Source organism: Streptomyces sp. NPDC026515 (assembly GCF_055567595.1).
The window spans coordinates 1-57,166 of sequence record NZ_JBVHQD010000022.1; the positions used below are offsets into that span (position 1 = coordinate 1).

Genomic DNA, 57,166 nt, shown 5'->3' on the forward strand with positions numbered 1-57,166 from the left:
GCCTCTCGGGCCCGGTGGCACCACCCCCCAGGTCATCTGTTCGACAGGGGGGAACAGCCATGCCGGGCCCGGAGGCCAGCGGCCCTCTTGCAGGACCGCGGAAAACATAACGGGGGAGCCTCAGCGCTCCTTGCGGGCCCGCCACTCCCGCAGCCGCTCCCACGCCGCCAGGCCGTCCGGAACCCACTCCCACGCGCCGAGGCGGGCCGTCAGGTCCTCCTCCGCCAGGAAGTCGTGCCAGGCCACCTCCTCCACCTGCGGCCGTACCGGCAGCTCGCAGCGGACCTCGTACACCGCAGACCACCAGCTGTGGCCGCCGTCGTCGTCGTACCGGAACTTGAAGAGGTACGTGGGACGGGGCAGCCCGGACACGCCCAGTTCCTCCTCGGCCTCGCGCAGCGCGGCGTCGTCGTAGGACTCGCCCGCGCCGACCACGCCCCCGACGAACATGTCGTACAGGGAGGGGAAGACCAGCTTGGTCGCGGTGCGGCGGTGGACGAAGACACGGCCGGCGGCGTCGCGCGCCAGGATGAAGGCGCAGCGGTGCCGCAGGCCCCGGGCGTACGCCTCACCGCGGGGGGCCTGTCCGATCACCTGGTCGTGCTCGTCGACGATGTCGAGGATTTCGTCAGCAGGCTTCATGGCGCCATCCAAGCAGGCCGGCGGGGCGTGGTCTCAGCGCGGCTGGAGGTCCAGCGAGGGTTCCTTCGGTGCCGGACCGCGAGGCATCGCGGGATGCAGTCCGAGCAGCACGATGCCCGCCACGATCGCCGCGAGCCCCGCCGCCTCCCAGGCCAGCGCCCCGGTGTCGGTGCGCAGGCGGTCCCCGAGGAAGCCGACGCCGCACAGGATCCCGGCGAGCGGCTGGGCGGCGGTGAGCGCGGGCAGCGAGTTGCGCAGCTCCGCCGTCTCGAACGCGCTCTGCACGAGGACCAGCCCGCTGACCCCGAGCACCAGCACGCCGTACGGCTGCCAGCCGGTCACCACCTCGGTGATGCCGCCCTCGGAGAACCGGGTGCTGGTCACCCGGGTCAGGGCGTCCTGTACGCCGTACAGCAGGCCGGCGGCGAGGGCGAGCAGGGTGGGCCCGGCGCTGAGCCGGGACCGCTTGGCGCAGGTGGTGAGCACCAGGGCGAGGCCGACCACCACGCCGATGATCAGCCAGTGCCGCAGCGGGTTGGCGATGGCGTCGCCGCCGCGTGGCTGGCCCGCCAGGATGAACGCGGTCACCCCACCCGCGAGCAGGCCGAGTCCGGCCCAGCCCTGGTGGCTCAGGGGATGCTTGGTCTGGTGGCGGGAGAGCGCCAGGGCGAAGAGCAGGTTCGTCGCCAGCAGCGGCTCGACCAGGGAGATCTCGCCCTTGCCGAGGGCGATCGCGCCGAGCACCATGCCGGTCACCATCAGGCCGATCCCGCCGAGCCAGCGCGGCACCCTCATCAGGTCGATCAGCAGCCGGAACGAGAGGAAGTCGCTGAGCGGGGCTTTCTGGGCGACGTTCTGCTGGAGCACGAACCCGAAGCCGAGGCAACAGGCCGCACTCACGGCGAGAATCAGAACCAGAACGGACACGCTGCGTACCTCGATCATGCGGCCGGGCTACGGGGTGCGTAGTGGCCGACTGTAGCGCTCGCGGATGGGTGATGCTCCGGGAGTACCCGGAACCGGGCGATTGACTCGGTCACGGCGCCCGAGCCGGACACGCCGGGTGGATCAGGGCGGCGGCGGGACCGGTACGGCCATGGTCCGACGCCCGGGCGGCCCGCGCCATGGCGTACGCCACAGCCGGAACGCGGAGCCCCACGGCCACGGTACGCCCAACGAGCCCGGGCGCGCGTCAAGTTGCGTTGTGTTCCGGGTAGTTGAACGGGGTACCAGCCCCGTTCGGCTTGACGCAAAGTCTTGGCTGGGGGTTTGCTGTGCGTGATCGGCCGATGGCAGCCCGACAACCAGGAAGTTCCGCGGTGCCCCCAACCCCGCCCCTCTTAGGCCCAGGCCCGGCCGTCGCCGCAGGTCCCCGCGCGGCAGCGCCCCACGAGTGCGGACACTGTCCCGACGGCGCCCTCGGCGACGCCGAACTCATCTCCGCGCGAGCCGCGTTGGCCCAGGGCCGCTGGCAGGCCGCCCGCTCCCTGCTGCTCCACACGGGTGACGACTGGGACCGCAGGGGCCACCGAGCCACCGTCCTCGCCCGCGAGCCCTACGCCGTAGCCTGGGCCCGCGAGTGGCTGCTCGCCGAGCCCGGCTCCGCGGGCGCCGCCACCCTCTACGCCCTGACCCTGGTCCGGCGTGCGCTGCGCGGCAAGGAACCCCCCGACCGGGCCCGTCAGGCCTGCGCCATCGCCGCCGAGCTCGCCCCCGCGGACCCCACTCCGTGGCTCGGCCGCCTGCTGCTCGCCCGCCGGCTCGGCACCGAAGGCGAGACGCGCCGCATGTTCCACGAGGTGTGCGACCGCCACCGCGAGCACCACCACGCCCACCACCTGATGGCCGCCCGGATCGCGGAGACCGAGGACGAGGGGGCGTACGGACTGCGCGCCTTCGCGCAACGCTCGGCCGCCGCGGCCCCGGCCGACTCCCCGCTCGCCGTCCTCCCCGTCGTCGCGTACGCCGAGCGGCACCGGGTGCTCGCCGCCACCGGCCGGGCGCCCGCCGACCCGGCCGAGGCCGGCCACTGGGCCGAGCCGGCCGCCCGGCGAGCCCTGAGCGCGGCCTTCGACTGGTGGCTGGAGTGGGGGACCGAGGAGCACCCGCGCCGCCATGTCGACCTCAACCACCTCGCCCACGCCACCTGGGGCGCCGGCCGGTACGCCGAGGCCGCGGCCCTGTTCCAGCGCATCGGCCGGCATGCCACCCCGGCACCCTGGTGCTACCCGGACCGCGACCCGTGCGAGGCGTTCCGGGCGGCCCGGGAGCGCGCGCTCGGCGGCTGAGGCGAAGCGGCTGACCCGAAGCGGTTGATGAGAAGAGGTTGTGGATTTCTTACGGCGGCCGGATTTCCTGGCCGGTCCCGCCCCGCGGGTGTTCGAATGAGTACGTGAACTCTGAACGACCCGAGGAGGGCCGGCCGATCGGCCGACGGGTGTTCCTCGGCACCGTGGGCCTGGGCGCCCTCGGTGTCGTGACCGCGCCGGTACTGCAACGCGTCACCGAGTCGGTCCTCGGCACCTTCTCCGGCAAGGACCCCACCGGCCTGACCGGCCTGCTCCCGAACGGCGGCGGCTTCCGCTACTACTCGGTGACCGGGTCGGTGCCGAACAGGACCGCGGCCGACTACCAGCTGAAGATCGACGGCCTGGTCGACACACCACGCACCTACAGCCTGGCCGACCTGCGCGCGCTGCCGCAGACCCGGCTGGTCAAGGACGTCCAGTGCGTGACCGGGTGGCGGGTGCCGGACACCCCGTTCGAGGGGGTGCGCCTGTCGCACCTGCTGGAGCTGGCCGGCGTGCGCGACGACGCGAAGGCGATCCGCTTCACCTGCTTCGACGGCGCCTACTCCGAGAGCCTCACCCTCGACCAGGCGCGCCGGCCGGACATCCTGGTCGCGCTGCGCATGCAGGACAAGGCCATCGGTCACGACCACGGCGGTCCGGTCCGCCTCTACGTCGCCCCCATGTACTTCTACAAATCGGCCAAATGGCTCTCCGGCATCACGGTGACCGACAAGGTGCAGCCGGGCTACTGGGAGCACCTCGGCTACGACGTCGACGCCTGGGTCGGCCGCTCGAACGGACGCGACGATGAGCCTACGAGCTGAGGCACCGGCCGCCACGGACCGGCTGCACCGCTTCACCCCGGCCGAGCGCTGGATCCACCGCACGACGGCGGCGCTGATGGGCATCTGTGTCCTGACGGCGGCCTGCCTCTACATCCCGCAACTGGCGGTCCTGGTCGGGCGCCGTGAACTGGTCGTCCGCATCCACGAGTGCGCGGGCCTGGCCCTGCCCGTCCCGGTCCTGCTCGGCCTCGCCTCCCGCGCCTTCCGCAGGGACCTCGGCTTCCTGAACCGCTTCGGCCCGCACGACCGGCTCTGGCTGCGGGCCGCCCTGAGCCGCGACAAGCGCCCGTCCTCCCGCCCGGCGGGCAAGTTCAACGCCGGCCAGAAGATCTACGCGAACTGGATCGCCGGCGCGACGCTGGTGATGCTCGCCACCGGCCTGCTGATGTGGTTCACCCACCTCACCCCGCTGATGTGGCGCACCTCGGCCACCTTCGTCCACGACTGGCTGGCCCTGACGGTCGGCGTGGTCCTGGCGGGCCACATCGGCATGGCCCTGGCCGACCCGGAGGCCAGGCAGGGTCTGCGCACCGGGAAGGTGAGCAAGGAGTGGGCCAAGCGCGAACATCCGCTGTGGCGGCCGTAGTACCGGTCCGGCCGGGGGCCTCAGCCCTCGAAGTCGAGAGGCACCTCGCACGACCGCCCCCGGTCGGCGGCGAGCGCGACCGCACCCTCGGCCCCCCGCACCGGCACCACCGCGCTGATCAGCTCGTCGAACACCGGCTCCCGCGCCAGCAGTGCCAGGGCCTCGTCGAACCCCCGTCGAGGCGGAACGCGCCCCACAGCTCGATCTCCCGGGTCACCACCAGGTTCCCGGTGAACGGCGACGGCCCCGGCGGCAGCATGCCCAGCTGGACGACGACAGGTGACGAGCCCCGCCGCCACCCCCGACGCCTCGACGGCGGCGTCCACCTCGGCCGGTCACCCCGTGCCGGCGCCGGCGGCGGCCGCGTGCCGCAACGCGTTCGGCAGCAGGCCGGTCGCCGTGACCCGGGCCGTCCCGGCAGCCCGCAGTGCCGCCACCACCAGGCAGCCGTTCGGTCCCGCCCCGGTCACCGGTATCCCGTCCGTCGAGGACCACCGTGCAGCCGGCCCCGGGCCGGCGTGAGGCCGATGCCCCGGCTGGACCCGGTGACCAGGGCGGTCCGGCCGGCGATGTCGAAGAGGGGGGAGCCGTCATCGTCGTAGCCCCTGGATGCTGCCTAGATGATGAGGGAGAGGAGGAGGACCAGGCCGCCCGCGACCACCGAGATGATCGTCTCCATGATCGACCAGGTCTTCACGGTCTGCCCGACGCTCAGCCCGAAGTACTCCTTGACCAGCCAGAAACCGGCGTCGTTGACATGGCTGAAGAAGAGGGAGCCGGCGCCGATGGCCAGCACCAGCAGGGCCGTGTGGGCCGTCGACATGTCCGCCGCCAGCGGAGCCACCAGGCCCGCCGCCGAGACGGTCGCCACCGTCGCCGAGCCCGTCGCCAGCCGGATCGCCACCGCGATCAGCCAGGCCAGCAGCAGTGCCGGGATCGACCAGTCCTTGGAGATCTCCAGGATCATCTGGCCGACACCGCAGTCGATCAGCGTCTGCTTGAAGCCGCCGCCGGCGCCGACGATGAGCAGGATGCCCGCGATGGGCATCAGGCCCTTCTCGACGGTCTGCTGGAGCCGTCCCTTGGAGAACCCGGCCGGGCGGCCCAGCGTGAAGAAGCCGACGATCACGGCCGCGAGCAGGGCGATCAGCGGGGAGCCGATGACGTCGAAGACACGCTGGACGGTGTGTGCCGGGTCGTCCACGACGATGTCCACCAGCGCCTTGGCCAGCATCAGCACGACCGGGAGCAGGATGGTGGCGAGGGTGGGACCGAAGCCGGGACGCCGCTCCAGTTCCTCCGAGGGGCGCTGCGGGAGCATCCGGTCGGGGGCCGGGACGTCCACCCAGCGGGCGGCGACCTTGGAGAACAGCGGACCGGCGACGATCACCGTGGGGATGGCGACCAGGACGCCGAGGGCCAGGGTCACGCCCAGGTTGGCGCCGACCGCGTCGATCGCGACCAGCGGGCCGGGGTGCGGCGGCACCAGGCCGTGCATCACGGACAGACCGGCCAGCGCCGGGATGCCGATGCGCATCAGGGAGTAGTTGCCGCGCTTGGCGACCATCAGCACCACCGGGATCAGCAGCACGATGCCGACCTCGAAGAACAGCGGCAGACCGATCACGGAGGCGATCAGCACCATCGCCCACGGCATGGACCGGCCGCCGGCCTTGGCGAGGATCGTGTCGACGATCTGGTCGGCACCGCCGGAGTCGGCCAGCAGCTTGCCCAGGATCGCCCCGAGCGCGATCAGGACACCCACGCCGGCGACGGTGGAGCCGAGGCCGGCGGTGAAGCTGGTGATGACCTTGTCCAGCGGCGCCCCGGCGAACGCGCCGAGCGCGAGCGAGCCGATGGTGAGCGCCAGGAAGGCGTGGAGCTTGAACTTGGTGATGAGCAGGACGATGACGGCGATGCCCGCAAGGACGGCGATGCCGAGCTGGGCATGTCCGGCCGAGGTGATGGGCGCGACGGTGTCCGCTGCCAGCATCTCGACGCTGAGTCTGGTCACGGGGGTTCCTTGCAGATACGGGGGAACGGGGGACAGGGGAGGGGGTTACTGCGGGGTGAGGTCGGGCAGCGCGTCCAGGGCCCGCACGGCCCGTGCGGTGATCTCCTCGGGGCTGCCGCTGACGTCCACGGCGACGCCCGCCTCGTCCGCCTCGAGCGGCTGGAGCGTGGCGAACTGGGAGTCCAGCAGCGCGGTCGGCATGAAGTGGCCCTGCCGGTGCGCCATCCGGTCCTCGATGAGCTTGCGGTCGCCGGTGAGGTGCACGAAGACGACGCCCGGGGCGGCGGCGCGGAGCCGGTCGCGGTACGACCGCTTCAGCGCGGAACTGCTGACCACTCCGCCCAGGCCCTCCCGCCCGTGCGCCCAGGAGCCGATGGCGTCCAGCCACGGCCACCGGTCGGCGTCCTCCAGCGCGTGTCCGGCCGACATCTTGGCGATGTTGGCCGCCGGGTGGAAGTCGTCGCCCTCGGCGTAGGGGACGCCGAGCCGGGCGGCGAGCAGAGGACCGATGGTGGTCTTGCCGGTGCCGGCGACGCCCATCACGACGACGACGTGGGGGGTCCGCATCACTGCCTCGCTGTCTTCCTCGGGATTCCTCGACGAGAGACACCGGCGTACGACATCCGGTGTCGGCCTCACTGAAACCCATTAGTACGACGAGTTCAAGAGTCTGTGACAAATAAGTCTGACTTTTTGGCTCCGTGATCCACTCGGTACGCTGAGTGCATGAGCACCATGGGCCGCGGGCTGCACGGCCGCGTACTTGACTCCCTCGGCCCCGCGATCACCGCCGGCGAGTACCCCCCGGGCAGCGTGCTGCGCACGGACGAGCTGGCCCAGCAGTTCGAGGTGTCGCGCTCGGTGATGCGCGAGGCGGTCCGGGTGCTGGAGTCCATGCACCTGGTCGAGTCCCGCCGCCGGGTCGGCGTGACGGTCCGCCCGAAGGCCGAGTGGAACGTCTACGACCCGCAGGTCATCCGCTGGCGGCTGGCCGGTGCCGACCGCCCCCACCAGCTGCGTTCGCTGACCGTGCTGCGCTCGGCGGTCGAACCGCTGGCCGCGCACCTGGCGGCGAAGAGCGCGACGGCCGAGCAGTGCGCCGAACTCACCGAGTGCGCGCTCGGCATGGTGGCCAACTCACGCGGCCACCGGCTCGAGCAGTACCTGATCCACGACGTGGCCTTCCACCGGGTGATCCTCACGGCGTCCGGCAACGAGATGTTCGCCCGGCTCGGCGACGTCGTGGCGGAGGTCCTCGCGGGCCGGACCCACCACGAGGTGATGTTCGAGGACCCCGACCCGGCCGCCGTCACCCTGCACGTCCAGGTGGCCGAGGCGGTCCGCGAGGGCGACGCGGCCCGCGCGGAACGGCTGACCCGCGAGATCACGGTAGGCGCCCTCCAGGAACTGGACGTCCTGGCCCCCTAGGCGGCCGGGAAGTCACCGTCCACGTACACCCACGCCCCGTCGACCCGTTCGAAGCGGCTGCGTTCGTGCAGGGTGCCGCCCCTGAAGGAGGCGCGGAAGGTCACCGTGCCGGTGGTGTGGAAGGGCGTGCCGTCGGTCGTCGCCAGGATCTCCAGGCCGGTCCACCGCATCCCGGGATCCAGATCGAGCCGGCCCGGGCGGGTCCGGGGATGCCAGGTGCGCAGCAGGTACGGCTCGTCACGTCGGACGAAGGCGCTGTACCGCGAACGCATCAGGGCCTCGGCGGTGGGCGCCGCCGCCTCACCGCGATGGAACCGGCCGCAGCACCCCTCGTACGTCTCCGCCAGGCCGCACGGGCAGGTGGAGACGGCCTGCCGTCGGGGTCGTTTCGTCGCCACGGGTCCGCCCCCCTACGCCGACTCGGCGTTGGTGGGCGGCTGCACCGGGCGGGCCGGTACGGCCAGGGTGGGCAGCGCGGGCAGCGGAGCGCCGTGCACCCAGGCGTCCAGGAGGGCGTCGAGCGGCTCGTCCGCGAACCGGTTGACGTGCGCGGTGAACAGCGCGGTCGTCACGGACCCGCCCCGGTGCAGCCCCGCCCACGCCCGCAGCATGTGGAAGAACCGCTCGTCGCCGAGGGCGCAGCGGATCGCGTGGACCGCGACCCCGCCGCGTTCGTAGAGCCGGTCGTCGAACATCGCCTTGCGGCCCGGGTTGGCGATCCGGATGTCCTGCGGCAGCCCGGACAGCAACCGGTGCGCGGCGGCCGCCAGTTGCTGCGCGCTGCGTCCGCCGGACCGCTCCGACCACAGCCACTCCGCGTACTTGGCGAGCCCCTCGTTCAGCCAGATGTGCCGCCAGTCGGCGATGGACACGCTGTTGCCGAACCACTGGTGGGCGAGTTCGTGCGCCACCAGCCGTTCCGAACCCCGGGCCCCGTCCACGTGGTTGACGCCGAACAGCGACAAGCCCTGTGCCTCGACGGGGACGTCGAACTCCTCGTCGGTGACGACGACGGCGTACTCCTCGAACGGGTAGGGCCCGAAGAGCCGTTGGAAGAGGTCCATCATCGCGGGCTGCCGGGCGAAGTCCCGTGAGAACTCCGGCAGCAGCTGCGCGGGTATGTGCCCGTGCATCGGGATCCCGCCGAACCCGGGATCCCCCAGCAGCACCGTCTCGAACTTGCCGATCGCGAGGCCCACCAGGTAACTCGAGGTCGGCGCCGCCTGCTCGTACACCCAGGTCGTCGTGGACGCCTTCGTGGTACGGGTGAGCAGCCGCCCGCCGGCCACCACCGAGTACGCGGACGGGCAGGTCACCGAGATCAGGTAGGACGCCTTGTCGGCCGGCCGGTCGTTGCACGGGAACCAGGAGGGCGCGCCGACCGGCTGGCTCGCCACCAGCGCGCCGTCCGTCAGCTCCTCCCAGCCGATCCCGCCCCAGGGGCTGTTCACCGGCTTGGGGTTGCCCGACCAGTGGATCTCCACGGTGAACGCGGCCCCGGCCCGCAGCGGCTTGGCCGGCTTCACCCGAAGCCTGCCTCCCCGGTGCGTCCAGTGCGGCTGGCGGCCGTCCACCCGGATCCGGCCGATCTTGAAGTCGGCCAGGTTCAGCTGGAACTCGGGCAGGGCCGCCCGGCCCGCGATGGCGTTGATCCGGACCGAGCCGGCCAGTCGGTTGGGGCCGGGCCGGTAGTCCAGCGTGAGCTCATAGCGATGCACCCGGTACCGGGGGTCGCCGTTGTCCGGGAAGTACGGGTCCGGACCCGCTGACTGCTGAACTGCCACTTCCGCGTTCGCTCCCTGCGCTGTGCTCGAACCGTCTCTCGGCGCACCGATGCCCGCGGCCACCGAACGGTCCGCGCTCAGGGACGCCATGCCTCGATCGGGTTGCCGAGCCAGCGGGTGTCGTCGGGAACCGACTCCGCCGCCATGACGAGCGACGCGGGACCCAGGGTGGTACGAGCCCCGATCGTGCTGCCGGGCAGCACGATCCCGCCAGGACCCAGTGTGGCGCCCTCACGGAGAACCACAGTATCCGTCCGCAAGATCCGGTCGTGGAAGAGGTGAGTCTGCAGGACACAGCCGCGATTCACGGTGGCGGCGTCCTCCAGGGTCACCAGATCCGTCTCCGGCAGCCAGTAGCTCTCCACCCAGACCCCCTTGCCGATCCGCGCGCCCAGGCCGCGCAGCCACGCGGTCATCACCGGAGTACCCGGAACCGAGCCGGCCAGCCACGGCACCGCCAGCACCTCGACGAAGGTGTCCGCCAGCTCGTTGCGCCACACGAACGAGCTCCACAGCGGGTGCTCCCCGCTGCGGTGCCGCCCGACCAGCAGCCACTTGGCCAGCACCGACACCAGGCCCGCCGCCGCACCGGCGGCGAGCAGCACCGGGCCGGACAGCAGCGGCGCCCACGCGCCGAGCGCGCACAGCGCCGCGACCGTCAGCCCGGCCAGCGCCACCGAGCACAGCACCGGCACGATCCTGAGCGTCTCCACCAGGCCGCGCGCCCACAGCAGCCGCGCGGGCGGCTCGTAGGTCCGGCTCTGGTCGCCGTCCGACGAGCTGCGCGGCAGCTTCACCGGCGGCAGGCCCAGGTACGACGTGCCCTTCTTCGCCTTCTTCGGCGTCGCCGACAGCACGCCCACCAGACCGCCCTCCGGCACGCTGCGGCCCGGCGCGGTCATCCCGGAGTTCCCGAGGAACGCCCGCCGCCCGATCTCCGCGCGCCCGATCCGCACATAGCCGCCACCGAGCTCGTACGGCGCGGTCAGCGTGTCGTCGGCCAGGAACGCGCCCTCGCCGACCGTCGTCAGGCTCGGCAGCGCGAGCACGGTCGACACCTCGGCGCCGCGCCCGATCCGCATCCCGAGCAGCCGCAGCCACACGGGGGTGACCAGCCCGGCGTACAACGGGAACAAGGTGTCCCGGGAGCGGTCCATCAGCTGGGAGACCGTCCAGGCCTGCCAGCCGACCCGGCTGTGCGTCGGATGCGTGCCGACCGTGAGGCCCAGGCTGAGCAGCCGTACCGAGACCAGGATCAGCAGCGCGTACGCCAGCCCGAAGGCCAGCGTGGCCGGGACCAGCGCGATCGCCGCGCCCCGCAGAGCCTCGCCGAGGCCGTCACCGGGGGTCACGAAACGCCCGGCGACCAGCAGCGCGACGGCGCCCGCGAGCACCGGCAGCGCGCTGAGCCCGAGGCCCGTCAGACCGTACATGATCCGCCAGTAGGTGCCGCGCTGCGGCCGCTCCTTGGGCCAGTTCCGCTTGGCCTTGCCCAGCTTGACCGCCGGGGCACCGGCCCAGCGCTGGCCGGTCGGGATCTGCCCGGTGACCGCGGAGCCGGGGGCCACCTCGGCGCGCTTGCCCACGCGGGCGCCCGGGAAGAGGATGCCGCGGGTGCCGACGACCGCGTGGGCACCGATCCGGACCGGGCCGATCACCAGCCGGTCGCCGTCCAGCCAGTGACCGGAGAGGTCCACCTCCGACTCCACGGCCGCGCCGCGTCCCACCCTGAGCAGGCCGGTGACCGGCGGCAGCGAGTGCAGGTCCACGTCGGGACCGATCTTGGCGCCGAGCGCCCGCGCGTACCGCTCCAGCCAGGACCCGGTCAGCGCGGTCGCCCCGGTGAACTCGGCCAGCCGCTCGGCGGCCCACAGCCGCAGGTGGACGGAGCCGCCGCGCGGGTACCGGCCCGGCTTCACGCCCCGCAGCAGCAGCCGTGCGCCCCCTGCGGCGACCGCGATCCGGCCGGGCGGGGTGTACAGGACCAGGGCGCCGACGGCGACCAGCCACCAGGGCGCGGTGGGCAGCCAGCCGTAGCCGCCCAGCACGTTGCCGAGCGCGGCCAGGACGACCGTCCAGCGCAGCCCGAGCAGGGTGAACAGCGGGAGCAGCACCATGAGCTGCACCAGCTGGGCGACGCGCGGCACCGGCGCGATGGTCCGCTGCGCGCTGTCGTCCTGCGCGGACGCCGCCAGGCGGCGGGCCAGCTTGCGCAGCACCGGCTGCTGGTAGATGTCGAGGACGGCCGCGCTCGGGTAGCGGGTGCGCAGCCGGGTGGTGAGCTGGGCGGCGGACAGGCTGCCGCCGCCGATCGCGAAGAAGTCGTCGGAGGCGCTGCCCACCGGGATGCCGAGGACCTCGGTCCACTGCTCGGCGAGCCACGCCTCGGTGCCGTAGAGCTGCTCCGCCTTGCCGGCCGTCTCCAGACCCTCCAGGGGCCAGGGCAGGGCGTTGCGGTCGACCTTGCCCGAGGTACGGGTGGGCAGGTCCCCGACGGGCGCGAGCAGCGGGACGAGGGCCGCGGGCAGCTCGGCGCGCAGCTTCTCGACGGCGGTCGCGTGGTCCCAGCCGTCCTGGGTGACGACATAGCCGACGAGCAGCTGGTTGCCGCCGCGCGCGGTCCGGACGGCCGCCGCGGCGCCCGCGACGCCCGGGAGCGCCTGGAGGGCCGCGTCGACCTCGCCGAGCTCGATACGGCGGCCGCCGAGCTTGATCTGCTCGTCCGCGCGCCCGAGGAACACCAGCCCCTCGCGGTCGGCACGCACCAGGTCACCGCTGCGGTAGGCCCGCTCCCAGCCCAGGGACTCCAGCGGCGCGTACTTCTCGGCGTCCTTCTCGGCGTCGAGGTAGCGGGCCAGGCCGGCCCCGCCGATCACCAGCTGGCCGCTCTCGCCCATCGCCACGGGCAGGCCCGCCTCGTCCACGACGGCAAGCTCCCAGCCGTTCAGCGGCAGTCCGATGCGGATCGGCTCCTCGCCGCTCATCAGGGCCGCGCAGGCCACCACGGTGGCCTCGGTGGGCCCGTAGGTGTTCCAGACCTCACGGCCCTCGGTGACCAGGCGCTGCGCCAGCTCGGGCGGGCAGGCCTCGCCGCCGAAGATGAGGAGCCGGACGTCGTTGAGGGTCTCGGGCTCCCAGAGGGCGGCCAGGGTGGGCACGGTCGAGACGACGGTGATCTCCTGCTCGACCAGCCACGGGCCGAGGTCGGCGCCGCTGCGGACCTGGGAGCGCGGCACGGGCACCAGGCAGGCGCCGTACCGCCAGGCCAGCCACATCTCCTCGCAGGAGGCGTCGAAGGCCACCGAGAGGCCCGCCATGACCCGGTCGCCGGGGCCGATCGGGTCCTCGGTCAGGAACAGCGCCGACTCGGCGTCCACGAAGGCGGCGGCGCTGCGGTGGGTGACGGCGACGCCCTTGGGCCTGCCCGTGGAACCAGAGGTGAAGATGATCCAGGCGTCGTCCTCGACGCCGGGCCGCCGTGCGGCGTGGTGTGCCTCGGGGGCGCGTACGTCGATCGAGAGTCCGGCGCCGAGGACGGCGGCGACCTCGGCCTCCCCGAACACCAGCGCGGCCCGCTCGTCCGGGTCCTCGGCGTCGACGGGGACGTAGGCGGCGCCGGCCGCGAGCGTGCCGAGCACGGCGACGTACAGGTCGTTGGTCCCGGACGGCACCCTTACGCCCACACGGTCGCCGAGTCCCACCCCGGCCTCGTGGAGGCGTCGCCGCAGTCGCTCGACCTCCACCGCGAGGCCGCGGTAGGTGAGCTGGGCGGTCCCGTCGTCCAGTGCGGGCTCGTCGGGATGGCTCCGTACCGTTGCTTCGAACACGTCTACGAGCGTGCGCGGCGAGGCCGCCGCTCCCGCGGAGAACCGTGCCGTGTCCCCGAACTCCCCGCGGATCTCTTCGTCGAGCAGGCCGAGAGCACTGCTCTCGTCAATCGCTGCCATCCGGTCCTCGCGTCTCGTTCCCGGAACCTCCGGGGCGCCGGCGGGTCCTCAGGTCTGCCTGGGGTTGTCCGGCTCCGGCTGGGTAACAAGCCGGAAATATTAGTACGACGCTAGGCTCCCGCTCCTGTGGTGGCCACTTGGGAGCGCCCGTTCGGAGCAGTCAGTTCAATTTTGAGGTACCCCTGACCAGGCCTTCTCCGGATGTGACGAGAGATGAGACACACAGCGTGAGGCGGGTCAACACAGTGTAAGAAAGGCCAACGCGGCGTGAGGCGGGCCGACTCCGCCGGTCCTGCGGCGCGCGGCGACGGCCGGTGCCGTGGCAGGGAGGGGAGCACGCCACGGAACCGGCCGTCGTCGTGGGGGCGGTGCGGGTCAGGCGGCGGTGACCTCGGCCCAGATGGACTTGCCCCAGGGCAGATTGCCCACACCCCAGCGGCCCGAGCACAGCGCGTCCAGGATCAGCAGACCGCGCCCGCGGTCGCGCTCGACGGAGATGGGCCGCAGCCGTGGACGGTGGTTGAGCGGATCGTGCACCTCGACCCGGGTCCGGGCGCCGTCGGAGTCGATCAGCAGGCGGACCGGGTCGTCCGGGTCGGTCTCGTACCGCAGGGAGTTGGTGACCAGCTCGCAGGTGACCAGTGCGACGGCCTCGATGTGGTCACGGGAGGCGTCCGGGGTGTGATGGGTGATGAAGTCGCTCACGAACCTCCGTGCCGCCCGGGCCGACTGGGGCTCGCTCGCCAGTAACAGGACGGGCGACGGGACGACTTGCAGTGCACGGGTTTCGGTCGCGGTGCTCCGCTGGCGTTCGATCATGTGGATCCCCTCACGGGCATGTCCCAACGCAGGCACGGTAGTTCGCCATGCGAGTGCGGTCACTTTCGTATTTCCCGGATTCATGGTGCCTTCACGGCACAGTCGATAGCAATACGTCCCACGGGATGTGAAAAATTGCGCGCCTCTGCGAGAGACTTGCGGCACAAGCCGTCAGCCGGTGGCGAGTGCCTGGGCGGCACGGCAGACTGTCGGGCAGTTCACCGCAGAGAAGGGGGAACCCGTGAGCACGCCCACGGTGCGCCGGCGCCGACTCGGTGCGAAGTTGCGCGAACTGCGCGGCGAACTCACCCTCGACGAGGTCGCGGAGCACTCCGAGGGCGCGTTCGTCTCCTCGAAGCTGTCCCGGATGGAGACCGGCAAGACCGCCCCCAAGGCAGCGGACATCCAGGCGCTGCTCGACCTGTACACCGCACTCGGCCGCGACGTGAGCGACGAACTGTGCGCGGCCCTGATCACGCTCACCAAGGAGGGCGGCCGCCGCGACTGGTGGCACTCGTACCGGGGTGTCCTCACGCCGGTGTACGAGGACCTGATCAGTCTGGAGGCCGAGGCGGAAACCGTCTCCACCTGGCAGTTGGGGATGGTCCCCGGCCTGCTCCAGACCGCCGAGTACGCCCGCGAGATCATCCGGGCGACCGCGATGTCCGAGGCGGTCGAGGCGCGGGTCGACGCGCTGGTCGAGGTACGGCTGGCACGTCAGGCGGTGCTCACCCGCGACAGCGACCCGCTGGCGCTCTGGGCGATCATCTCCGAACAGGCCCTGCGCTGCACCACCGAGGATCCCGCCCTGATGTACGAGCAGTTGGGGCGCCTGCTTACGATGGGGCGGCGCCCGAACATCAACATCCAGGTGTTGCGCTCGGACGCCCCCCTGCACGCCGGACTGACCGGCACCTTCAGCATCCTGGGCTTCGGTCCGCACGCGGATCTGGACGTCGTCCACCAGGAAGGGCTGACCTCCGCCCTGTACATCGAGGAACGTGATCGGGTCTCCACGCACCGGGCCGCGTGGCAACGCCTCACGTCTGCCGCCGAGTCCGTCGAGGCGTCGGTGGAACTGATCACCCAGATAAGGAAGAACGAATAGCGAATGAAGCACGTTGACGACGCGTCGACTCTGCCGGTGACCTGGTGGAAGTCCTCGGCGTCCGCATCACAGTCCGACTGCGTGGAATGCGGGATCGTCGACGAGACGACGGTGGCCGTCCGCGACAGCAAGCGGCCCCACGGGCCCGCGCTGCTGCTGGGCCGGGCCGCGCTCTCCGCGTTCACCTCGGCCGTGCCCCACGGAAATCCCGGCAACGGCCGAATAGGCCGCCTCGACTGACCCGCACACCCCTCCGAAAACCAAGAAACCCCTGCTGAGCAGGGGTTTCTTCGTGGTGTCCGAGGGGGGACTTGAACCCCCACGCCCGATAAAGGGCACTAGCACCTCAAGCTAGCGCGTCTGCCATTCCGCCACCCGGACAAGGTGTCTGTCGCGCGGGGTTCCCCTCGCGGCGACGAAGGAAACATTACCAGGCTTTCGGAGGTGGCCGATCACACCCCGTTCCCAGGACGCACGGGCGTGAACGGCGTGTGACGGACCGGGACCGGTCTTGGGCTCGGGCCGGAAGGGAGAGAGGATGACGGAAAGGACGACAAGGACGACAGGGACCGGCCGGCAGTGACAGCGGAAGGAAGCAGCGTGAGCGAGACGGACACGGCCAGGAGCGTCACCGGCGAGGACGAGGTCGTGGACCTCTGCCGCGAGCTGATCCGCTTCGACACCAGCAACTACGGCGACCACTCCGGGCCCGGCGAGCGCAAGGCCGCCGAGTGGGTGGCCGAGAAGCTCGCCGAGGTCGGGCTCGAACCGGAGATCTTCGAGTCGCACCCGGGCCGCGCCTCGACGGTGGCGCGCATCGAGGGCGCGGACCCCACCCGTCCGGCCCTGCTGATCCACGGCCACCTCGACGTCGTACCGGCCAATGCCGACGACTGGACGCACCACCCGTTCTCCGGCGAGATCGCGGACGGGTGCGTGTGGGGCCGGGGCGCGGTCGACATGAAGGACATGGACGCGATGACCCTGGCGGTCGTGCGGGACCGGCTGCGCAGCGGCCGCAAGCCGCCCCGGGACATCGTGCTCGCCTTCCTCGCCGACGAGGAGGCCGGCGGCACCTGGGGCGCCCGGCACCTCGTCGACCACCACCCGGACCTCTTCGAGGGTGTCACCGAGGCGATCAGCGAGGTGGGCGGTTTCTCCTTCACGGTGAACGAGGAGCGCCGGCTCTACCTGATCCAGACGGCCGAGAAGGGCATGCACTGGATGAAGCTGAAGGTGGCCGGCACCGCCGGGCACGGCTCGATGATCCACCGCGACAACGCGATCACCGAACTGTCCGAGGCCGTCGCCCGTGTCGGCCGGCACAGGTTCCCGGTGCGGGTCACCAAGACCACCCGGGCCTTCCTCGACGAACTGGGCGACGCGCTCGGCACCGAACTGGACCCGGAGGACATGGAGTCGACGCTGGCCCGGCTCGGCGGCATCGCCAAGCTCATCGGCGCGACCCTGAGCAACACCGCCAACCCGACCCAGCTGAACGCCGGTTACAAGGTCAACGTCATCCCCGGCGAGGCCACCGCGCACATCGACGGCCGGTTCCTGCCCGGCCACGAGGACGAGTTCCTCGCCGACCTCGACCGGCTCCTCGGTCCGAACGTGGTCCGCGCGGACGTGCACTCCGACAAGGCGCTGGAGACGTCCTTCGACGGGGCGCTGGTGGAGGCCATGCAGTCCTCGCTGCTCGCCGAGGACCCGACCGCCAAGGCGGTCCCCTACATGCTCTCCGGCGGCACCGACGCCAAGTCCTTCGACGACCTCGGCATCCGCGGCTTCGGCTTCGCGCCGCTCAAGCTGCCGCCGGAGCTGGACTTCGCGGGCATGTTCCACGGCGTGGACGAGCGGGTGCCGGTGGACGGGCTGCGGTTCGGAGTGCGGGTGCTCGACCGGTTCATCGACGCCTCGTGAAGCGGTACGCGTCGTGAACTCCTGGCTTCAGGTATTCGGGCGGCTGTACGAGATCGACTGGAAAGAGTGAATGCGACGATAAGCTCGTAGCTCCATTACTCCCTCCTCGTTACATCTCATGCGATCCGCTACTTGGGATCGCATTGCCAACAAGGAGGAATAATGCTCAAGAAGGTCGTCGCTGCTGCGGCTGCCACTGGTGGTCTGGTTCTCGCGGGTGCGGGCCTGGCCGTCGCCGACTCGGGTGCTCAGGGCGCTGCCGTGGGTTCCCCGGGTGTCGTCTCCGGCAACGTGATCCAGGTTCCCGTGCACGTCCCGGTGAACGTCTGCGGCAACACGATCTCGGTGATCGGGCTGCTGAACCCCGCCTTCGGCAACTCCTGCGTCAACAAGTGACGCCCACTCCCTGAGGGGCGTCTTTCCGTCGGCCCCGGAGTGCGCGCCACGCGCTCCGGGGCCGGCCGGTTTCTCCGCGGAATTTCCGCGAGAAATGCAATGGTCAGGATCCAAGGCAGGGGGGAATTCGAAAATGCGACAGGGCACTCGCAAGGGCCTTATGACGGTGGCCGCGGCGACCGGAGTGATCGCCGCGGCGAGCGGCTACGCACACGCCGACTCCGGGGCCGTAGGCTCGGCCACCCACTCGCCCGGTGTGCTGTCCGGCAACACGGTGCAGGCGCCGGTGCACGTGCCGGTGAACGTCTGCGGCAACACCGTGAACGTCGTCGGCGCCCTCAACCCGTCGATGGGCAACAAGTGCGCCGACCGGGGCGGCGGGGGCGGTGCGACCGGGGGCTACGGAGACTCGGGAGGTCACGGCGGCGGTTCGCATGCCGTCGGCCGCACCGGCGGCTCGCCCGGGGTCGGTTCGGGCAACACGGTGCAGGCCCCGATCGACGTACCGGTCAACGTGTGCGGCAACAGCGTCGACGTGATCGGCATCGGCAACACGGCCATCGGCAACGACTGCGCCAACGGCGACCACGGCGGAGGGTACGGCGACCACGGCGGTGGCGGTGGTCACCACGGTGGCTGTCACGGTGGTTCCGGCGGCCACGGCGGGCACGGGGGCAACCCCGGTACTCCCGGGCACCCCGGTCATCCGGGACAGCCGGGAAACCCTGGCACTCCCGGCACCCCGGGACAGCCGGGAAACCCCGGTACTCCGGGTACTCCCGGGCACCCTGGCACCCCCGGTCACCCCGGAGGCGGGACCGTTCCGACCGGTGGTCACGGGTCCTCCGCCGTCAGCCCACTGGGCGGCGGCTCGGTGACCCACCCCGGTACCGGTGCCGCCCAGCTCGCGCACACCGGAGGTGACGTGCCGCTCGGCCTCGCGCTCCCGGCGGGCGCCGGCGCGCTGCTCGCGGGCGCGGTGCTCTACCGCAAGGCGCGCGCCTCGGTGTAGCGCACGGACGGTGACGCCCCCGCGGCGGTACGTGAACGGAGCGGGCCCCGTCGATGCGGGGCCCCTTCCGTCATGCGGAGAGTCTCACCATGTGGCACGCACCTGGCGGATGATCCGCCGGCGCAACCGCACCCTGCGGCTGCCGTCGCGCATGAGGCTCAGTCGGTCCAACTCCCAGTGTCCGTACTCGGCATGGTCCGTCAGCAGACGCGTCGCCTCCTTGCGGGACACCCCGCGAGGTACGTACACGTCGACAAATTCGTATTCCGGCATCGCATCTATTGTGCGGGCTGGTGCCCGGTACGGATAGCGTCTGCACTATGTCTGATGCTGCGCAGCCCACCGCTGCCGAGGTACGCGCCGCCGCCGAGGCGGTCAAGACCGCGCTCGACCGCCATCTGGCCGCGGTCGAACGCAGGTCGGGGGAGGACGACCCGGCTGTCTACGAGGCGTTCAACCAGCTGGCCGCGGCCGCCGAGGTCTACGACGAGCTGCTCTACGACCGCTACGACGAGGTCACCCCCTTCGAGATCCCCGGCACCGAGGACTCGCTGCCGCCGTACGCGGGGCCCGAGGAGCCGAACGCGATCAGCGTGCTGATCCGCCGCGACTACGCCGTGGCGGAACCACAGCGGTTGCTGGCGCAGGCGCAGCGGGTCGAGGCGGCGGAGTACGGCGACGGGCCGGGCGCGGACGAGGACGCCGCCGGCACCATCCACGGGGCGCTGGGGATCCTGTTCGGCGAGTTCGAGCCGGACGAGATCGCCTCCCGGCACAAGGAGTTCGGCCTGGAAGAGGGCGACTCCACGCTGTGGGTGACCGCCGCGGACGAGGCGGCCGAGCCCGGTGAGTGGCTGGAGGCCCCGTTCGAGGGGGTCGACCCGCAGCGGGTGGTGTGCCGGTTCGACGTCAGCGCGGTGTTCGACGACGAGGACGACGAGGACGGCGAGGACGGCGAGGAAACCGCACGCGGCGCGGGCGCGGACGAGCTGGACGACCTCGACCTGGATGAGGACGAGGACCTGGAGCCGCTGGACGCGGAGCGCTGACCTTCCGGTCGGCGGTGTCCCGCGCGCCTCGGGGCACGTAGGGCACCGCCGGCCGGGTCAGGCCTCGGCCGTCGGCGGTACCTGTGTCTTGAGCAGGAGCGGCAGGCGGGTCGTCCGGGGCTTCGGCAGGGACTCGGCCACCGCCTTGGGCAAGGCTTGTTCCACTCCGTGGACCACCGACAGATGCCGCTCCGCCCGGCCGAAGGCCGTGTACACCCAAGGACGGCTGAGGGACTGGGCCGCGTCGCCGGGGAGCACCACGACCGCGGCCGGCCAGCGGCCGCCGACCGCCTGGTGGGCGGTCAGCGCCCAGCCGTGCCGTACGGCCTGCTCCACCCGCTCCTGCGGTACGACCACGGGCGCGCCCGCGCACGACAGGTGCAGCCCGTCGGCGTCGGCGTCCACCACCTGGCCCGTGACCGTACGGCCCGGCGCGGGGGAGTAGGCGACCCGGTCACCGGGGTCGAAGCCGCCGAAGCGGCCGGGGCCCGGATTGAGCCGTTCCTTGAGGGCGGCGTTGAGGGCGCGGGTGCCGGCCGCGCCGCCATGGCCCGGGGTGATCACCACGGTCTGCTCGGCGGGGACGCCGATGGCGCGCGGCACGGAGTCGGCGACCAGCTGCACCGTCCGGTGCACCGCTTCGCCGGCGTCCCGCACCGGCACGATCACGATCTCCTTGCCGGGTGCCTCGACCTGGCCGAGCTCGCCGGCACCGATACCGGAGACCAGGTCACCGAGCGGGCCGGGGTCGGGCGTGCGCGAGGCGATCTGCGGGCACACCCGGGCCGCCAGCAGGTCGGCGAAGACCCGCCCGGGGCCCGCCGACCACAGCACCGCCGGATCCCCGCTGAGCACCAGCCGGGCCCCGTCGGGCAGCGCCTCCACGAGCACCGCCGCGCCCTCCACGTCCAGTTGGGGCGCGTCCAGCACGATCAGCAGGTCGAGGTCCAGGGCACCCTCCGCGTCCCGGCCCGGTCCCTCGGCACCGGAGAGCAGACCGGCGACCGTGCCGACGCCCGTGTCCGCGGCCGCCGACCGCGCGGCCAGGCGGAGCTGTCCCTCCGAGGTGTGCACGGCGGCGAAGGCGCGCAGCCCGGCGCGCCGGGCTGCGGTCAGCAGGGCCGCCGGTTCGTCGCGGGCCGCCTCGCCGCCCGTGTGCAGCACCAGGCCGTGTCCGACGAGCGCGGCCGCCAGCTCGGCGGCACCGCCGGAGACCGCCGCGGCGGCCGTCTCCCAGGGCTCCGAGGCGTCCTTGGACAACGAGTTGACCAGCCGGGCCAGTCCGTCGGCGAGGCTCTCCTCGGCCAGCGCGTACCGCTCCAGGGCGACCAGGGTCCGGACCGGCCGCTCCTCCTCGTCGTCCTCGGGCTCGGGGGCGCCCGGGTCCAGGAGGTCATGGAAGACCAGCGCGTCCCCCTCGGCGAGCGCGTCCCGCACGGCCGCCTCCGGGTCGGGCACGGACCGCTGGGCCAGGGCGGCCGTGAGCGCCGGCATCTCCAGCGCGGTGTGTCCGGCCAGGGCGGCCTGTTCCAGGAGCCAGCCGGTCACCGCCCGGCCGCGCCGCTCGTCGTCGGGAGCGCACTCCGCGCCCAGCAGCGCCCGCGCGAACCCGTCCGCCTGGTCCGGCCGGACGCCGGTGACCCGGAGCAGCTGCCAGGGATCCTCCCGCAGCAGCGTGTCGGCGCCCTCGCCGAGAGCCGTGGCGACCTGGGGGGCCAGCGACTCGGGGGCACCGCCCTCGGCCAGCACCGCCCGGACCGACGCGACCGTCGCCACGGCGGGCGCGGCGGTGACGGGCGCCGGCCGCGGCCGGTGGACCGGCTCCGGCCCGGCCGCCGGGCGCGGGGCGGGCTCCGGCGCGGCGAACACGGTGCCCGCCGGCTTGTCGCCGCTCTCCACCGCACGGATCGCCGCGAGCAGGTCGGCCGCCTTGCCGCTGAGTCCGGCCCCGCTCTCGATGGGGCCCTTCTTCTCCGACTTACGGCGCTCGATCCGCTCCCGCTCGATCCGCTGGGCGGCCAGCTCGGCCTCGGCCTCGGACTGCTTCGCCGCGCCTGCCGGGTCGTCGTCGCCCGTGCCGGCGGTGCGGGTGTCGGCCCCCGGCGTCCCCCCGGCCGTCGTGCCCTCTTCGCCCTCGTCGGCCTCGGGAGTGGCGCCCAGCCCCGGCTCCGTGCTCACAGCGTGCTCCAGTCGTGATCGGGATAGCGGTGCACGGGCGCCGACACGTCGTCGAGCGCCCGGCAGATCTCGTCAGGAAGACTAAGCGCCTCCACTGACAACGCCCCCGTGAGCTGCTGCGCGTTGCGCGCGCCGACGATCGGCGCGACGACTCCGGGCCGGTCCCGCACCCAGGCGAGGGCCACCTGGAGCGGTGTCACGGCGAGCCCGTCCGCCGCCGTCTGCACCGCGTCCACGATCCGGGTCGCGGTGTCGTCGAGATACGGCGCGACGAACGGCGCCAGATGCTCCGAGCCGCCTCTGGAGTCCGGGGGAGTGGAGTGCCGGTACTTCGCGGTCAGCACGCCCCGGCCCAGCGGCGAGGACGGCAGCAGGCCGATGCCGAGGTCGAGGGCGGCGGGCAGCACCTCGCGCTCGATGCCCCGCTGGAGCAGCGAGTACTCCAGCTGCGTGCTGGCCAGCCGGGTACGGGTGCCCGGCGCCGCGAGCTGCCAGGTGGCCGCTTTCGCGATCTGCCAGCCGCAGAAGTTGGAGACCCCGGCGTACCGGGCGCGGCCGCTGCTGACGGCCAGGTCGAGGGCCTGGAGCGTCTCCTCCAGCGGGGTGTCCGGGTCGTAGGCGTGCACGTGCCAGACGTCGACGTAGTCGGTGCCGAGGCGGGCCAGGGAGGCGTCGAGCGCGGCGAGCAGATGGCCGCGGGAGCCGTCGAAACGGCGGTCGGGGTCGGGAACGCTGCCCGCCTTCGTCGAGATGACCAGGTCACGGCGCGGCACCAGCCCCTCTATGAGCTGTCCGAGCAGGTACTCGGCCTCTCCGTCGCCGTACACGTCAGCGGTGTCGACGAGGGTTCCGCCGGCCTCCCAGAACGCCTTCAGCATGTCCGCGGCGTCGTGCTCGTCGACGTCCCGGCCCCACGTGAGAGTGCCGAGCCCGATCCGGGACACGCGCAGGCCGGTACGGCCGAGATGCCTCTGCTCCATGCCCGCGAGATTACTGGCCAGAGCTGGTGCCTTGGGTTGCCTGTGGATAACCGGTTTCCACCGGAAGACGGCGCGGTCGGCCGCCGCGGTCCACGGTCGGACCAGGACCGGTCCCCCCGGCCGAAATTCCCACGCTATGGTCTCTCCGACAGCGACGTTACTGATCGGTAAGGGGATCGGCCATGAAGCTCGGGATCAACCTCGGCTACTGGGGTGCCGGGATGGACGGGGACAACCTGGCCGTGGCGCAGGAGGCCGAGCGGCTCGGTTACGCCGTCTGCTGGGCCGCCGAGGCCTACGGCTCCGACGCCGCCACGGTGCTCAGCTGGGTCGCCGCACAGACCGAGCGCATCGACGTCGGTTCGGCCATCTTCCAGATCCCGGCCCGGCAGCCCGCGATGACCGCGATGACCGCCGCGACGCTCGACTCGCTCTCCAAGGGCCGCTTCCGGCTCGGCCTCGGCGTCTCCGGCCCGCAGGTCTCCGAGGGCTGGTACGGCGTCAAGTTCGACAAGCCCCTCTCCCGCACCCGCGAGTACGTGGAGATCGTGCGCCGGGCGATGAGCCGTGAGCGGCTGTCGTTCGAGGGCGAGCACTGGACGCTGCCGCTGCCGGGCGGTCCCGGCAAGCCGATCAAGCTGACCGTGCACCCCGAGCGCGAGCACATCCCGGTCTACATCGCCGCCATCGGGCCGAAGAACCTGGAGCAGACCGGCGAGATCGCCGACGGCGCGCTGCTGATCTTCCCCTCCGCCGAGCACCTGGAGGAGACGGCCGTCAAGTACCTGCGCGCGGGCCGCCAGAAGGCCGGCCAGAGCCTCGACGGGTTCGACGTCTGCCCGACACTGCCGCTCGCCGTGGGCGACGACAAGGACGTGCACACCCTCGCCGACACCTTCCGCCCGTACACCGCGCTGTACGTCGGCGGCATGGGCAGCCGCAAGCAGAACTTCTACAACCATCTCGCCCAGCGCATGGGCTACGAGCAGGAGGCCGCCGAGATCCAGGACAAGTACCTGTCCGGGGACAAGAACGGGGCCGCGGCCGCCGTTCCGCACGACCTGATCGACAAGACCACGCTGCTGGGTTCCGTGGAGCGGATCGCCGACCGGATGAAGGCCTACGCGGCCGCCGGGGTCACCACGCTGTCCCTCGCGCCCGCCGGGTTCGCCCTGGACGAGCGGCTCGCCTCGCTGCGGGCCGGCGCCGAGGCCCTGGAGCGCGCCGGCCTCGCATAAGCGCACCGGCGAGAGGATTCCGCGGCCGTGGTGGGGGCTCGGGGGTCTTCCCCGCCACGGCCGTCACGCGGAACAACGCGCCCGCGCCCGCGCGGTTACGCGCTCGGTGTGACACCGCTGCTCCTCCTTTCGGCCGAGTTCGTCCGCACAGCTGTTGCAGCAGCCAGGATGGGGCATTTGACTCGTTCTCTGCGGGTCTGGTGAGTCCTCCGGAGGGGTGCCCACGATGCTTTCGGCCAAGAGTCTGTTCCTGGAGATCCTCGACAACGACGAGTCCTTCCGGCTCTTCTGCTCCATCGCGGCCAGCGGAGAGGCGCAGGGCGGCTGGGAGAACGCGCGGATCGCCGCGCTGGTACCGAAGACCGAACACGACCTCGCTCCCAAGATCACCCGACACGGCGCCGACGAGGACAAGCACGGGCGCATCTTCAACGCCCTCATGAAGAAGCGCGGGCTCACCCCCGTGCCGGTCCCGCCCGACACCGACTACACGATGCTCCTGGAGCGGCACGGCATCGGACTCGCCCACGACAAGCTCAGGGCCGACCGGGCGCTCACCGTGCACGACATCGTCACCTACCTCGCCCACAGCCGGGTCACCGAACAGCGCGCCTCGGAGCAGATGGAGCTGCTGCGCAGGTACTTCGCCGACCACCCGGACCTCGGCCGCGCGGTGCGGATGATCTCCGACGACGAGGACAACCACCTCGCCTACTGCCATGAGGAACTGCTGCGGTTCGCCGCCGCCGGGCACGGCCGCGCGATCCAGCGCACCCTGCGCGAGTGCGCGCTCGCCGAGATCAGGATCTACCGGGACGTCAGCCTCGCCGTCATGGCCCACATGGGCCGCATCCTCGGCTGGCCGAAGGGCAGGTCCGCCCTGCTCGCGTTCGGCATCCACGCCGTCTACGCCTACGAGCGCGCCGCCGGATGGCGCCGGATGGTCTCGCTGCGGATGCCGGAGCGCAGAAACGCCCTGGGCGGCCCCACGACCACCGCCCCCGAGTTCGCCTGAGCGGGAGCGGCAGCGGGCCGCCCGGCCGCCGCGTGCCTCACATCCAGCCGCGGCGCTTGAACGTCCGGTACAGCAGCAGCTCCAGGGCGACCATGAGCAGGATCACCGCCGGGTACCCCCAGACCCAGTGCAGCTCGGGCATGTGATCGAAGTTCATGCCGTAGATCCCCGCGATCAGCGTGGGTACCGCCGCCATGGCCGCCCACGCCGAGATCTTCCGCATGTCGTCGTTCTGCCGCACGCTCATCTGCGCGAGATGGGCGCTGAGGACGTCCGACACCAGCCGGTCCAGGGCCTCCACGCCCTCGTTCACGCGCAGCAGGTGGTCATTGACGTCCCGGAAGAACGGGCGGGCGTCCTCGCGCACGAAGGGCACCGTCGTGCCGCTGCCGTACGGGCCCACCCCCGCCAGCTTGGTCATGGGCATCGCCAGCGGCACGGTGGCCCGGCGGAACTCCAGGATCTGCCGCTTGAAGGTGTAGATCCGCGACGCGGTGTGCCGGGAGCCGCCGCCGCTCGGCGAGAACACCTCGGCCTCCAGTTCCTCCAGGTCGTTCTGCAGCTCGGTCGAGACTTCCAGGTAGTTGTCGACGACCGCGTCGGAGATCGAGTACAGCACGCCCGTCGGCCCGTGCTTGAGCAGCTCGTGCTGCTCCTCGAGGTGGCGCCGGATGTCCCCGAGCGGCGAGGGCGTCCCGTGGCGCACCGTCACCACGAAGGAGTCCCCGATGAAGATCATCAGCTCGCCGGAGGTCACCGTGTCGCCCTTCGGCTCGTACGTCACCGGCTTCAGGACGACGAACAGCGAGTCGTCGTACACCTCCAGCTTGGGCCGCTGGTGGGCGGTCAGGGCGTCCTCGACGGCCAGCGGATGCAGCCCGAACTCGTCGGTGACCAGGTCGAACTCGTGCTCCGTCGGCTCGTACAGGCCGATCCAGAGGAAACTGTCGCCACGCGCGCGTGCCTCCGCGAGGGCGTCGGAGAAGTCCTGCGGGGTCTCCGTCCGCCTCCCGTCGCAGTAGATGGCGCAGTCGACGATCACGGAGCGTATTCTCCCGTCGCCCCACCGCCTGCGCACTTCGGCGAACGCCTACCCTGGGCGGCATGCCCACGCTGATCCTCGTAAGGCACGGACGGTCCACCGCCAACACCTCCGGGCTGCTCGCCGGCTGGACCCCCGGCGTCGCCCTCGACGAGCGCGGCACCGCCCAGGCCGCCGCACTGCCCGGCCGGCTCGCCGGGCTGCCGATCGCCGAGATCGTCGCCAGCCCCCTGCAGCGCTGCCAGGAGACCGTCCGCCCGCTGCTGGACGCCCGTCCCGGTCTCACCGCCCACACCGACGACCGGATCGGCGAGGCCCACTACGGCGACTGGTCCGGCCGCAAGCTCGCCGAACTGGGGGACGAGCCGCTGATGGAGGTGGTGCAGGCGCACCCGTCGGCGGCCGCCTTCCCGGGCGGGGAGTCCATGCGCGCCATGCAGACCCGCGCCGCCGAGGCGGTCCGCGAGTGGAACGCGCGCGTGGAGCGCGACCACGGCGCCGACGCCGTGTACCTGATGTGCTCGCACGGCGACATCATCAAGTCGCTCGTCGCGGACGCGCTCGGGCTGCATCTCGACCTCTTCCAGCGGATCTCCGTCGAACCGTGTTCCATCACCGCGATCCGTTACACCCGCCTGCGGCCTTTTCTCGTGCGTCTCGGGGACACCGGGGATTTCGCCTCCCTCGCCCCCCGCGAGGAACCCGCAGGGGAGGACGCCCCGGTCGGTGGCGGCGCCGGCGCGCCGTGATCGTCAACCGCAGTAGGGTGAAGCGACCCACCTGGTCGCCGACCGGCACCCCGTACGGTCAGCCGCCCTTCCGAACCCACGCACTCTCGATTCCCATGGAGACAGGACGTGTCCCGTCAGGTGTTCCTCTATGATCCGCCGGACCGCTTCGTCGCGGGTACGGTCGGACTGCCCGGACGCCGTACGTTCTTCCTCCAGGCCACGGCCGGCCCCCGGACGACCAGCGTGGCCCTGGAGAAGACCCAGGTAGCCGCGCTCGCCGAACGCATGGACGAACTCCTCGACGAGGTCGTCCGGCGCAGCGGCGGCAACGCGGCCGTCCCCGCCGTCGCACCCACCGAGATCGCCGACAGCGCCCCGCTGGACTCCCCCGTCGAGGAGGAGTTCCGCGTCGGCACCATGGCGCTCGCCTGGGACGGCGAGGAAGAGCGCATGATCGTCGAGGCGCAGGCGCTCGTGGAGCTGGACGCCGACTCCGAGGAGGACCTCGCCGAGGCCGAGGAGCGGCTCCTGCAGGACGAGGAGAACGGGCCCCCGATGCTGCGGGTCCGGCTGACCGGCGCGCAGGCCAGGGCCTTCGCCAAGCGCGCCCTTGACGTCGTCAACGCCGGGCGGCCGCCGTGCCCGCTGTGCAGCCTCCCGCTCGACCCGGAAGGACACGTATGTCCGCGCCAGAACGGATACCGCCGCGGAGCGTGACCGCCGCCGAACTGCTCGCCCACGGTGAGCTGAAGGTACGCGGACGCATCCGCGACGCCTCCAACGCTGCGTTGTTCTGCACGGTCGCGTACGACGGCGAGGAAGCGTCCTGCGTCTACAAGCCGGTGGCCGGGGAACGGCCGCTGTGGGACTTCCCCGACGGCACCCTCGCCCAGCGCGAGGTCGCCGCCTACGAGGTCGCCGTGGCCACCGGCTGGGACCTGGTCCCGCCCACCGTGCTGCGCGACGGCCCCTACGGCGAGGGCATGTGCCAGCTCTGGATCGACGTCGACGCCGAGAGCGCCGACCTGCTCGCGCTGGTCGACGCCGAGGAGCCGGAGCCGGGCTGGAAGGCGATCGGGTTCGCCGAGGTCGGCGAGGGGAAGACCGCGCTGCTGGTGCACGCCGACGACGAACGGCTGCGCCGGCTCGCCGTCCTCGACGCCGTGATCAACAACGCCGACCGCAAGGGCGGCCATCTGCTGCCCACCGGCGACGGACGCCTGTACGGCATCGACCACGGGGTCACCTTCAACGCCGACAACAAGCTGCGCACGCTGTTGTGGGGCTGGGCTGGGGAATCCCTCACCACCGAGGCCGTCGAGGCCCTCACAAGGCTGCGTGAGGCCCTCGGCGGGGCGCTGGGGACCCGGCTGGCCGAGCTGATCACCGCCGTCGAGCTCGACGCCACGCGCGCGCGTGTCGAGGCGCTGCTCACCACCGGAAGGCACCCGGAACCGAGCGGAGAGTGGCCGGCCATCCCCTGGCCGCCCGTGTGAGGGCCCCGCAGCACATCGCGGACGCAAGATCAAGAGCGCCTTCCCGGCCATCTGGCCTGGTCCGGTTCGTATACCGAACTCAGGTCCGGTTACGCTCATGTACATGCATGCCTGGCCCGCTTCCGAGGTCCCCGCCCTGCCTGGTCAGGGCCGCGACCTGAGGATCCACGACACCGCGACCGGCGGCCTCGTCACCCTCGACCCCGGTCCCGTCGCCCGAATCTATGTCTGCGGCATCACGCCGTACGACGCCACCCACATGGGGCACGCGGCGACCTACAACGCGTTCGACCTGGTTCAGCGTGTGTGGCTCGACTCCAAGCGGCAGGTGCACTACGTCCAGAACGTGACGGACGTCGACGACCCGCTCCTGGAGCGCGCCGAGCGCGACGGCGTCGACTGGGTCGCCCTCGCCGAGCGGGAGACGACGCTCTTCCGCGAGGACATGACCGCCCTGCGGATGCTGCCCCCGCAGCACTACATAGGCGCGGTCGAGGCGATACCCGGCATCGTGCCGCTCGTCGAACGGCTGCGCGATCTCGGCGCCGCCTACGAACTCGAAGGCGACATCTACTTCTCCGTCGAGTCCGACCCCCACTTCGGCAAGGTCTCGGGCCTCGACGCGGCCGCCATGCGGCTGCTGTCCGCCGAGCGCGGCGGCGACCCCGAGCGTCCCGGCAAGAAGAACCCGCTCGACCCGATGCTGTGGATGGCCGCCCGGGAGGGCGAACCCAGCTGGGACGGCGGCTCCCTCGGCCGCGGCCGCCCGGGCTGGCACATCGAGTGCGTGGCCATCGCCCTCGACCACCTCGGCATGACCTTCGACGTCCAGGGCGGCGGCTCCGACCTCGCCTTCCCGCACCACGAGATGGGCGCCTCGCACGCCCAGGTGCTCACCGGCGAGTTCCCGATGGCCAAGGCGTACGTCCACGCCGGCATGGTCGGCCTCGACGGCGAGAAGATGTCCAAGTCCAAGGGCAACCTGGTCTTCGTCTCGCAGCTGCGCCGGGACGGCGTCGACCCGGCCGCCATCCGCCTCGCCCTGCTCTCCCACCACTACCGAGCCGACTGGGAGTGGACCGACCAGGTCCTGGCGGACGCGGTGGCGCGCCTGGACCGCTGGCGCGCGGCGGTCTCCCGTCCGGACGGCCCGGCGGCGGAGGCCCTGGTGGAGGAGATCCGCGAGGCCCTGAGCAACGACCTGGACGCCCCGGCCGCCCTGGCGGCGGTGGACCGCTGGGCCGCGCTCCAGCAGGAGCGGGGCGGCACGGACACGGGCGCGCCCGGCGTCGTGTCACGCGCGGTGGACGCGCTGCTCGGCGTGGCCCTCTGAGGAGACCCCGTGCCCCGCGCCCCCTCTCCAGGGGTCGCGGGGCACTGCCTTTCAAGTTTTCAAGGGGCGCGGGGCACCGCGCGACCCGCCACGACGCGCACGCACGGCGCTCACCTTCGCGGCGGTCGAGAAGGGGCGGTACGCAGACGCGTACCGCCCCTGTCTCAGTCCTCGGAGGTGTCCTCGCCGTCCGGCCCGGGATCCCCGCCGTCCCCGCCCTCCCCGGCGCTCCCGGGCGTGTCGGGCCTCGGCGGACGCGGCGGCCGCGCCTTGCCGGCCGGGTTGCCGGGGCTGTCCCGCAGGTAGGGCGCGCTGTCGGTGCCGTCCGCCGTGGCGTGGCCGCCGGGGCCCGGCGGCGGGTTCACGTCCCGGCGCCGCAGGTAGCGCTCGAACTCACGCGCGATCGCCTCGCCCGACGCCTCCGGCAGCTCGGCGGTGTCCCGGGCCTCCTCCAGCGTCTGCACGTACTCCGCGACCTCGCTGTCCTCGGCGGCCAGCTGGTCCACGCCGACCTGCCAGGCGCGCGCGTCCTCGGGCAGCTCACCCAGCGGGATCCGCAGGTCGAGCAGGTCCTCCAGGCGGTTCAGCAGCGCCAGCGTGGCCTTCGGGTTGGGCGGCTGGGAGACGTAGTGCGGGACGGCGGCCCACAGCGAGACCGCCGGGACGCCCGCGTGGGTGCAGGCCTCCTGCAGGACGCCGACGATGCCCGTCGGCCCCTCGTACTTGGTCTCCTCCAGGTCCATCCGCTGGGCCAGGTCCGGGTCGGAGGTGACCCCGCTGACCGGCACCGGACGCGTGTGCGGGGTGTCGCCCAGCAGGGCGCCCAGGACGACCACCAGTTCCACGCCCAGCTCGTGGGCGAAGCCGAGCAGCTCGTTGCAGAACGAGCGCCAGCGCATGGACGGCTCGATGCCCCGGACCAGCACCAGATCGCGCGGCTTGTCGCCGCCGACCCGGACCACGGACAGCCGCGTCGTCGGCCAGGTGATCTTGCGCACGCCGGCGTCCATCCACACCGTGGGGCGGTTGACCTGGAAGTCGTAGTAGTCCTCGGCGTCAAGGGCCGCGAACACCTCGCCCTTCCATTCCCGCTCCAGGTGCGCGACCGCGGTGGAGGCGGCGTCGCCGGCATCGTTCCAGCCCTCGAACGCGGCCACCATCACTGGGTCGATCAGCTCGGGAACCCCCTCCAGCTCGATCACCCAGCGCCTCCTTCCGACGTACCCTCGCGTACGCCCCAACCTTACGGCGTCCGGCGGGGGCGCCCGCAGCCCCCTTGCACGGGGGAGTGAACGGATCACTGCCCCGTTCGCCGCCCATGAACACCCCGATCAGGCGAGGAACCGCCCACGGACGGCAAGCGCTTCACAGACTGCTGCGCAGCCACTGCTCCACGCTCGCGATGTGCACGGTCGCCCAGGAGCGGGCCGCCTCCGCGTCCCGGTCGCGCAGCGCGGCCAGGATCGCCCGGTGTTCCCGCAGGGTCCGGGCGACCGCGTCCTCCTGGGTCAGTCCGCGCCAGATCCGGGCCCGGGTGGTGGGCCCCGACAGCCCGTCAAGGAGCGAGCAGAGCACCGAGTTACCGGAGCTCTGCACGATGCCCCGGTGGAACTCCAGGTCGCAGGCGACCAGTTCCTCCACCGAGGGAGCGGCGCCCAGCGCGTCCAACTGGGTCGCCAGCGCGTCCAGTTGCTGCTCGCTGATCCGGGAGGCGGCCATCGCGGTGGCGGCCGGCTCCAGGATCCGGCGCACCGCGAGGAACTCCAGGACCGTGTCGTCGCGGTGGAAGTCCACGACGAAGCTCATCGCCTCCAGGAGCAGCTGCGGGTCCAGGCTGGTGACGTAGGTGCCGTCGCCCTGCCGTACGTCCAGGATCCGGATCAGCGACAGGGCCCGCACCGCCTCCCGCAACGAGTTGCGGGACAGCCCGAGTTCGGCGGCGAGTTCGCTCTCCTTCGGCAACCGGTCACCGGGGCGCAGCGCACCGGAGACGATCATGTCCTTGATCTTCTCGATCGCCTCGTCGGTGACTGCCATACCGGGCCTCCTGGTGGCTTAGACCTCCGATGTCTGGGTCACATTATGCGACCTGGTCAGGCCCCGGTCAGCGGGGCCGCTCGTTCAGGGCGCTCGTCTCCGGCGACTCCCGCGGGCCCGGTGGGGCGAGCGACGTGCTGCCCGGGCCCGCGAGGTACGACTGCAACCGCACATGCCGGAACTCGCGCGTGGAAGCGTTCGGGGAGCGGCTGGTGGCGCGGTGGCCTGGGTCGGGCACCCTAGCCAGGCACAAGGCCGCGGCGTACGCGCGTACGCCGGGGCGCGCACACGGAAGAGGGGCGGCTCCCTAGGGGAGGGGAGCCGCCCCTCCAGGACCCGGCACCGGTACGGCGGGGCCGGGGGTTCCGGGGCGCCGGGCCGGTCAGGGCGTACCTGGCGCGCCGCTCGCCCGCCGAAACCGGCGGGCGGGCGCTGTCACTTCTTGTCGAGCAGGTCCTGGACCTTGGCCTTGACGTCGTCCGTGGCCAGGCCGCGGATGGTCAGGGTGGTACGCCGGCGCAGCACGTCGTCCGTGGTCTCCGCCCACTCGTGGTCGCGGGCCCAGACGACCTGCGCCCAGATCTCCGGGGCGTCCGGGTGGACCCGCTCGGCCAGCTCCGGGTGCTCGTTGGCGATCCGGGCTATGTCGAAGGCCAGCGAACCGTAGTGGGTGGCCAGGTGCTTGGCCGTGTCGGCGGCCATGCGCGGGCCGGGGGCCGGGTTGTCCACCAGCAGGCGGTGGGCGACGGCGCGCGGGTTGGCCACACCGGGCAGCGGCAGCTTCTTCGGCAGCGAGGCGATCGGCTCGAAGTCGTCACCCAGCGGGTGGCCCGGCAACGCCTCCAGCTTCTCCATCACGGTACGGCCGATGTGCCGGAAGGTGGTCCACTTGCCGCCCGCGACGGACAGCATGCCGCCCCTGCCCTCGGTCACCACGGTCTCCCGCTTGGCCTTGGCGGTGTCGCCGGGACCGCCCGGCAGCACCCGCAGGCCCGCGAAGGCGTAGGTGATCAGGTCACGCCGGAGCTGCTGGTCCCGGACCGAGAACGCGGCCTCGTCCAGGATCTGGGCGATGTCCTTCTCGGTGACGGAGACGTCCGCCGGGTCGCCCTCGTACTCCTCGTCGGTGGTGCCGAGCAGGAGCATGTCCTCCCAGGGGAGGGCGAAGGTGATCCGGTACTTGTCGATGGGGGTCGCGAGCGCGGCCTTCCACGGCGCGGTCCGCTTCAGGACCAGGTGCGCGCCCTTCGAGAGCCGGATGGACGGGGCGGCGTTCGGGTCCTCCATCCGGCGCAGGTGGTCGACCCACGGGCCGGTCGCGTTGAGCACCAGCCGGGCGTTGACGCCGAACTCCTCGCCGGAGACGGCGTCCTTCAGGTCGGCGCCCGTCACCCGGCCCTTGGTGAAGCGCAGGCCGGTGACCTGGGCGTGGTTGAGGACGACCGCGCCCGCCTCGACGGCCGCGCGGACCGTCATCAGCGCCATCCGCGCGTCGTTCATCTGGTCGTCGCCGTACACCGCGACGGCCTTGAGGTTCTCGGTACGCAGCTCCGGCACGTCCCGCTGGGCCCGGCCGGGCGAGAGCAGGTGGCCGACGCCGTCACCGAAGGCGGAGAGCGCGGAGTAGGCGAAGACGCCCGCTCCGAGCTTCGCCGCGCCGTGCGGACCGCCCTTGTACACGGGGAGGTAGAACGTGAGCGGGTTCGCCAGGTGGGGAGCCACCTGGCGGGAGACCGCACGGCGTTCGAAGTGGTTCTCCGCCACCAGCTTCACCGCCCCGGTCTGCAGGTAGCGCAGACCGCCGTGGAGGAGCTTGGAGGAGGCGGAGGAGGTGGCGCCGGCGAAGTCGCCGGCGTCGACCAGGGCCACCCTGAGACCGGACTGCGCGGCGTGCCAGGCGGTGGAGATGCCCAGGATGCCGCCGCCGATCACAAGAAGGTCGTACGACGCCTTGGAGAGCTGGTCCCTGGTCTCGGCCCGGCTCGGCAGCGAGCCGGAGGCCGGGTGCGTACCCAGGGCAGGCACGGACTGCAGGGTGGACTGACTGGTCATGTGGGGTTCTTACTCCTCGTCAGAGCTCGATCGTGAGAGCGTGCGCGCTCTCGTCAGCTCTCGTCGTCGATCCAGCCCATGGTCCGGTCGACGGCCTTGAGCCAGTTCTTGTACTCACGGTCGCGGGTCTCCGCGTCCATGCGGGGGGTCCACTCGGCGGCCCGGCGCCAGTTGGCGCGCAGTTCGTCGGTGCTGGACCAGAAGCCGACGGCGAGGCCGGCGGCGTAGGCGGCGCCCAGGCAGGTGGTCTCGGCGACCATCGGACGCACCACCGGGGCGTCGAGGACGTCGGCGAGCTGCTGCATCAGCAGGTTGTTGGCGGTCATGCCACCGTCGACCTTGAGCGCGATCAGCTCGTCGCCGGAGTCCTTCACCATGGCGTCGGCGATCTCGCGGGTCTGCCAGGCGGTGGCCTCCAGGACGGCGCGGGCCAGGTGTGCCTTGGTGACGTACCGGGTCAGACCGGCGATCACACCGCGGGCGTCGGAGCGCCAGTGCGGGGCGAACAGGCCGGAGAAGGCCGGCACGAAGTAGGCGCCGCCGTTGTCCTCGACCGAGAGCGCGAGCGTCTCGATCTCGGCCGCGGTGGAGATCAGGCCCATCTGGTCGCGCATCCACTGCACCAGCGAACCGGTGACGGCGATCGAGCCCTCGAGGGCGTACACCGTCGGCTGGTCGCCGATCTTGTAGCCGACCGTGGTCAGCAGGCCCGCGTAGGAGTTGATGATCTTGTCACCGGTGTTCATCACCATGAAGGTGCCGGTGCCGTAGGTGGACTTGGTCTCGCCCTCGGAGAAGCAGGTCTGGCCGAACAGGGCCGCCTGCTGGTCGCCGAGCGCGGAGGCGACCGGGATGCCGCCGAGCAGCTCGCCCAGGGGACCGCCGGTGACCTCGCCGTAGACCTCGGCGGAGGAGCGGATCTCGGGCAGGATCTGCAGCGGCACGCCGATGGACTCGGCGATCTTCTCGTCCCACTGCATGGTGTGCAGGTTCATCAGCATGGTGCGGGAGGCGTTGGTGACGTCGGTGACGTGCTTGCCGCCGTCGACACCGCCCGTCAGGTTCCAGATGACCCAGGTGTCCATGGTGCCGAAGAGGATGTCGCCCGCCTCGGCGCGCTCCTTGAGGCCGTCGACGTTGTCGAGCAGCCAGCGGGCCTTGGGGCCGGCGAAGTAGGAGGCCAGCGGGAGGCCGGTCTCGCGGCGGAAGCGGTCCTGGCCGACGTTGCGGCCGAGCTCGCGGCAGAGGGCGTCGGTACGGGTGTCCTGCCAGACGATGGCGTTGTAGACGGGCTCACCGGTGTTCTTGTCCCACAGCACGGTGGTCTCGCGCTGGTTGGTGATGCCGATGGCCTTGATGTCGTCCCGGGTGATGCCGGCCTTCTGGACGGCCCCGGCCACGACTTCCTGGACGTTGGTCCAGATCTCGTTGGCGTTGTGTTCGACCCAGCCCGGCTTGGGGAAGATCTGCTCGTGCTCCTTCTGGTCGACCGAGACGATACGGCCGTCCTTGTCGAAGACGATGCAGCGGCTGGAGGTCGTGCCCTGGTCGATCGCGGCGATGAACGGGCCTGCGGTGTGGGCGTCGGTCACGGTGTGCTCCTCGAAGATCCGTGGTGTGTGGCGGTACGTCTGGTGCTTCAGCGGAGGTCTGCTGCCAGCGGAGGTCTGCTTCTAAGCAAAGGCGACGTTGTAGATGCCCGCGGCTATCGCTCCGCCGATCAGGGGACCGACCACCGGGATCCAGGCGTAGCTCCAGTCGGAGCCGCCCTTGTTGGGCAGGGGGAGCAGCGCGTGCACGATACGCGGGCCGAGGTCACGGGCCGGGTTGATGGCGTAGCCCGTCGGGCCGCCGAGCGAGAGACCGATGGAGACGACCACCAGGGCGGTGATCAGGCCGCCCAGCACACCGAGGCCGTTGCCCTTGTCGTTGAGGCCCTGCGTGAGGACCGCCAGGATCAGCACGACGGTGCCGATGATCTCCGTGGCGAGGTTCTGCGCCACGTTCCGGATCTCGGGGCCGGTGGAGAAGATGCCGAGGACCGGGCCGGCGCCCTTCTCCTGCGCCTCGACGGCCTTGGCCGTGGTGGCCTGCGCGCCCGGGCCGCCGACGATCTCCCTGTCGGTCAGGTGCGCCTGGAACTGGCCGTAGTAGGCGACCCACACCAGGGTCGCGCCGATCAGCGCGCCGAGCAGCTGGCCGGCGAAGTAGACCGGAACGTTGCTCCAGTCGTCGTCCTTGATCGCGAGGGCCACGGTGACGGCCGGGTTGAGATGGGCGCCGGACAGCGGTCCGGAGATGTAGACCGCCGTCATGACGGCGAAGCCCCAACCGAAGGCGATGGCGAGCCAGCCGGCGTTACGGGCCTTGGAGGCCTTGAGCGTGACGGCGGCGCACACACCGCCGCCGAGCAGGATGAGTATGGCGGTACCGATGGTCTCGCCGATGAAGATGTCGGAGCTGGACACCCGCGACTCCTTTGTCCTTCGTCCAGGGAAGCCGAACCCCGAGTCCCTTCGGGGTGTTGGCGACTCTCGGGGGTGAGAGCGATGCCGGCCCTTGGCGTTGCCACACTCTAGCGCGTATTGCCGTTAGGTGTTCGACAATGCCGACCGATGGACGGGAGTCTCGCCCCGGCGTTACGTGTGCGTCAAGAGTTCTGTTATCGAAAGCGCGATCGTTATTGAGGTGCGCGAGTTGTCGATCTTTGTCGGGATCGCGGGCCGGATGCGCTGCGGTAACCTCACTGAACTGTGCTTTTGCTCAATTTTGTCCACATCAGGGTACGGCTGAGGCCGGTCCGCCGACAGGCGGACCGGCCTCAGGGGTGATCAGCGGCGTGCGGTCAGAACCGTCCCGCGCCCAGGTCCCGTGACACCGCGCGGGCGCAGTCCCGCACCGCGGCGATCAGCTCGGGCTGCAGCTCGCCGTCCTTGTACAGCCGTTCCACCGCGCCGGTGATGCCCACCGCGCCCACCGGCATGCGCCGCCGGTCGTGGATCGGCGCCGCGACCGACGCCACGCCCTCCCAGGTCTCCTCCACGTCCGCCGCGTACCCGCGCGCGCGGGTGATGTCGAGGATGTGCTCGAAAGCGTCGAGGTCACAGGTCGTACGGTCCGTGAAGGGCTTGCGGTCGGCCTCCAGGGCCTCGCTGTGCGCCACCGGGTCGTAGGCCGACAGCACCTTGCCGAGGGCCGTGGAGTGCAGCGGCTGCATCGCGCCGATCTCCAGCACCTGCCGGCTGTCGTCGGGCCGGAACACGTGGTGCACGATCAGGACGCCCTGCTGATGGAGAACGCCCAGGTAGACGCTCTCCCCGCTGGAGCGGGCCAGATCGTCCGTCCACACCAGCGCCCGGGCCCGCAGCTCGTGCACGTCCAGATAGGTGGTGCCGAGCCGCAGCAGCTCGGCACCCAGCTGGTAGCGCCCGGAGGTCTCGTCCTGCTCGACGAACCCCTCCTGCTGGAGGGTGCGCAGGATGCCGTGCGCGGTGCCCTTTGCCAGGCCCAGTGACGAGGCGATGTCGGACAGGCCGAGCCGTCGCTCGCCGCCCGCGAGCAGTCGCAGCATCGCGGCCGCCCGTTCGAGCGACTGGATGTTCCGTGCCATCGCAGTCCTGCCTCCGTCCCCTACGACCCTCGCCGTAAGACTGCCGTAACCGTCGTTCGGCAATGTCGAACACTACCGGTCCATGTCGACTCTCCGCTAATGGTTGGTCGACACGCGTTACACCAGGCGTGGTCCGCGCTCACCCCGCGTGAGGACCCGTCCCCGCCCGAGGCGCGGTTCCGGTGCTCACCTCGGGCGCGGTTCGCGTGCGCGTGCGCGGACGCCGTGGATGGGCCACATACTCGCCCATCCACCGCCCCGTCTGCCGCCTCACCTGCTCCCTCACTCGTCCGCCACATGGACGGCCTGCCCATCCGGGCCGACACCCGGTTAGGCTGGCGCAGTGCGTCCGTGCCCGGGCCCGGCCCGGCGGACCGCATAGCCGACAGCCGTCGCATCCAAGGGAGCCCTTCATGGCCTCGTCGTCGCCGTCCCCTTCCACCGACAGCCGGACCCGGGTGTCCGCGCTCCGAGAGGCGCTCGCCACCCGTGTGGTGGTCGCCGACGGGGCGATGGGCACCATGCTCCAGGCCCAGGACCCGACCCTCGACGACTTCCAGCAGCTGGAAGGCTGCAACGAGATCCTGAACGTGACCCGGCCGGACATCGTCCGTTCGGTCCACGAGGCGTACTTCGACGCGGGCGTGGACTGTGTCGAGACCAACACCTTCGGCGCCAACTACGCGGCGATGGCCGAGTACGACATCCCCGAGCGCGTGTACGAACTGTCCGAGGCGGGCGCCCGGATCGCCCGGGAGACCGCCGACGGCTACGTCGCCCGTGACGGCCGCGGGCGCTGGGTGCTCGGCTCCATCGGCCCCGGCACCAAGCTGCCCACCCTCGGCCACATCGGGTACACCACCATCCGCGACGCCTTCCAGCAGAACGCCGAGGGCCTGATCGCGGGCGGCGCCGACGCGCTGATCGTGGAGACCACCCAGGACCTGCTGCAGACCAAGGCCGCCGTGATCGGCGCCCACCGCGCCCGCGAGATCGCCGGCCTGGACGTCCCGATCGTCGTCTCCGTCACCGTCGAGACGACCGGCACCATGCTGCTGGGCTCCGAGATCGGCGCCGCGCTCACCGCGCTGGAACCGCTCGGCATCGACATGATCGGCATGAACTGCGCCACCGGACCCGCCGAGATGAGCGAGCACCTGCGCTACCTCTCCCGGCACTCCCGCATCGCGCTGTCGTGCATGCCCAACGCCGGCCTGCCCGTCCTCGGCAAGGACGGCGCCAGCTACCCGCTCACCCCCTCCGAACTGGCCGACGCCCACGAGGCCTTCGTACGGGACTACGGCCTCTCCCTCATCGGCGGCTGCTGCGGCACCACCCCCGAGCACCTGCGCCAGGTGGTCGAGCGGGTCCGGGGCGTCACCCCGCCCGAGCGCAGCCCGCGCCCCGAGCCCGGCGCCGCCTCCCTCTACCAGACCGTCCCGTTCCGCCAGGACACCTCGTACCTGGCCATCGGTGAGCGCACCAACGCCAACGGTTCCAAGAAGTTCCGCGAGGCCATGCTGGACGCCCGCTGGGACGACTGCGTGGAGATGGCCCGCGAGCAGATCCGCGAGGGCGCCCACATGCTGGACCTCTGCGTGGACTACGTCGGCCGGGACGGCGTCGCCGACATGCAGGAGCTGGCCGGCCGCTTCGCCACCGCCTCCACCCTGCCGATCGTCCTGGACTCCACCGAGGTCCCGGTCATCCAGGCGGGCCTGGAGAAGCTCGGCGGGCGCGCCGTCATCAACTCCGTCAACTACGAGGACGGCGACGGCCCGGAGTCCCGCTTCGCGAAGGTCACCACCCTGGCGCGCGAGCACGGGGCCGCGCTGATCGCGCTGACCATCGACGAGGAGGGCCAGGCCCGCACCCCGGAGAAGAAGGTCGAGATCGCCGAACGGCTGATCGAGGACCTGACCGGGAACTGGGGCATCCACGAGTCGGACATCCTCATCGACACCCTGACCTTCACCATCTGCACCGGTCAGGAGGAGTCCCGGGGCGACGGCATCGCCACCATAGAGGCGATCCGCGAACTCAAGCGCCGTCACCCCGACGTCCAGACCACCCTGGGTCTGTCCAACATCTCCTTCGGCCTCAACCCGGCCGCCCGCATCCTGCTGAACTCCGTCTTCCTCGACGAGTGCGTCAAGGCGGGCCTGGACTCGGCGATCGTGCACGCGAGCAAGATCCTGCCGATCGCCCGGTTCTCCGAGGAGGAGGTGCGGACCGCCCTCGACCTCGTGTACGACCGCCGCGCCGAGGGCTACGACCCGCTCCAGAAGCTGATGGCGCTCTTCGAGGGCGCCACGGCCAAGTCCCTCAAGGCCGGCAAGGCCGAGGAACTGGCCGCCCTCCCGCTGGAGGAGCGCCTCAAGCGCCGCATCATCGACGGTGAGAAGAACGGCCTGGAGGCCGACCTGGACGCGGCCCTGCAGGACCGCCCCGCCCTCGACATCGTCAACGAGACCCTCCTGGACGGCATGAAGGTCGTCGGCGAGCTGTTCGGCTCCGGCCAGATGCAGCTGCCGTTCGTCCTCCAGTCCGCCGAGGTCATGAAGTCCGCGGTCGCCTACCTCGAACCGCACATGGAGAAGTCGGACACCGAGGGCAAGGGCACCATCGTGCTGGCCACCGTGCGCGGGGACGTCCACGACATCGGCAAGAACCTCGTCGACATCATCCTGTCCAACAACGGCTACAACGTCGTCAACCTGGGCATCAAGCAGCCCGTCTCCGCGATCCTGGAGGCCGCCGACGAGCACCGGGCCGACGTCATCGGCATGTCCGGGCTCCTGGTCAAGTCCACGGTGATCATGAAGGAGAACCTGGAGGAGCTCAACCAGCGCGGCCTGGCGGCCAGTTACCCGGTGATCCTGGGAGGCGCCGCCCTCACCCGCGCCTACGTCGAGCAGGACCTGCACGAGATCTACGAGGGCGAGGTCCGCTACGCCCGCGACGCCTTCGAGGGCCTGCGCCTGATGGACGCCCTCATCGGCGTCAAGCGCGGCGTACCCGGTGCCAGCCTGCCGGAGCTGAAGCAGCGCCGGGTACGGCCGGCCGCCACCGCCGAGGTCGAGGAGCGGCCCGAGGAGGGCCATGTCCGCTCCGACGTCGCCGTCGACAACCGGGTGCCCACTCCGCCGTTCTGGGACACCCGCGTCATCAAGGGCATCCAGCTCAAGGAGTACGCGAGCTGGCTCGACGAGGGCGCCCTCTTCAAGGGCCAGTGGGGTCTCAAGCAGGCCCGCACCGGCGAGGGGCCGACGTACGAGGAGCTCGTCGAGACTGACGGCCGCCCGCGGCTGCGCGGTCTGCTGGACCGGCTCCAGACCGAGAACCTGCTGGAGGCGGCCGTGGTCTACGGCTACTTCCGCTGCGTCTCCAAGGACGACGACCTGATCATCCTGGACGAGAGCGGCAACGAACGCACCCGGTTCACCTTCCCCCGCCAGCGCCGGGGCCGGCGGCTGTGCCTGGCCGACTTCTTCCGCCCTGAGGAGTCGGGGGAGACGGACGTGGTCGGACTGCAGGTCGTCACCGTCGGCTCCCGCATCGGTGAGCAGACCGCCAAGCTCTTCGAGGCCAACGCCTACCGCGACTACCTCGAACTGCACGGCCTGTCCGTCCAGCTGGCCGAGGCTCTCGCCGAGTACTGGCACGCACGCGTCCGTTCGGAGCTGGGCTTCGCAGGCGAGGACCCCGGCGACATCGAGGACATGTTCGCCCTGAAGTACCGGGGCGCGCGGTTCTCCCTCGGCTACGGGGCGTGCCCGAACCTGGAGGACCGCGCGAAGATCGCGGACCTGCTCCAGCCGGAGCGGATCGGCGTCCAGCTGTCCGAGGAGTTCCAGCTGCACCCCGAGCAGTCCACCGACGCCATCGTGATCCACCACCCGGAGGCGAAGTACTTCAACGCACGCTGAGCCGTACGTGCGCGGTGCTGGGCCGTACGCGTGCGCCGCGGAGCCGAGACGCGTGCCACAGAGCGCACTGATCGGATAAGTCGTACACTGGTCGGTCCACAGCAGGCCGGTTCCCCGCATGGGAACCGGCCTGGTCGTCCCTCAAGGAGGTGCGCCCGGATGACCAGTACGGTCCCCGTGCCCGGTACCCGTACGGCGGAAGGCTCGGCGCTTCAGGCTGTGCTCCTCGACATGGACGGCACCCTGGTGGACACCGAGGGCTTCTGGTGGGACGTCGAGGTCGAGATCTTCTCCCGGCTCGGCCACGCCCTCGACGAGTCCTGGCGCCATGTGGTGGTCGGCGGTCCCATGACCCGCAGTGCCGGGTTCCTCATCGAGGCCACCGGCGCCGCCATCACGCTCGCCGAACTCAGCGTCCTGCTCAACGACGGCTTCGAAGAGCGCATCGGCACCGCCCTGCCGCTGATGCCGGGCGCCAAACGGCTGCTTGCCGAGCTCTACGACCAGCAGATCCCCACCGCCCTGGTCTCCGCCTCGCACCGGCGCATCATCGACCGCGTCCTGACCTCCCTGGGTCCCCATCACTTCACCCTCTCCGTCGCCGGTGACGAGGTCTCCCGCACCAAGCCCTACCCGGACCCGTACCTGCTCGCCGCCGCGGGTCTCGGTGTGGATCCGGCCAGATGCGCGGTGGTCGAGGACACCGCCACCGGTGTAGCCGCCGCCGAGGCCGCCGGCTGCCAGGTGGTCGCCGTCCCGTCGGTCGCGCCCATCGCCCCGGCCGAACGGCGCACCGTGGTCAGCTCCCTGGAAGAGGTCGACCTGGCATTTCTCCGCGGACTGATGACGGAAATGCGCTAGCCGTTCACCCAGCGTGCAAGTGGCATTGGGTGAAATCCCCGCCGTGGTCGGTCTACGGAATTCGCAACTGTTCAACCGGCTGAATTGCGGTCTCCCTCCGGGTCGCGATGCGTGTGATGTTCGCCACATGCGCGAGGGTCGACAACGTTGCCCGGGTGTGCCGCTTCCCCCCTGATCGGGGGGAATTCAGGCACCCTTGTGTCCCGATTGGGGAGACGCTGCACTAATCCTGCCGCCGTCGGGTTTTCGGTCTGTCCGCAGCCGGTTCCACTGCGTGATGGTTCCTCAACTCGGGGGCCAGTGAGTCCTCCTGCGGGCGCGCACTAATGTCATCGCGAGAACATCGCCGTTACCCCCGTGATCCGCTACGACACCCCTGTTTGTCGGATACACGGACTCGAACAGCTCTGGAGAACTTCGAGCATGAACCGCAAGACTTTGGTGCTGCCGGCCGTCATCGGTCTGCTCACTCCGGTTCTCGCCGCGTGCGGTGGATCCGACAGTGGGAGCAGCGGCGACGGCGCGATCGTGGTCGGCACCACCGACCGGTTCACGGCCACGAAGGACGCCCCGGCGCCGATCGACCCCGCCTACTCCTACGACGTCGGCGGCTGGAACATCCTGCGCCAGACGGTGCAGACCCTCATGTCGCAGCCCAAGGGCGACGGAGACCCGGTCCCGGACGCCGCCGAGAGCTGCTCCTTCACCGACAGCGGCAGCGAGCGCTACGCCTGCAAGCTGCGTGAGGGCCTGAAGTTCTCCGACGGCACCACCGTCACCGCCGCGGACGTCAAGTGGTCCATGGAGCGCGCCCTGCGCATCAAGTCCGACAGTGGTGTCTTCGCGCTGCTCTCGAACATCGACACCATCGAGACCCAGGGTGACCGAGAGGTCATCTTCCACCTCAAGTCGGCCGACGCCACCTTCCCGTACAAGCTGTCCACGCCGGTCGCGGGTATCCTGAACCCGAAGGACTACGCGAAGGACAAGCTGCGCGACGGCTTCGACGTCGACGGATCCGGCCCGTACACCTTCAAGGCCGACGTCCAGAACAACGAGATCGTCTCCGCCACCTTCACCAAGAACCCGAACTACAAGGGCAGCGTGACGGTCAACAACAACCAGGTGGTCCTGAAGTCCTTCAAGGACGCCGACGCCATGGGCGAGGCGATCGACAAGGGCGACATCGACGTCATGACCCGCACCATGTCGCCGTCGCAGATCAGCAAGCTCGACGCCGGCGACGACGACAACGTCGAACTCGTCGAGATGTCCGGCCTGGAGATCCGCTACCTCGGCTTCAACACCGACGCGCCCACGGTCAAGTCCAAGGCCGTCCGCGAGGCGATGGCCCAGGTCGTCGACCGCGCCACGCTCGTCGCCAAGGTGTACGGCTCCCAGGCCGAGCCGCTGTACTCGCTGGTCCCGGCCTCCGTGACCGGCCACTCCAACGCCTTCTTCAACAAGTACGGCGACCCCAGCGTCTCCAAGGCCAAGAACCTGCTGACCGCCGCGAACATCACCACCCCGGTGAGGCTGACGCTGCACTACACGACCGACCACTACGGCTCCGCCACCAAGGAGGAGTTCGAGGTCCTGCAGAAGCAGCTCAACGACAGCGGCCTGTTCGACGTCGACATCAAGGGCACTCCCTGGTCGACGTACCAGACCGCCGAGCGCAAGCAGGCGTACGACGTCTACGGCATGGGCTGGTTCCCCGACTTCCCGGACGCCGACAACTTCCTCGCGCCGTTCCTCGGCAAGGACAACTTCCTCGCCTCGCCGTACACCAACAAGAAGATCAACGACACGCTGATCCCCGAATCGCGCCGCGAGGCCGACCGCGCCAGCGCGTCCGCCAGCCTGAACGAGATCCAGGACATCGTCGCCGACGAGGTCCCGGTGCTGCCGCTGTGGCAGGGCAAGCAGTACGTCGCCGCCCGTGACGACATCACGGGTGTCGCCTACGCCCTCAACTCCTCCTCCAGCCTTCAGCTGTGGGAGCTCGGCCGCGGCTCCAGCAGCTGACGACCGGTCACCCGAGGCCGCTACGACGGAAGGGCGCCCCACTCCTCAGAGTGGGGCGCCCTTCCGTCGTAGGGTGTCCGCCGGGCTTCGCAGGACGTGTCCCTACTGGGCGCCCGGACGCACCAGACCGCTCTCGTACGCGTACACCGCCGCCTGCACCCGGTCCCGCAGCCCCAGCTTGGTCAGCACATGCCCCACATGCGTCTTCACCGTGGTCTCGCTGACGAACAGATCGGCGGCGATCTCCGCGTTCGACAGCCCCCGCGCGACCAGCTTCAGCACCTCCACCTCACGGTCGGTGAGCGTGTGCAGGGTGTCCGGCACCGGCTCCTCACCGGACGGCAGATGCGTGGCGTACTTGTCCAGCAGCCGGCGCGTGATGCTCGGCGCGAGCATCGCCTCGCCGCCCGCCACCACCCGGATCGCCTGCACCAGCTCATTGGCCGGGGCGTCCTTCAGCAGGAAGCCGCTGGCACCCGCGCGCAGCGCCTCCACCACGTACTCGTCCAGATCGAACGTGGTCAGCACCAGCACCTTCGCCGGGCCGTCCCGGCCGGGTCCGGTGATCTGCCGGGTCGCCTCCACGCCGTCCATCCGCGGCATCCGGATGTCCATCAGCACCACGTCCGGCTGGAGGGCGCGCACCTGGTCGAGAGCCTGAAGGCCGTCTCCGGCCTCGCCCACGACCGCGATGTCCTGCTCGGCCTCCAGGATCATCCGGAACCCGGTTCGCAGCAGCGGCTGGTCGTCGACCAGTAGGACGCGGATGGCCACGGTGAGTCTCCTTCGCTAGTCCGCGCCCATTCTGCCCTGCGCCGCGTCCTCGGACTCGGCCGACCTCACCGGCAGCGGGTACGGCGGGGGAGTACCGCCGAACTCCGGGCAGTGCGCCTGGTGGTCGCACCAGCCGCACAGCTTCGTCGGACGCGGCCGCCACTGCCCGGACTCCGTCGCCTGCCGGATCGCCTCCCACAGCGCCAGCAGCTTGCGCTCCACCCGCTCCAGATCGGCCACCACCGGGTCGTACGTCAGGACGTCGCCGCTGCCGAGATAGACCAGCTGCAGCCGCCTCGGCACCACGTTCTTCAGCCGCCACACCACCAGCGCGTAGAACTTCATCTGGAACAGCGCGCCTTCGGCGTACTCCGGTCTGGGCGCCTTGCCGGTCTTGTAGTCGACGATCCGCACCTCACCCGTGGGCGCCACGTCGACCCGGTCGATGATCCCGCGCAGCCGCAGCCCCGACTCCAGCTCGGTCTCGACGAACAGCTCCCGCTCCACCGGCTCCAGCCGCGCCGGATCCTCCAGCGTGAACCACCGCTCGACGAGCCGCTCCGCCTCGCCCAGCCAGCGGGCCAGCCGCTCGCCCTCGGGATCGTCCGCGAACAGCTCCCCGACCTCCGGCCTGCTCTCCCGCAGCCGGTCCCACTGCCCCGGAACCAGCGACTTGGCCCGCGGCGCCGTCCGCTCCGCGGCGGGCGCGTCGAAGAGCCGCTCGAGAACCGCGTGCACCAGCGTCCCCCTGGTCGCCGCCTCGCTCGGCTTCTCCGGCAGCCGGTCGATCACCCGGAACCGGTACAGCAACGGACACTGCATGAAGTCACTGGCCCGCGACGGCGACAGCGACGCCGGCGGACCGGGCGCCGCCGAGCGCACCGCCGTGACCGGCTCTTCCCCCCGCGCGACGGCCACGTTCTCGGCCTGTGCGGCGTCCTCGATGCTGCTCTCCATGACCACAGACCATACGGCCCGCCACTGACAGTCACCCAACCCGCGCGACGCCCCGGCCAACACAAGGGGTGCCGGGGCGAAACGCGTCACGACGGCCGCATACCATCGACCGGAGACGACGTTTCTAACGAGGGGACACCGTGGACGTGAGCGGCGGGAGCGGACAGCCCCGGTCGGAGGACGCCGAACCGGCCGAGCAGCCCGCAAGTCCTACGGCCCCGACCGACGACGCAGGCCCGGACCTCGCCGACGACCCGAAGGCCCCGCCCCGGGCCGGGACGCCCGGCGGTGACGGGAAACCGGAGCGGGAGCCGTCCGGCGAGGCACCCGCACCGGAGAACGAGAGTGCGAAGACGCCTCCCGAGCCCCCGGCCGCGGCCCCAGGCGCTGCCGGTCCCGACGAGGCTCGCGCTGCCGGCCCCGGCCCGGCCGGCGAGCGCAGCCACGCGCACGGCGGGATGACGAAGGGGCAGCCGCCGCGGCGGCCCAAGGAGCCCGGCGGCGGCCTGCTCATGGGGCGGCCCTTCGGCGTACCCGTGTACGTCGCCCCCAGCTGGTTCGTGGTCGCCGCGCTGATCACCTGGGTCTTCGGCGGCCAGCTCGACCGGGTGCTGCCCGAACTCGGCGCCGCCCGCTACCTCGTCTCCCTCTTCTTCGCCATCGCCTTCTACGCCTCCGTCCTGGTCCACGAACTGGCCCACACGGTCGCCGCGATCCGCTTCAAACTCCCCGTCCGCCGCATCCAGCTGCAGTTCTTCGGCGGTGTCTCCGAGATCGAGAAGGAGGCCGAGACCCCCGGACGGGAGTTCGTGCTGGCCTTCGTCGGCCCCCTGCTCTCGCTCGTCCTCTCCGGCCTCTTCTACCTCGCCATGCAGCCCGTCGAGCCCGGCACGGTCCCCGGCGTCCTGCTGGCCGGCCTGATGGTCTCCAACCTCATCGTGGCCATCTTCAACCTGCTGCCCGGCCTGCCCCTCGACGGCGGCCGGATGCTCCGTGCCGTCGTCTGGAAGATCACCGGCCGGCCCATGAGCGGCACCGTCGCCGCGGCCTGGGTCGGCCGCGCCCTCGCCGTCTCCGTGCTGATCGGCCTCCCGCTGCTCAACTACTCGGGCGCCTTCGGCGGCGGCACCGAGAACGCCAACGGCATGGACGCCCTCACCGACGGCCTGCTCGCGGCCGTCCTCGCCGCGATCATCTGGACCGGCGCCGGCAACAGCCTGCGCATGGCACGGCTGCGCGAACACCTTCCGGAGCTGCGTGCCCGTACCCTCACGCGCCGTGCCGTGCCCGTCGAGACCGGGACCCCCCTGTCGGAGGCCCTGCGCCGCGCCAATGCCGCCGGGGCCCGCGCCCTGGTCGTCGTCGACGCCGACGGCACCCCGCTCTCCCTGGTCCGGGAGGCCGCCATCGTCGGCGTACCCGAGCACCGCCGCCCCTGGGTCGCGGTCAGCGGCCTGGCCCAGGACCTCACCGACGGCATGCGCGTCTCCGCGGAACTGGCCGGCGAGGACCTCCTCGACGTGCTGCGCGCCACCCCCGCCACCGAGTACCTGGTGGTCGAGGAGACCGGCGAGATCTACGGCGTCCTGTCGGCGGCGGACGTGGAACGGGCCTTCGTCAGGGCCATGGCCCGGCCGTCCTAGCAGCCGCCCTGGTGGTCGGACCCCTCCACAAACCCCGGTAGGCTGTTCACATGTCCGAACCGACCGGTGCCGCCCGCAGGCGCGGGCCCTTCAAGGTCGGGGACCAGGTTCAGCTGACCGACCCCAAGGGCCGCCACTACACGTTCACGCTCGAAGCAGGGAAGAACTTCCACACCCACAAGGGCTCCTTCCCGCACGACGAACTGATCGGTGCTCCCGAGGGCAGCGTTGTCCGCACCACCGGCAACGTGGCCTACCTCGCGCTGCGCCCCCTGCTCCCCGACTACGTCCTGTCCATGCCCCGCGGGGCTGCCGTCGTCTACCCCAAGGACGCGGGGCAGATCCTCTCCTTCGCCGACATCTTCCCCGGCGCCCGCGTCGTCGAAGCCGGCGTCGGCTCCGGCTCGCTCAGCAGCTTCCTGCTGCGCGCCATCGGCGACCAGGGCATGCTGCACAGCTACGAGCGGCGCGAGGACTTCGCCGAGATCGCCCAGCAGAACGTGGAGCGCTACTTCGGCGGCCCGCACCCCGCCTGGCAGCTCACCGTCGGCGACCTCCAGGACAACCTCTCGGACACCGACGTCGACCGTGTCATCCTCGACATGCTCGCCCCCTGGGAGTGCCTGGAGGCCGTCTCCAAGGCGCTCGTGCCCGGCGGCATCCTGTGCTGCTACGTCGCCACCACCACCCAGCTCGCGCGGACCGTCGAGTCCATCCGCGAGATCGGCTGCTTCAACGAGCCGACCTCCTGGGAGACGATGATCCGCAACTGGCACGTGGAGGGACTGGCCGTCCGCCCCGACCACCGGATGATCGGCCACACCGGCTTCCTGCTCACCGCCCGCCGCCTCGCCGACGGCGTCGAGCCGCCCATGCGCCGCCGCCGCCCCGCCAAGGGTGCCTACGGCGAGGACTACGAGGGTCCCAACGCCGACGGCGGCGCCGGCCGCTGAGCCGTCGCCCCGCTCTTCCCCTCGCCGCCTCAACGCGTGAGCGCCGCTGCGGAGTTCCCCCGGCCCGACCGGAACTCGGCAGCGGCGCTCACGCATTGACGGGCCCCGCCGGCTTCCCCCGTCGGCTCCCCTCCCGGCTCCGCCGTGCCACGTCGCTTCCCGCCGCCGCGGACGCCGCCGGGGGCGCAAGCCGCCCGTCGCCGGAAGCCCACCCCGCCGTTCCCCACCCACTGTGACGTGTGGCACTATGCAGGCCATCCCCACCGGCACAGGCCTCACAGGAGACACTCCTAGTGCAGCAATCCGTGGTCCCGGAGCTCGCTCACACCGACAGCCGTCCCATGCACTGGCTCGCCACGGCCACTGCCCTGACCGGTGTCGTCGCTCTGTCATCCCTCTTCCAGCCGGGCGCGGCCAAAGCCGCCCAGCCCTCGGCCGGCACCGAGCCGAAACCCACCCCCGCGGCCACGGCCCCGCCCAGCACCGCCGGCGTGGACTTCCCCCTCGACTGCGGCCCCGTGAAGGAGGTGGTCGTCAAGAAGGCCACCGGTGACCTCGACGGCGACGGCAGACCGGAAACCGTGGCGGTGGTCCACTGCGACTCGGCCATGGGCACCCCGCCGGACGGGGTCTACGTCCTCACCCAGGCCGCCGGTGCCACCCGGCCCCGGGTCGTCGCCACGCTCGTCGACCCCAAGGACCGGATCACGGTCACCGACTTCACCGTCGCCGCCAGGAGGGTCACCGCGAACCTGCTCGGCTATTCCTCGGACAACGTGCCCAGTTGCTGTCCGGACGTGAAGACCGCCGCCACCTGGCAGTGGAACGGCCGCATGTTCGCCCGCTCCACCCCGGCGGCCAGCAGCAGCGTCTGACCGCCGTACCCGCACGACCCCGGGGCCACGCGGGGTGGCCGGAAAGTCACTCCGCGTCGGGCCCGTACACCTCGACGCGGTCCGCGACCCGGCGCACATGGATGCACTCGCCCGGACACTCCCGCGCCGAATCCACCACGTCCGTCAGCAGCGGCAGCGGCACCGGCGCGGTCGCCCCCTGGGTCTGCAGCAGCTCGTCGTCCGTGCCCTTCACATAGGCCAGGCCGTCGATGTCCAGCTCGAACACCTCCGGGGCGTACTGGGCACAGATCCCGTCACCCGTACAAAGATCCTGGTCGATCCAGACCTCGAGCGCCTCCGCGCCGGCCAGGGCCTCCTGCTGCACGGTCATCTCTCCTGCCGTCGAAAGCGCCGGACGGCCGGACCAGGCCGTCACCCGGTCCCGCCCCGGCGGGTGTTGAACTCCCTCGACCCTACCTCCGCCCGAACCGCCCTCGGTCGGGCCCGCCACCCGCGCACCCGCCCGCGCATCCACCCGCCCCCCGGCGCCCCCGGCGCCCCCGTCGGCCCCCCTCCGGGCCGTGCGCGCGGCGCACCGGGCCGCACGGGACGACGGCGCTCGGCCACCGGATCGATCGACTTGAGCCGTCCCGCGGCCCGCGTCCGCACTCACCCGGGCCGCCGGGCCGGTCGCTCTGTGTAAGGAAGCCCTGGCCGGGGCACAACTCCTGAACCGGCATCGGAGCGGACAACTCCGGTCAGTCACGAAGGGTTTTGACCGCTCCTGGCCCGGAACACGCAGCTTCCGCATCGCGTTGAGTGGGTATCCACCGGGCACGGGGGAGAAGCAACGGGTGACCGACGACACACCTTGACAGTCTTTGTGATCTAGGGGTTTCAATCGACACCCACCCAGGTAGGGTCTGGAAGCGTCCAGCTCCCCTTGGAGGAGGTGAGGACCGTGGCAGCCCACGACGACGACATGAACCGCGGCATCCGCCCGGGACGAGGGTCCGACGACCCGGCCGGGCAGATCGCTTATCTTGAGCAGGAGATCGCCGTCCTGCGACGCAAGCTCGCCGACTCTCCGCGACACACGAGGATTCTCGAAGAGCGGATCGTCGAGCTGCAGACGAACCTGGCCGGCGTGTCCGCCCAGAACGAACGACTCGCGAACACCCTCCGCGAGGCCCGCGACCAGATCGTGGCCCTCAAGGAAGAGGTCGACCGGCTCGCACAGCCGCCGGCCGGCTTCGGTGTCTTCCTCACGGCGAACGAGGACGGCACCGCCGACATCTTCACCGGCGGCCGCAAACTGCGGGTGAACGTCAGCCCAAGCGTTGACCTGGACGAGCTCAGGCGCGGCCAGGAAGTCATGCTCAACGAGGCGCTCAACGTGGTCGAGGCCATGGAGTACGAGCGCGTCGGCGACATCGTCACCCTCAAGGAGATCCTCGAGGACGGCGAGCGCGCCCTCGTCCTCGGGCACACCGACGAGGAGCGGGTGGTGCGTCTCGCCGAGCCGCTGCTCGACGTGAACATCCGTCCCGGCGACGCCCTGCTCCTCGAACCCCGCTCCGGCTACGTCTACGAGATCGTGCCGAAGAGCGAGGTCGAAGAGCTCGTCCTCGAAGAAGTGCCCGACATCGGCTACGAGCAGATCGGCGGCCTCGGCGGCCAGATCGAGGCCATCCGCGACGCCGTCGAGCTCCCGTACCTCTACCCGGACCTGTTCAAGGAGCACGAACTGCGCCCGCCCAAGGGCGTCCTGCTCTACGGACCCCCCGGATGCGGCAAGACGCTCATCGCCAAGGCCGTGGCCAACTCGCTGGCCAAGAAGGTCGCCGAGGTCACCGGCCAGGCCGCCGGCAAGAGCTTCTTCCTCAACATCAAGGGCCCCGAGCTCCTGAACAAGTACGTCGGCGAGACCGAGCGGCAGATCCGCCTCGTCTTCCAGCGTGCCCGGGAGAAGGCCAGCGAGGGCACCCCCGTCATCGTCTTCTTCGACGAGATGGAGTCGCTCTTCCGTACCCGTGGCTCCGGTGTCAGCTCGGACGTGGAGAACACCATCGTCCCGCAGCTGCTCGCCGAGATCGACGGTGTCGAAGGCCTGCAGAACGTGGTCGTCATCGGCGCCTCCAACCGCGAGGACATGATCGACCCCGCCATCCTCCGCCCCGGTCGTCTCGATGTGAAGATCAAGATCGAGCGCCCGGACGCCGAGGCGGCCAAGGACATCTTCGGCAAGTACCTCACCGAGCGCCTGCCCCTGCACTCCGACGACGTCGGCGAGCACGGCGGCAGCAAGGGCACCACCGTCGCCAGCATGATCCAGACGGCAGTGGAACACATGTACGCCGAATCCGAGGAGAACCGCTTCCTGGAAGTCACCTACGCCAACGGCGACAAGGAAGTCCTGTACTTCAAGGACTTCAACTCCGGCGCGATGATCGAGAACATCGTCGGACGTGCCAAGAAGATGGCGATCAAGGACTTCCTCGAACACAAGCAGAAGGGTCTGCGCGTCTCCCACCTCCTCCAGGCCTGCGTGGACGAGTTCAAGGAGAACGAGGACCTGCCCAACACCACCAACCCCGACGACTGGGCTCGAATCTCCGGAAAGAAGGGTGAACGGATCGTCTACATCCGTACCCTCATCACCGGAAAGCAGGGCGCGGACACCGGGCGCTCCATCGACACGGTGGCAAACACCGGGCAGTACCTGTAAAACGCAGGGCGGCTGCGGGTGCCCCCACCGGGTACCCGCAGCCGACTGTTTTTCCGGCCAGGACCGGAACCGAGGCGAGCAAGGCAATGACGCAAATGATCTCCCCACCAGCGCAAAGGCGTTCTAGGCTCTTTCCTACCGCCGAGTCGCGCAGTGCGGGGACGGGCACCGCACACGCACCGGAGCGCCAGCGGTACGCGAGCGGAGCCCACGACCGAGGGCTCCGCCGGGCAAGGAGGGCCGCATGACCGTACGGCGAGTAATGGGCATCGAGACGGAGTACGGCATCTCCGTCCCCGGCCACCCCAATGCCAATGCCATGCTCACCTCGTCCCAGATCGTCAACGCCTACGCGGCGGCGATGCACCGGGCCCGCCGGGCCCGCTGGGACTTCGAGGAGGAGAACCCGCTGCGGGACGCCCGCGGATTCGACCTCGCCCGCGAGGCCGCCGACTCCAGCCAGCTCACCGACGAGGACATCGGCCTCGCCAACGTCATCCTCACCAACGGCGCCCGTCTCTACGTGGACCACGCCCACCCCGAGTACAGCGCCCCCGAGGTCACCAACCCGCGTGACGCCGTCCTGTGGGACAAGGCCGGCGAACGCATCATGGCCGAGGCCGCCGAGCGGGCCGCCCAGCTCCCCGGTGCCCAGCCCATCCACCTCTACAAGAACAACACCGACAACAAGGGCGCCTCCTACGGCACGCACGAGAACTACCTGATGAAGCGGGAGACCGCCTTCTCGGACATCGTGCGCCACCTCACCCCCTTCTTCGTCTCCCGCCAGGTCGTCACCGGCGCGGGCCGCGTCGGCATCGGCCAGGACGGCCACGAGCACGGCTTCCAGCTCAGCCAGCGCGCCGACTACTTCGAGGTCGAGGTCGGCCTGGAGACGACCCTCAAGCGCCCCATCATCAACACCCGCGACGAGCCGCACGCGGATGCCGAGAAGTACCGCCGGCTGCACGTGATCATCGGCGACGCGAACCTGTCGGAGATCTCGACCTACCTGAAGCTCGGGACCACGGCCCTGGTCCTCTCGATGATCGAGGACGGGTTCATCGCGGTCGACCTCGCCGTCGACCAGCCCGTACGGACCCTCCACCAGGTCTCCCACGACCCCAGCCTCAAGCGTCTCGTCACGCTCCGCAGCGGCCGCACACTCACCGCCGTCCAGCTCCAGATGGAGTACTACGAGCTCTCCCGCAAGTACGTCGAGGAGCGCTACGGCGCCGACGCCGACGACCAGACCCGAGACGTCCTCCAGCGCTGGGAGGACACGCTGAACCGCCTGGAGAACGACCCCATGGGCCTCTCCGGCGAACTCGACTGGGTGGCCAAGAAGGAGCTCATGGAGGGCTACCGGCGCCGGGACGACCTCGACTGGGACGCGGCCAAGCTGCACCTCCTCGACCTCCAGTACGCCGACGTACGGGCCGAGAAGGGCCTCTACAACCGCCTGGCGGCCCGTGGGCGCATGAAGCGGCTGCTGACCGAGGCCGACGTCGAGAAGGCCCGTACGAGCCCGCCGGAGGACACCCGCGCGTACTTCCGCGGCCGCTGCCTGGAGCAGTACGCCGACGACGTCGCCGCCGCCAGCTGGGACTCGGTCATCTTCGATCTGCCCGGCCGGGACAGCCTCCAGCGCGTCCCAACCCTGGAACCGCTACGCGGAACGCGAAATCACGTCAAGGAGCTCCTGGACCGCTGCCGCACCGCAGAAGACCTGGTCAGGGTCCTCTCCGGCGGCTGAACCGGCACCCGGACCGAACCGGGCGACCGGGGTCAAAATCCCGCCGCCCGGGAATCATCGAGGTGGCCCCCGTACGTTGGAGAAACTGCGGGGCCGATGTCGGACCCGGCTTGTAGGGTCTGATCATCACCGATCGGCAGGAATGCCGACCTGTCGACCATGTCGGGCGAACGCGAACTGAGCGGGGTGAGGGTTATGGCAACCAAGGACACCGGCGGCGGACAGCAGAAGGCGACGCGCTCCACCGAGGAGGTCGAGGAGCAGGCGGCAGAGTCGCAGGCTTCGGAGGACCTCAAGGAGCGTCACGAGAAGCTGAGCGACGATGTGGACTCGGTGCTGGATGAGATCGACGATGTCCTCGAGGAGAATGCCGAGGATTTCGTGAGGTCGTTCGTTCAAAAGGGTGGACAGTAGTCACACCCATGAACGACGGGGGGACGAAGAAGTGCTCGGCGTGCCAGGAGTTCCTGCCGGTGGGCGCGTTCGCTGCCAACGCTTCCAGGCCTGACGGCCTTCAGGTGAACTGCCGCGAACGCGCCGCCGGCTACTACCGACGCCGACGAGCGGCCCAGGGCAGAAGAGTCCGCGTGAAGGTTCCTGTTCCGCAGGGCCATAAGCGGTGCCCGCAGTGCGAGGAGGTGAAGCCGCACTCGGAGTGGGAGCGCAACGAGTCGTCCTCGGACGGTTGGTCCGGCTACTGCCGAGAGTGCCGTGCGGAGCGGAACCGTGTCAGCTATTTCCAACGCAAGTACGGCCTGAGTCCGGCCGAGTTGGAAGCGCCGAACGCGCAGCAGCGCGGTATCTGCTGCATCTGCCTCGCGGCTCCCGCGGAGGATGTGGATCACTGCCACAAGACGGGTAGGGTCCGTGGCGTACTGTGCTTCAGCTGCAACGCCGCGCTGGGGCAGTTCAAGGATCAGCCCGAGGCCATAAGGCGGGCTGCAGCATACGTGGAAGGAAACGCGTGGAAGCCAACACTCGTAGCACCGGGCGTCTACCAGCTGCCTTCCTGACGCCTGGGTCCTCTTCGTTCATGGATTTTCTCGGTGAGCACCAGCCGGAACTGCTGCCCGGCAAGCGGCAGCTGCCGCCCACGCAGGGGGTGATCGAGGCACCGCACGGGACGACGATCGTGGCGGTGACCTTCGCCGGCGGCGTGGTGCTCGCCGGTGACCGTCGCGCCACGATGGGGAACGTGATCGCCCAGCGCGACATCGAGAAGGTGTTCCCCGCCGACGAGTACTCGGCGGTGGGTATTGCCGGCACCGCCGGCCTCGCCGTGGAGATGGTCAAGCTCTTCCAGCTGGAGCTGGAGCACTTCGAGAAGGTCGAGGGCGCCCAGCTGTCGCTGGAGGGCAAGGCGAACCGGCTGTCCACGATGATCCGCTCCAACCTCGGCATGGCCATGCAGGGCCTGGCCGTCGTGCCGCTGTTCGCCGGGTTCGACGTGGACCGGGGCAAGGGGCGGATCTTCTCGTACGACGTCACGGGCGGCCGTTCCGAGGAGCACAACTTCTCCGCGACGGGCTCCGGCTCGATCTTCGCGCGCGGGGCGATGAAGAAGCTGTTCCGTGAGGACCTGAGCGAGGAGCAGGCGACCACACTGGTGGTGCAGGCTCTGTACGACGCGGCCGACGACGACTCGGCGACCGGTGGTCCCGATGTCGCCCGCCGGATCTACCCGATCATCACCGTGATCACCGAGAACGGGTTCCGCCGGCTCACCGACGACGAGTCCTCCGAGCTCGCCCGTGCGGTGCTGGCGCGCCGCCTGGAGGAGCCGGACGGCCCGCGCGCGGCGCTGCTCTGAGGCGCCCGGCGCTTGTTGTGAAGGTGATCCCAGTGACTTCGACGGAACCCTAAGGAAAGGGACGGATACCGGTGTCGACGCCGTTCTATGTCTCACCTCAGCAGGCCATGGCGGACCGTGCGGAGTACGCCCGCAAGGGCATCGCGCGCGGCCGGAGCCTGGTGGTGCTCCAGTTCGCCGACGGCATCGTGTTCGTCGGTGAGAACCCCTCGCGTGCGCTGCACAAGTTCAGCGAGATCTACGACCGGATCGGTTTCGCGGCCGCCGGCAAGTACAACGAGTACGAGAATCTGCGGATCGGCGGTGTGCGCTACGCGGACCTGCGTGGTTACACCTACGACCGGGACGATGTGACGGCGCGTGGCCTTGCCAACGTCTACGCGCAGACGCTGGGCACGATCTTCTCCAGCGCGGCCGAGAAGCCGTACGAGGTGGAGCTGGTGGTGGCCGAGGTCGGGGAGACCCCGGAGGGCGACCAGATCTACCGGCTGCCGCACGACGGTTCGATCGTCGACGAGCACGGTTCGGTGGCGGTCGGCGGCAACGCGGAGCAGATCAGCAGCTATCTGGACCGTGAGCACCGCGAGGGCATGACCCTGGCGGAGGCGTTGAAGCTGGCCGTGACCGCTCTGTCGCGGGAGTCGAACGGCACGCAGCGGGAGATTCCGGCGGAGCGTCTGGAGGTCGCGGTGCTGGACCGCACGCGTCCGCAGAAGCGCAAGTTCAAGCGCATCGGCGGCCCGCAGCTGTCCCGGTTGCTGGAGTCGCAGGGCGCGGCCGCGGCCGCGGCCGCCGACGAGGCCGAGGAGTCCGGCGGCGACGTCGAGTAGTCCGTCCCGCCCCGCTTCGTGCGCCCCGTCCGGCGAGTCGTCCGGGCGGGGCGCGGGTGTGTGTGCGGCCGGACGCCTCCCGTATCCGGCCAGGCCGCGCGGTCAGGACCGCGGCGGGGGCGCCGTGGAGCCTCGTACGACCAGCTCCACGGGGATGTCCCGGCGCTCTGGCGGGCGGCCCTCCAGGACGGCCAGGAGGGCGTGCATGCCGCGCTCGCCGAAAAGCTCGGCGTCCAGCCGTACGGTCGTGAGTTCGGGGTCGATGGCGGTGGCCAGGGCAAGGTCGTCGAGGCCGGTGACGGAGATGTCGTCGGGGACGCGCAGGCCGCGGCGGCGCAGTGCCTTGTAGGCGCCGGCCGCGAGTTTGTCGTCGTCGCAGACGAGGGCGGTGGGCAGCGGGCCCGGTGCGGCGAGGGCCGCCTCGGTGGCGGCCAGGGCGCCTTCGATGGAGATCGGGGCGTGGACGGTGCGTACCGAGGCGCCGGGGACCTGTGCGGTGCGT

50 protein-coding genes, 1 tRNA gene and 2 pseudogenes (1 of these 53 cut by a window edge) are annotated in these 57,166 nt (G+C 71.0%); 28 read left to right on the forward strand and 25 right to left on the reverse strand.

The window, feature by feature from the left end; all coding sequences use genetic code 11:
* Positions 1-120: 120 nt before the first annotated feature.
* Both ACZ4O3_RS35305 and ACZ4O3_RS35310 read right to left on the reverse strand, forming a co-directional pair.
* A complete protein-coding gene (locus tag ACZ4O3_RS35305) occupies positions 121-642 on the reverse strand; it encodes an NUDIX hydrolase (RefSeq protein ID WP_467726262.1) in 522 nt (173 codons plus the stop codon).
* 33 nt (positions 643-675) lie between these two features.
* Entirely contained in the window at positions 676-1,569 is an 894-nt protein-coding gene (locus ACZ4O3_RS35310) for a DMT family transporter (protein WP_384996682.1), read from the reverse strand.
* Positions 1,570-1,961: 392 nt separating this feature from the next.
* On the opposite strand from ACZ4O3_RS35310, the gene ACZ4O3_RS35315 reads away from it, so the two are divergent.
* From ACZ4O3_RS35315 to ACZ4O3_RS35325, 3 genes are all read left to right on the forward strand, one after another.
* Positions 1,962-2,930: a hypothetical protein gene (locus ACZ4O3_RS35315; protein ID WP_467726263.1), complete on the forward strand. Its 969-nt coding sequence runs from the start codon at positions 1,962-1,964 to the stop codon at positions 2,928-2,930.
* Positions 2,931-3,034: 104 nt separating this feature from the next.
* Positions 3,035-3,757, forward strand: a complete 723-nt coding sequence (locus tag ACZ4O3_RS35320; protein WP_362723945.1) for a molybdopterin-dependent oxidoreductase — start codon at positions 3,035-3,037, stop codon at positions 3,755-3,757.
* Positions 3,741-4,364, forward strand: coding sequence for a cytochrome b/b6 domain-containing protein (locus ACZ4O3_RS35325; protein WP_362723948.1), 624 nt, complete (start codon positions 3,741-3,743; stop codon positions 4,362-4,364). Before ACZ4O3_RS35320 ends, ACZ4O3_RS35325 begins: the two co-directional genes overlap by 17 nt.
* 20 nt (positions 4,365-4,384) lie before the next feature.
* Here the strand turns inward: ACZ4O3_RS35325 and ACZ4O3_RS35330 are convergent.
* The 4 genes and pseudogenes from ACZ4O3_RS35330 to ACZ4O3_RS35345 all read right to left on the reverse strand — a co-directional run.
* Positions 4,385-4,834: pseudogene (locus ACZ4O3_RS35330) on the reverse strand (MDR/zinc-dependent alcohol dehydrogenase-like family protein); the annotation flags it as partial.
* A 4-nt stretch (positions 4,835-4,838) separates the two neighbouring features.
* A pseudogene (locus tag ACZ4O3_RS35335) lies at positions 4,839-4,935 on the reverse strand (gluconate 5-dehydrogenase); the annotation flags it as partial.
* Between the two features lie 45 nt (positions 4,936-4,980).
* Complete coding sequence (locus tag ACZ4O3_RS35340) at positions 4,981-6,378, reverse strand: GntT/GntP/DsdX family permease (RefSeq protein WP_362723951.1); 1,398 nt, start codon at positions 6,376-6,378, stop codon at positions 4,981-4,983.
* Positions 6,379-6,423: 45 nt separating this feature from the next.
* Positions 6,424-6,945: a gluconokinase gene (locus ACZ4O3_RS35345; RefSeq protein WP_362723953.1), complete on the reverse strand. Its 522-nt coding sequence runs from the start codon at positions 6,943-6,945 to the stop codon at positions 6,424-6,426.
* A 159-nt stretch (positions 6,946-7,104) separates the two neighbouring features.
* On the opposite strand from ACZ4O3_RS35345, the gene ACZ4O3_RS35350 reads away from it, so the two are divergent.
* A complete protein-coding gene (locus tag ACZ4O3_RS35350) occupies positions 7,105-7,806 on the forward strand; it encodes a FadR/GntR family transcriptional regulator (protein WP_362723955.1) in 702 nt (233 codons plus the stop codon).
* Here ACZ4O3_RS35350 and ACZ4O3_RS35355 read toward each other — a convergent pair.
* The 4 genes from ACZ4O3_RS35355 to ACZ4O3_RS35370 all read right to left on the reverse strand — a co-directional run bounded on the left by ACZ4O3_RS35355 (position 7,803) and on the right by ACZ4O3_RS35370 (position 14,314).
* Entirely contained in the window at positions 7,803-8,204 is a 402-nt protein-coding gene (locus ACZ4O3_RS35355; RefSeq protein ID WP_384996671.1) for a YchJ family protein, read from the reverse strand. The genes ACZ4O3_RS35350 and ACZ4O3_RS35355 overlap by 4 nt on opposite strands.
* Positions 8,205-8,216: 12 nt before the next feature.
* Entirely contained in the window at positions 8,217-9,590 is a 1,374-nt protein-coding gene (locus ACZ4O3_RS35360; RefSeq protein WP_467726265.1) for a M1 family metallopeptidase, read from the reverse strand.
* Positions 9,591-9,667: 77 nt separating this feature from the next.
* Entirely contained in the window at positions 9,668-13,537 is a 3,870-nt protein-coding gene (locus ACZ4O3_RS35365) for a Pls/PosA family non-ribosomal peptide synthetase (RefSeq protein ID WP_467726267.1), read from the reverse strand.
* Between the two features lie 375 nt (positions 13,538-13,912).
* Positions 13,913-14,314 (reverse strand): ATP-binding protein, encoded by a 402-nt coding sequence (locus ACZ4O3_RS35370; protein ID WP_467726351.1) that lies wholly within the window; start codon positions 14,312-14,314, stop codon positions 13,913-13,915.
* Positions 14,315-14,597: 283 nt separating this feature from the next.
* Between ACZ4O3_RS35370 and ACZ4O3_RS35375 the strand changes: the two genes are divergently transcribed.
* On the forward strand, positions 14,598-15,464 hold the full coding sequence (locus ACZ4O3_RS35375; RefSeq protein ID WP_362724050.1) for a helix-turn-helix domain-containing protein: 867 nt from the start codon (positions 14,598-14,600) through the stop codon (positions 15,462-15,464).
* A 3-nt stretch (positions 15,465-15,467) separates the two neighbouring features.
* Complete coding sequence (locus ACZ4O3_RS35380; RefSeq protein WP_362724047.1) at positions 15,468-15,704, forward strand: DUF397 domain-containing protein; 237 nt, start codon at positions 15,468-15,470, stop codon at positions 15,702-15,704.
* A gap of 53 nt (positions 15,705-15,757) precedes the next feature.
* On the opposite strand, the gene ACZ4O3_RS35385 is transcribed toward ACZ4O3_RS35380, so the two are convergent.
* Positions 15,758-15,845: transfer RNA gene (locus tag ACZ4O3_RS35385), tRNA-Leu, on the reverse strand.
* Between the two features lie 219 nt (positions 15,846-16,064).
* Between ACZ4O3_RS35385 and ACZ4O3_RS35390 the strand changes: the two genes are divergently transcribed.
* The 3 genes from ACZ4O3_RS35390 to ACZ4O3_RS35400 all read left to right on the forward strand — a co-directional run bounded on the left by ACZ4O3_RS35390 (position 16,065) and on the right by ACZ4O3_RS35400 (position 18,798).
* The gene (locus ACZ4O3_RS35390; protein WP_362724044.1) at positions 16,065-17,390 is read left to right on the forward strand and encodes a M20/M25/M40 family metallo-hydrolase; all 1,326 of its coding nucleotides are present in this window, start codon (positions 16,065-16,067) and stop codon (positions 17,388-17,390) included.
* A 162-nt stretch (positions 17,391-17,552) separates the two neighbouring features.
* Positions 17,553-17,786, forward strand: coding sequence for a chaplin ChpH (gene chpH, locus ACZ4O3_RS35395; protein ID WP_362724041.1), 234 nt, complete (start codon positions 17,553-17,555; stop codon positions 17,784-17,786).
* A gap of 133 nt (positions 17,787-17,919) precedes the next feature.
* Entirely contained in the window at positions 17,920-18,798 is an 879-nt protein-coding gene (locus ACZ4O3_RS35400; protein ID WP_467726269.1) for a chaplin, read from the forward strand.
* Between the two features lie 84 nt (positions 18,799-18,882).
* On the opposite strand, the gene ACZ4O3_RS35405 is transcribed toward ACZ4O3_RS35400, so the two are convergent.
* A complete protein-coding gene (locus ACZ4O3_RS35405; RefSeq protein ID WP_046732800.1) occupies positions 18,883-19,071 on the reverse strand; it encodes a DUF5703 family protein in 189 nt (62 codons plus the stop codon).
* 47 nt (positions 19,072-19,118) lie between these two features.
* On the opposite strand from ACZ4O3_RS35405, the gene ACZ4O3_RS35410 reads away from it, so the two are divergent.
* Complete coding sequence (locus ACZ4O3_RS35410) at positions 19,119-19,847, forward strand: hypothetical protein (RefSeq protein WP_467726270.1); 729 nt, start codon at positions 19,119-19,121, stop codon at positions 19,845-19,847.
* Positions 19,848-19,904: 57 nt separating this feature from the next.
* Here the strand turns inward: ACZ4O3_RS35410 and ACZ4O3_RS35415 are convergent, their stop codons facing one another.
* Together ACZ4O3_RS35415 and ACZ4O3_RS35420 are read right to left on the reverse strand one after the other, a co-directional pair.
* Positions 19,905-22,037 (reverse strand): helix-hairpin-helix domain-containing protein, encoded by a 2,133-nt coding sequence (locus ACZ4O3_RS35415; RefSeq protein WP_467726353.1) that lies wholly within the window; start codon positions 22,035-22,037, stop codon positions 19,905-19,907.
* Positions 22,022-23,005, reverse strand: a complete 984-nt coding sequence (locus tag ACZ4O3_RS35420) for an aldo/keto reductase (protein WP_362722565.1) — start codon at positions 23,003-23,005, stop codon at positions 22,022-22,024. The genes ACZ4O3_RS35415 and ACZ4O3_RS35420 overlap by 16 nt, the downstream gene beginning before the upstream one ends.
* 182 nt (positions 23,006-23,187) lie before the next feature.
* Between ACZ4O3_RS35420 and ACZ4O3_RS35425 the strand changes: the two genes are divergently transcribed.
* Both ACZ4O3_RS35425 and ACZ4O3_RS35430 read left to right on the forward strand, forming a co-directional pair.
* Positions 23,188-24,243, forward strand: a complete 1,056-nt coding sequence (locus tag ACZ4O3_RS35425) for an LLM class F420-dependent oxidoreductase (protein ID WP_362722562.1) — start codon at positions 23,188-23,190, stop codon at positions 24,241-24,243.
* Between the two features lie 226 nt (positions 24,244-24,469).
* Positions 24,470-25,258, forward strand: coding sequence for a ferritin-like domain-containing protein (locus tag ACZ4O3_RS35430; protein WP_362722558.1), 789 nt, complete (start codon positions 24,470-24,472; stop codon positions 25,256-25,258).
* A gap of 37 nt (positions 25,259-25,295) precedes the next feature.
* Here ACZ4O3_RS35430 and corA read toward each other — a convergent pair whose 3' ends face one another.
* Complete coding sequence (gene corA / locus ACZ4O3_RS35435) at positions 25,296-26,300, reverse strand: magnesium/cobalt transporter CorA (RefSeq protein WP_362722555.1); 1,005 nt, start codon at positions 26,298-26,300, stop codon at positions 25,296-25,298.
* A 62-nt stretch (positions 26,301-26,362) separates the two neighbouring features.
* Here corA and ACZ4O3_RS35440 point away from each other — a divergent pair, with 62 nt between their 5' ends.
* From ACZ4O3_RS35440 to mshC, 4 genes are all read left to right on the forward strand, one after another.
* Positions 26,363-27,049: a histidine phosphatase family protein gene (locus tag ACZ4O3_RS35440; protein WP_362722552.1), complete on the forward strand. Its 687-nt coding sequence runs from the start codon at positions 26,363-26,365 to the stop codon at positions 27,047-27,049.
* 108 nt (positions 27,050-27,157) lie between these two features.
* Positions 27,158-27,748 carry a DUF3090 domain-containing protein gene (locus ACZ4O3_RS35445; protein WP_351320481.1) on the forward strand — a complete coding sequence of 197 codons (591 nt, stop codon included), beginning with the start codon at positions 27,158-27,160 and terminating at the stop codon, positions 27,746-27,748.
* Positions 27,712-28,527: an SCO1664 family protein gene (locus ACZ4O3_RS35450; protein ID WP_362722548.1), complete on the forward strand. Its 816-nt coding sequence runs from the start codon at positions 27,712-27,714 to the stop codon at positions 28,525-28,527. The genes ACZ4O3_RS35445 and ACZ4O3_RS35450 overlap by 37 nt, the downstream gene beginning before the upstream one ends.
* 103 nt (positions 28,528-28,630) lie before the next feature.
* Positions 28,631-29,860: a cysteine--1-D-myo-inosityl 2-amino-2-deoxy-alpha-D-glucopyranoside ligase gene (mshC, locus tag ACZ4O3_RS35455; RefSeq protein WP_467726273.1), complete on the forward strand. Its 1,230-nt coding sequence runs from the start codon at positions 28,631-28,633 to the stop codon at positions 29,858-29,860.
* 164 nt (positions 29,861-30,024) lie between these two features.
* Here the strand turns inward: mshC and ACZ4O3_RS35460 are convergent, their stop codons facing one another.
* The 6 genes from ACZ4O3_RS35460 to ACZ4O3_RS35485 all read right to left on the reverse strand — a co-directional run bounded on the left by ACZ4O3_RS35460 (position 30,025) and on the right by ACZ4O3_RS35485 (position 37,559).
* Positions 30,025-31,062 (reverse strand): PAC2 family protein, encoded by a 1,038-nt coding sequence (locus tag ACZ4O3_RS35460; RefSeq protein ID WP_467726275.1) that lies wholly within the window; start codon positions 31,060-31,062, stop codon positions 30,025-30,027.
* Positions 31,063-31,225: 163 nt separating this feature from the next.
* Entirely contained in the window at positions 31,226-31,897 is a 672-nt protein-coding gene (locus tag ACZ4O3_RS35465) for a FadR/GntR family transcriptional regulator (protein WP_362713817.1), read from the reverse strand.
* A 435-nt stretch (positions 31,898-32,332) separates the two neighbouring features.
* Entirely contained in the window at positions 32,333-33,949 is a 1,617-nt protein-coding gene (locus ACZ4O3_RS35470) for a glycerol-3-phosphate dehydrogenase/oxidase (RefSeq protein ID WP_362713815.1), read from the reverse strand.
* A 53-nt stretch (positions 33,950-34,002) separates the two neighbouring features.
* Complete coding sequence (glpK, locus tag ACZ4O3_RS35475) at positions 34,003-35,541, reverse strand: glycerol kinase GlpK (protein ID WP_362713813.1); 1,539 nt, start codon at positions 35,539-35,541, stop codon at positions 34,003-34,005.
* Between the two features lie 81 nt (positions 35,542-35,622).
* Positions 35,623-36,417 carry an MIP/aquaporin family protein gene (locus tag ACZ4O3_RS35480; RefSeq protein WP_362713811.1) on the reverse strand — a complete coding sequence of 265 codons (795 nt, stop codon included), beginning with the start codon at positions 36,415-36,417 and terminating at the stop codon, positions 35,623-35,625.
* A gap of 377 nt (positions 36,418-36,794) precedes the next feature.
* Positions 36,795-37,559, reverse strand: coding sequence for an IclR family transcriptional regulator (locus ACZ4O3_RS35485; RefSeq protein WP_384996634.1), 765 nt, complete (start codon positions 37,557-37,559; stop codon positions 36,795-36,797).
* Positions 37,560-37,972: 413 nt separating this feature from the next.
* On the opposite strand from ACZ4O3_RS35485, the gene metH reads away from it, so the two are divergent.
* The 3 genes from metH to ACZ4O3_RS35500 all read left to right on the forward strand — a co-directional run bounded on the left by metH (position 37,973) and on the right by ACZ4O3_RS35500 (position 44,377).
* The gene (gene metH, locus ACZ4O3_RS35490) at positions 37,973-41,488 is read left to right on the forward strand and encodes a methionine synthase (protein WP_362718934.1); all 3,516 of its coding nucleotides are present in this window, start codon (positions 37,973-37,975) and stop codon (positions 41,486-41,488) included.
* 159 nt (positions 41,489-41,647) lie between these two features.
* On the forward strand, positions 41,648-42,349 hold the full coding sequence (locus tag ACZ4O3_RS35495; protein ID WP_362718936.1) for an HAD family hydrolase: 702 nt from the start codon (positions 41,648-41,650) through the stop codon (positions 42,347-42,349).
* Between the two features lie 423 nt (positions 42,350-42,772).
* Positions 42,773-44,377 carry an ABC transporter substrate-binding protein gene (locus tag ACZ4O3_RS35500; RefSeq protein ID WP_467726279.1) on the forward strand — a complete coding sequence of 535 codons (1,605 nt, stop codon included), beginning with the start codon at positions 42,773-42,775 and terminating at the stop codon, positions 44,375-44,377.
* A 102-nt stretch (positions 44,378-44,479) separates the two neighbouring features.
* Here ACZ4O3_RS35500 and ACZ4O3_RS35505 read toward each other — a convergent pair whose 3' ends face one another.
* Complete coding sequence (locus ACZ4O3_RS35505) at positions 44,480-45,151, reverse strand: response regulator (RefSeq protein WP_020939010.1); 672 nt, start codon at positions 45,149-45,151, stop codon at positions 44,480-44,482.
* Positions 45,152-45,166: 15 nt separating this feature from the next.
* Entirely contained in the window at positions 45,167-46,108 is a 942-nt protein-coding gene (locus ACZ4O3_RS35510) for a RecB family exonuclease (protein WP_362731729.1), read from the reverse strand.
* A gap of 140 nt (positions 46,109-46,248) precedes the next feature.
* On the opposite strand from ACZ4O3_RS35510, the gene ACZ4O3_RS35515 reads away from it, so the two are divergent.
* From ACZ4O3_RS35515 to ACZ4O3_RS35525, 3 genes are all read left to right on the forward strand, one after another.
* A complete protein-coding gene (locus ACZ4O3_RS35515; protein ID WP_467726281.1) occupies positions 46,249-47,751 on the forward strand; it encodes a site-2 protease family protein in 1,503 nt (500 codons plus the stop codon).
* A gap of 50 nt (positions 47,752-47,801) precedes the next feature.
* Positions 47,802-48,704 (forward strand): tRNA (adenine-N1)-methyltransferase, encoded by a 903-nt coding sequence (locus ACZ4O3_RS35520; RefSeq protein ID WP_360489583.1) that lies wholly within the window; start codon positions 47,802-47,804, stop codon positions 48,702-48,704.
* A 293-nt stretch (positions 48,705-48,997) separates the two neighbouring features.
* Entirely contained in the window at positions 48,998-49,579 is a 582-nt protein-coding gene (locus tag ACZ4O3_RS35525; RefSeq protein WP_362720955.1) for a hypothetical protein, read from the forward strand.
* Positions 49,580-49,625: 46 nt separating this feature from the next.
* Here the strand turns inward: ACZ4O3_RS35525 and ACZ4O3_RS35530 are convergent, their stop codons facing one another.
* Positions 49,626-49,931, reverse strand: coding sequence for a ferredoxin (locus ACZ4O3_RS35530; protein WP_362720957.1), 306 nt, complete (start codon positions 49,929-49,931; stop codon positions 49,626-49,628).
* Between the two features lie 570 nt (positions 49,932-50,501).
* On the opposite strand from ACZ4O3_RS35530, the gene arc reads away from it, so the two are divergent.
* The 6 genes from arc to prcA all read left to right on the forward strand — a co-directional run bounded on the left by arc (position 50,502) and on the right by prcA (position 56,664).
* Positions 50,502-52,268, forward strand: coding sequence for a proteasome ATPase (gene arc, locus ACZ4O3_RS35535; protein ID WP_362720960.1), 1,767 nt, complete (start codon positions 50,502-50,504; stop codon positions 52,266-52,268).
* A gap of 244 nt (positions 52,269-52,512) precedes the next feature.
* Positions 52,513-54,024 (forward strand): depupylase/deamidase Dop, encoded by a 1,512-nt coding sequence (dop, locus tag ACZ4O3_RS35540; protein WP_362720963.1) that lies wholly within the window; start codon positions 52,513-52,515, stop codon positions 54,022-54,024.
* A gap of 195 nt (positions 54,025-54,219) precedes the next feature.
* On the forward strand, positions 54,220-54,438 hold the full coding sequence (locus ACZ4O3_RS35545) for a ubiquitin-like protein Pup (RefSeq protein WP_155057540.1): 219 nt from the start codon (positions 54,220-54,222) through the stop codon (positions 54,436-54,438).
* Between the two features lie 8 nt (positions 54,439-54,446).
* Positions 54,447-55,037, forward strand: coding sequence for an endonuclease VII domain-containing protein (locus ACZ4O3_RS35550; protein ID WP_467726284.1), 591 nt, complete (start codon positions 54,447-54,449; stop codon positions 55,035-55,037).
* A complete protein-coding gene (gene prcB, locus ACZ4O3_RS35555) occupies positions 54,989-55,834 on the forward strand; it encodes a proteasome subunit beta (protein ID WP_362720970.1) in 846 nt (281 codons plus the stop codon). The genes ACZ4O3_RS35550 and prcB overlap by 49 nt, the downstream gene beginning before the upstream one ends.
* A 71-nt stretch (positions 55,835-55,905) precedes the next feature.
* The gene (gene prcA / locus ACZ4O3_RS35560; RefSeq protein WP_467726286.1) at positions 55,906-56,664 is read left to right on the forward strand and encodes a proteasome subunit alpha; all 759 of its coding nucleotides are present in this window, start codon (positions 55,906-55,908) and stop codon (positions 56,662-56,664) included.
* A gap of 102 nt (positions 56,665-56,766) precedes the next feature.
* Here prcA and ACZ4O3_RS35565 read toward each other — a convergent pair whose 3' ends face one another.
* A protein-coding gene (locus ACZ4O3_RS35565; RefSeq protein WP_384992369.1) for a LacI family DNA-binding transcriptional regulator crosses the window boundary here: on the reverse strand, positions 56,767-57,166 show its 3' portion. It continues 617 nt past the right edge of the window; only the last 400 of its 1,017 coding nucleotides appear in the window; its start codon lies beyond the right edge, outside the window; it ends in the stop codon at positions 56,767-56,769.

Excerpts from the sequence above, each read along its gene's own strand:
- ACZ4O3_RS35305 (WP_467726262.1), bottom strand. The coding sequence starts at position 642 with ATGAAGCCTGCTGACGAAATCCTCGACATCGTCGACGAGCACGACCAG.
- ACZ4O3_RS35325 (WP_362723948.1), top strand. The coding sequence starts at position 3,741 with ATGAGCCTACGAGCTGAGGCACCGGCCGCCACGGACCGGCTGCACCGC.
- ACZ4O3_RS35345 (WP_362723953.1), bottom strand. The coding sequence starts at position 6,945 with ATGCGGACCCCCCACGTCGTCGTCGTGATGGGCGTCGCCGGCACCGGC.
- ACZ4O3_RS35350 (WP_362723955.1), top strand. The coding sequence starts at position 7,105 with ATGAGCACCATGGGCCGCGGGCTGCACGGCCGCGTACTTGACTCCCTC.
- ACZ4O3_RS35365 (WP_467726267.1), bottom strand. The coding sequence starts at position 13,537 with ATGGCAGCGATTGACGAGAGCAGTGCTCTCGGCCTGCTCGACGAAGAG.
- ACZ4O3_RS35380 (WP_362724047.1), top strand. The coding sequence starts at position 15,468 with ATGAAGCACGTTGACGACGCGTCGACTCTGCCGGTGACCTGGTGGAAG.
- chpH (WP_362724041.1), top strand. The coding sequence starts at position 17,553 with ATGCTCAAGAAGGTCGTCGCTGCTGCGGCTGCCACTGGTGGTCTGGTT.
- ACZ4O3_RS35400 (WP_467726269.1), top strand. The coding sequence starts at position 17,920 with ATGCGACAGGGCACTCGCAAGGGCCTTATGACGGTGGCCGCGGCGACC.
- ACZ4O3_RS35405 (WP_046732800.1), bottom strand. The coding sequence starts at position 19,071 with ATGCCGGAATACGAATTTGTCGACGTGTACGTACCTCGCGGGGTGTCC.
- ACZ4O3_RS35410 (WP_467726270.1), top strand. The coding sequence starts at position 19,119 with ATGTCTGATGCTGCGCAGCCCACCGCTGCCGAGGTACGCGCCGCCGCC.
- ACZ4O3_RS35420 (WP_362722565.1), bottom strand. The coding sequence starts at position 23,005 with ATGGAGCAGAGGCATCTCGGCCGTACCGGCCTGCGCGTGTCCCGGATC.
- ACZ4O3_RS35425 (WP_362722562.1), top strand. The coding sequence starts at position 23,188 with ATGAAGCTCGGGATCAACCTCGGCTACTGGGGTGCCGGGATGGACGGG.
- ACZ4O3_RS35430 (WP_362722558.1), top strand. The coding sequence starts at position 24,470 with ATGCTTTCGGCCAAGAGTCTGTTCCTGGAGATCCTCGACAACGACGAG.
- ACZ4O3_RS35440 (WP_362722552.1), top strand. The coding sequence starts at position 26,363 with ATGCCCACGCTGATCCTCGTAAGGCACGGACGGTCCACCGCCAACACC.
- ACZ4O3_RS35450 (WP_362722548.1), top strand. The coding sequence starts at position 27,712 with ATGTCCGCGCCAGAACGGATACCGCCGCGGAGCGTGACCGCCGCCGAA.
- mshC (WP_467726273.1), top strand. The coding sequence starts at position 28,631 with ATGCATGCCTGGCCCGCTTCCGAGGTCCCCGCCCTGCCTGGTCAGGGC.
- ACZ4O3_RS35465 (WP_362713817.1), bottom strand. The coding sequence starts at position 31,897 with ATGGCAGTCACCGACGAGGCGATCGAGAAGATCAAGGACATGATCGTC.
- ACZ4O3_RS35470 (WP_362713815.1), bottom strand. The coding sequence starts at position 33,949 with ATGACCAGTCAGTCCACCCTGCAGTCCGTGCCTGCCCTGGGTACGCAC.
- ACZ4O3_RS35485 (WP_384996634.1), bottom strand. The coding sequence starts at position 37,559 with ATGGCACGGAACATCCAGTCGCTCGAACGGGCGGCCGCGATGCTGCGA.
- metH (WP_362718934.1), top strand. The coding sequence starts at position 37,973 with ATGGCCTCGTCGTCGCCGTCCCCTTCCACCGACAGCCGGACCCGGGTG.
- ACZ4O3_RS35495 (WP_362718936.1), top strand. The coding sequence starts at position 41,648 with ATGACCAGTACGGTCCCCGTGCCCGGTACCCGTACGGCGGAAGGCTCG.
- ACZ4O3_RS35500 (WP_467726279.1), top strand. The coding sequence starts at position 42,773 with ATGAACCGCAAGACTTTGGTGCTGCCGGCCGTCATCGGTCTGCTCACT.
- ACZ4O3_RS35510 (WP_362731729.1), bottom strand. The coding sequence starts at position 46,108 with ATGGAGAGCAGCATCGAGGACGCCGCACAGGCCGAGAACGTGGCCGTC.
- ACZ4O3_RS35520 (WP_360489583.1), top strand. The coding sequence starts at position 47,802 with ATGTCCGAACCGACCGGTGCCGCCCGCAGGCGCGGGCCCTTCAAGGTC.
- ACZ4O3_RS35530 (WP_362720957.1), bottom strand. The coding sequence starts at position 49,931 with ATGACCGTGCAGCAGGAGGCCCTGGCCGGCGCGGAGGCGCTCGAGGTC.
- dop (WP_362720963.1), top strand. The coding sequence starts at position 52,513 with ATGACCGTACGGCGAGTAATGGGCATCGAGACGGAGTACGGCATCTCC.
- ACZ4O3_RS35545 (WP_155057540.1), top strand. The coding sequence starts at position 54,220 with ATGGCAACCAAGGACACCGGCGGCGGACAGCAGAAGGCGACGCGCTCC.
- ACZ4O3_RS35550 (WP_467726284.1), top strand. The coding sequence starts at position 54,447 with ATGAACGACGGGGGGACGAAGAAGTGCTCGGCGTGCCAGGAGTTCCTG.